The sequence below is a fragment of the Rhizobium sp. CB3171 genome, assembly GCF_029714265.1.
GTDB lineage: Bacteria > Pseudomonadota > Alphaproteobacteria > Rhizobiales > Rhizobiaceae > Rhizobium.
Genome location: NZ_CP121652.1, coordinates 1,193,620 through 1,250,389, shown reverse-complemented (window position 1 = coordinate 1,250,389; position 56,770 = coordinate 1,193,620). Strand labels below are relative to the sequence as shown.

The 56,770-nt window shown below is 58.9% G+C and carries 54 protein-coding genes and 6 tRNA genes (2 of these 60 running past the window's edge); 29 read left to right on the top strand and 31 right to left on the bottom strand.

Annotated elements, in window-relative coordinates; all coding sequences use genetic code 11:
- From QA648_RS06230 to QA648_RS06215, 4 genes are all read right to left on the bottom strand, one after another.
- Positions 1-534: the 5' portion of a 5-bromo-4-chloroindolyl phosphate hydrolysis family protein gene (locus QA648_RS06230; RefSeq protein ID WP_104822976.1), read on the bottom strand. It extends 84 nt beyond the left edge of the window; only the first 534 of its 618 coding nucleotides appear in the window; it begins with the start codon at positions 532-534; the stop codon falls past the left edge of the window.
- Between the two features lie 7 nt (positions 535-541).
- Positions 542-2,122 (bottom strand): substrate-binding domain-containing protein, encoded by a 1,581-nt coding sequence (locus QA648_RS06225; protein ID WP_283050262.1) that lies wholly within the window; start codon positions 2,120-2,122, stop codon positions 542-544.
- Complete coding sequence (locus QA648_RS06220; protein ID WP_283050261.1) at positions 2,119-3,198, bottom strand: toxic anion resistance protein; 1,080 nt, start codon at positions 3,196-3,198, stop codon at positions 2,119-2,121. The genes QA648_RS06225 and QA648_RS06220 overlap by 4 nt, the downstream gene beginning before the upstream one ends.
- A gap of 220 nt (positions 3,199-3,418) precedes the next feature.
- The gene (locus QA648_RS06215; protein WP_283050259.1) at positions 3,419-4,243 is read right to left on the bottom strand and encodes a cell envelope integrity EipB family protein; all 825 of its coding nucleotides are present in this window, start codon (positions 4,241-4,243) and stop codon (positions 3,419-3,421) included.
- Between the two features lie 197 nt (positions 4,244-4,440).
- Between QA648_RS06215 and QA648_RS06210 the strand changes: the two genes are divergently transcribed.
- Genes QA648_RS06210 through QA648_RS06195 form a run of 4 tightly spaced genes read left to right on the top strand, consistent with a single transcriptional unit; the run spans position 4,441 to position 7,309 of the window.
- A complete protein-coding gene (locus QA648_RS06210; protein ID WP_104822973.1) occupies positions 4,441-4,908 on the top strand; it encodes a RidA family protein in 468 nt (155 codons plus the stop codon).
- The gene (locus QA648_RS06205) at positions 4,908-5,639 is read left to right on the top strand and encodes a glycerophosphodiester phosphodiesterase (protein WP_283050257.1); all 732 of its coding nucleotides are present in this window, start codon (positions 4,908-4,910) and stop codon (positions 5,637-5,639) included. The genes QA648_RS06210 and QA648_RS06205 overlap by 1 nt, the downstream gene beginning before the upstream one ends.
- Positions 5,640-5,651: 12 nt before the next feature.
- Positions 5,652-6,839 carry a GNAT family N-acetyltransferase gene (locus tag QA648_RS06200; protein WP_283050255.1) on the top strand — a complete coding sequence of 396 codons (1,188 nt, stop codon included), beginning with the start codon at positions 5,652-5,654 and terminating at the stop codon, positions 6,837-6,839.
- A gap of 41 nt (positions 6,840-6,880) precedes the next feature.
- Entirely contained in the window at positions 6,881-7,309 is a 429-nt protein-coding gene (locus QA648_RS06195; RefSeq protein WP_283050253.1) for an HIT family protein, read from the top strand.
- Between the two features lie 114 nt (positions 7,310-7,423).
- Here the strand turns inward: QA648_RS06195 and clpA are convergent, their stop codons facing one another.
- The 5 genes from clpA to cysE form a co-directional block, all read right to left on the bottom strand.
- The gene (clpA, locus tag QA648_RS06190) at positions 7,424-9,952 is read right to left on the bottom strand and encodes an ATP-dependent Clp protease ATP-binding subunit ClpA (protein WP_104822969.1); all 2,529 of its coding nucleotides are present in this window, start codon (positions 9,950-9,952) and stop codon (positions 7,424-7,426) included.
- Positions 9,953-9,962: 10 nt separating this feature from the next.
- Positions 9,963-10,316, bottom strand: a complete 354-nt coding sequence (gene clpS, locus QA648_RS06185) for an ATP-dependent Clp protease adapter ClpS (RefSeq protein ID WP_028755011.1) — start codon at positions 10,314-10,316, stop codon at positions 9,963-9,965.
- A 289-nt stretch (positions 10,317-10,605) separates the two neighbouring features.
- Positions 10,606-10,974, bottom strand: a complete 369-nt coding sequence (locus QA648_RS06180) for a phasin family protein (RefSeq protein ID WP_104822968.1) — start codon at positions 10,972-10,974, stop codon at positions 10,606-10,608.
- A gap of 414 nt (positions 10,975-11,388) precedes the next feature.
- Positions 11,389-11,592 (bottom strand): DUF3126 family protein, encoded by a 204-nt coding sequence (locus QA648_RS06175; protein ID WP_104822967.1) that lies wholly within the window; start codon positions 11,590-11,592, stop codon positions 11,389-11,391.
- A 128-nt stretch (positions 11,593-11,720) separates the two neighbouring features.
- Positions 11,721-12,578 carry a serine O-acetyltransferase gene (cysE, locus tag QA648_RS06170; protein ID WP_104822966.1) on the bottom strand — a complete coding sequence of 286 codons (858 nt, stop codon included), beginning with the start codon at positions 12,576-12,578 and terminating at the stop codon, positions 11,721-11,723.
- Between the two features lie 76 nt (positions 12,579-12,654).
- Between cysE and QA648_RS06165 the strand changes: the two genes are divergently transcribed.
- The gene (locus QA648_RS06165) at positions 12,655-13,455 is read left to right on the top strand and encodes an enoyl-CoA hydratase-related protein (RefSeq protein WP_104825084.1); all 801 of its coding nucleotides are present in this window, start codon (positions 12,655-12,657) and stop codon (positions 13,453-13,455) included.
- 9 nt (positions 13,456-13,464) lie between these two features.
- On the opposite strand, the gene QA648_RS06160 is transcribed toward QA648_RS06165, so the two are convergent.
- A complete protein-coding gene (locus QA648_RS06160) occupies positions 13,465-14,247 on the bottom strand; it encodes an alpha/beta hydrolase (RefSeq protein ID WP_283050249.1) in 783 nt (260 codons plus the stop codon).
- 199 nt (positions 14,248-14,446) lie between these two features.
- On the opposite strand from QA648_RS06160, the gene QA648_RS06155 reads away from it, so the two are divergent.
- A complete protein-coding gene (locus QA648_RS06155; RefSeq protein WP_283050247.1) occupies positions 14,447-14,692 on the top strand; it encodes a zinc-finger domain-containing protein in 246 nt (81 codons plus the stop codon).
- Between the two features lie 29 nt (positions 14,693-14,721).
- Positions 14,722-15,885: an FAD-dependent monooxygenase gene (locus QA648_RS06150; RefSeq protein ID WP_283050245.1), complete on the top strand. Its 1,164-nt coding sequence runs from the start codon at positions 14,722-14,724 to the stop codon at positions 15,883-15,885.
- Here QA648_RS06150 and QA648_RS06145 read toward each other — a convergent pair whose 3' ends face one another.
- The gene (locus tag QA648_RS06145) at positions 15,886-17,076 is read right to left on the bottom strand and encodes a cystathionine beta-lyase (RefSeq protein ID WP_104822963.1); all 1,191 of its coding nucleotides are present in this window, start codon (positions 17,074-17,076) and stop codon (positions 15,886-15,888) included.
- Between the two features lie 370 nt (positions 17,077-17,446).
- Between QA648_RS06145 and QA648_RS06140 the strand changes: the two genes are divergently transcribed.
- From QA648_RS06140 to QA648_RS06110, 7 genes are all read left to right on the top strand, one after another.
- Positions 17,447-18,472: an amino acid ABC transporter substrate-binding protein gene (locus tag QA648_RS06140; protein ID WP_104822962.1), complete on the top strand. Its 1,026-nt coding sequence runs from the start codon at positions 17,447-17,449 to the stop codon at positions 18,470-18,472.
- Between the two features lie 93 nt (positions 18,473-18,565).
- Positions 18,566-19,756, top strand: a complete 1,191-nt coding sequence (locus QA648_RS06135; protein WP_104822961.1) for an amino acid ABC transporter permease — start codon at positions 18,566-18,568, stop codon at positions 19,754-19,756.
- A 1-nt stretch (position 19,757) separates the two neighbouring features.
- Positions 19,758-20,912 (top strand): amino acid ABC transporter permease, encoded by a 1,155-nt coding sequence (locus QA648_RS06130; RefSeq protein ID WP_104822960.1) that lies wholly within the window; start codon positions 19,758-19,760, stop codon positions 20,910-20,912.
- A 17-nt stretch (positions 20,913-20,929) separates the two neighbouring features.
- A complete protein-coding gene (locus tag QA648_RS06125; RefSeq protein WP_104822959.1) occupies positions 20,930-21,703 on the top strand; it encodes an amino acid ABC transporter ATP-binding protein in 774 nt (257 codons plus the stop codon).
- A gap of 151 nt (positions 21,704-21,854) precedes the next feature.
- On the top strand, positions 21,855-22,094 hold the full coding sequence (locus QA648_RS06120; RefSeq protein ID WP_104822958.1) for a hypothetical protein: 240 nt from the start codon (positions 21,855-21,857) through the stop codon (positions 22,092-22,094).
- A 154-nt stretch (positions 22,095-22,248) separates the two neighbouring features.
- The gene (locus QA648_RS06115; protein WP_199773544.1) at positions 22,249-22,413 is read left to right on the top strand and encodes a hypothetical protein; all 165 of its coding nucleotides are present in this window, start codon (positions 22,249-22,251) and stop codon (positions 22,411-22,413) included.
- Positions 22,414-22,590: 177 nt separating this feature from the next.
- Positions 22,591-24,348, top strand: coding sequence for an adenylate/guanylate cyclase domain-containing protein (locus QA648_RS06110; RefSeq protein ID WP_104822957.1), 1,758 nt, complete (start codon positions 22,591-22,593; stop codon positions 24,346-24,348).
- An 84-nt stretch (positions 24,349-24,432) separates the two neighbouring features.
- Here QA648_RS06110 and QA648_RS06105 read toward each other — a convergent pair.
- The 6 genes from QA648_RS06105 to QA648_RS06080 form a co-directional block, all read right to left on the bottom strand.
- Positions 24,433-24,509 (bottom strand) — tRNA-Arg (locus QA648_RS06105).
- Between the two features lie 94 nt (positions 24,510-24,603).
- Entirely contained in the window at positions 24,604-24,909 is a 306-nt protein-coding gene (locus QA648_RS06100) for an ETC complex I subunit (RefSeq protein WP_283050236.1), read from the bottom strand.
- Between the two features lie 256 nt (positions 24,910-25,165).
- Positions 25,166-26,104 (bottom strand): hypothetical protein, encoded by a 939-nt coding sequence (locus tag QA648_RS06095; RefSeq protein WP_283050234.1) that lies wholly within the window; start codon positions 26,102-26,104, stop codon positions 25,166-25,168.
- 562 nt (positions 26,105-26,666) lie between these two features.
- A tRNA-Pro gene (locus tag QA648_RS06090) sits at positions 26,667-26,743 on the bottom strand.
- A gap of 129 nt (positions 26,744-26,872) precedes the next feature.
- A complete protein-coding gene (locus QA648_RS06085; RefSeq protein ID WP_283050231.1) occupies positions 26,873-27,385 on the bottom strand; it encodes a DUF192 domain-containing protein in 513 nt (170 codons plus the stop codon).
- Between the two features lies 1 nt (position 27,386).
- Positions 27,387-27,965, bottom strand: coding sequence for a cold-shock protein (locus tag QA648_RS06080; protein ID WP_028753855.1), 579 nt, complete (start codon positions 27,963-27,965; stop codon positions 27,387-27,389).
- Positions 27,966-28,161: 196 nt separating this feature from the next.
- On the opposite strand from QA648_RS06080, the gene QA648_RS06075 reads away from it, so the two are divergent.
- The 5 genes from QA648_RS06075 to QA648_RS06055 all read left to right on the top strand — a co-directional run bounded on the left by QA648_RS06075 (position 28,162) and on the right by QA648_RS06055 (position 30,196).
- Complete coding sequence (locus QA648_RS06075; protein ID WP_104822952.1) at positions 28,162-28,602, top strand: VOC family protein; 441 nt, start codon at positions 28,162-28,164, stop codon at positions 28,600-28,602.
- A gap of 266 nt (positions 28,603-28,868) precedes the next feature.
- On the top strand, positions 28,869-29,612 hold the full coding sequence (locus QA648_RS06070; protein ID WP_283050228.1) for a hypothetical protein: 744 nt from the start codon (positions 28,869-28,871) through the stop codon (positions 29,610-29,612).
- Positions 29,613-29,769: 157 nt separating this feature from the next.
- A tRNA-Glu gene (locus QA648_RS06065) sits at positions 29,770-29,844 on the top strand.
- A gap of 83 nt (positions 29,845-29,927) precedes the next feature.
- Positions 29,928-30,002: transfer RNA gene (locus QA648_RS06060), tRNA-Glu, on the top strand.
- A 119-nt stretch (positions 30,003-30,121) separates the two neighbouring features.
- Positions 30,122-30,196, top strand: a tRNA-Glu gene (locus tag QA648_RS06055).
- 61 nt (positions 30,197-30,257) lie between these two features.
- On the opposite strand, the gene recJ is transcribed toward QA648_RS06055, so the two are convergent.
- From recJ to QA648_RS06035, 4 genes are all read right to left on the bottom strand, one after another.
- Positions 30,258-32,063, bottom strand: coding sequence for a single-stranded-DNA-specific exonuclease RecJ (recJ, locus tag QA648_RS06050; RefSeq protein WP_283050226.1), 1,806 nt, complete (start codon positions 32,061-32,063; stop codon positions 30,258-30,260).
- A gap of 58 nt (positions 32,064-32,121) precedes the next feature.
- Complete coding sequence (locus QA648_RS06045) at positions 32,122-33,441, bottom strand: homoserine dehydrogenase (RefSeq protein ID WP_283050224.1); 1,320 nt, start codon at positions 33,439-33,441, stop codon at positions 32,122-32,124.
- Positions 33,442-33,501: 60 nt separating this feature from the next.
- Positions 33,502-34,722 (bottom strand): LL-diaminopimelate aminotransferase, encoded by a 1,221-nt coding sequence (locus QA648_RS06040; RefSeq protein WP_028753861.1) that lies wholly within the window; start codon positions 34,720-34,722, stop codon positions 33,502-33,504.
- Positions 34,723-34,945: 223 nt separating this feature from the next.
- Positions 34,946-35,395, bottom strand: a complete 450-nt coding sequence (locus QA648_RS06035; RefSeq protein ID WP_245463954.1) for a hypothetical protein — start codon at positions 35,393-35,395, stop codon at positions 34,946-34,948.
- 171 nt (positions 35,396-35,566) lie between these two features.
- Between QA648_RS06035 and phaC the strand changes: the two genes are divergently transcribed.
- The 6 genes from phaC to sthA all read left to right on the top strand — a co-directional run bounded on the left by phaC (position 35,567) and on the right by sthA (position 42,230).
- Entirely contained in the window at positions 35,567-37,408 is a 1,842-nt protein-coding gene (gene phaC / locus QA648_RS06030; protein ID WP_283050219.1) for a class I poly(R)-hydroxyalkanoic acid synthase, read from the top strand.
- 13 nt (positions 37,409-37,421) lie between these two features.
- Positions 37,422-38,171: a DNA/RNA nuclease SfsA gene (sfsA, locus tag QA648_RS06025; protein ID WP_283050218.1), complete on the top strand. Its 750-nt coding sequence runs from the start codon at positions 37,422-37,424 to the stop codon at positions 38,169-38,171.
- A gap of 2 nt (positions 38,172-38,173) precedes the next feature.
- Entirely contained in the window at positions 38,174-39,010 is an 837-nt protein-coding gene (map, locus tag QA648_RS06020) for a type I methionyl aminopeptidase (RefSeq protein WP_104822945.1), read from the top strand.
- A gap of 3 nt (positions 39,011-39,013) precedes the next feature.
- Entirely contained in the window at positions 39,014-39,865 is an 852-nt protein-coding gene (gene radC, locus QA648_RS06015) for a DNA repair protein RadC (RefSeq protein WP_283050216.1), read from the top strand.
- Positions 39,866-40,125: 260 nt separating this feature from the next.
- Positions 40,126-40,722 (top strand): dual specificity protein phosphatase family protein, encoded by a 597-nt coding sequence (locus tag QA648_RS06010; RefSeq protein ID WP_283050215.1) that lies wholly within the window; start codon positions 40,126-40,128, stop codon positions 40,720-40,722.
- A gap of 104 nt (positions 40,723-40,826) precedes the next feature.
- Positions 40,827-42,230, top strand: coding sequence for a Si-specific NAD(P)(+) transhydrogenase (gene sthA / locus QA648_RS06005; protein ID WP_104822942.1), 1,404 nt, complete (start codon positions 40,827-40,829; stop codon positions 42,228-42,230).
- 350 nt (positions 42,231-42,580) lie between these two features.
- Here the strand turns inward: sthA and tig are convergent, their stop codons facing one another.
- From tig to QA648_RS05985, 4 genes are all read right to left on the bottom strand, one after another.
- The gene (tig, locus tag QA648_RS06000; RefSeq protein ID WP_283050213.1) at positions 42,581-44,080 is read right to left on the bottom strand and encodes a trigger factor; all 1,500 of its coding nucleotides are present in this window, start codon (positions 44,078-44,080) and stop codon (positions 42,581-42,583) included.
- Positions 44,081-44,354: 274 nt separating this feature from the next.
- Positions 44,355-44,439, bottom strand: a tRNA-Leu gene (locus QA648_RS05995).
- A gap of 144 nt (positions 44,440-44,583) precedes the next feature.
- On the bottom strand, positions 44,584-45,201 hold the full coding sequence (locus tag QA648_RS05990; protein WP_283050211.1) for a GDYXXLXY domain-containing protein: 618 nt from the start codon (positions 45,199-45,201) through the stop codon (positions 44,584-44,586).
- Positions 45,198-46,352: a DUF2157 domain-containing protein gene (locus QA648_RS05985; RefSeq protein ID WP_283050209.1), complete on the bottom strand. Its 1,155-nt coding sequence runs from the start codon at positions 46,350-46,352 to the stop codon at positions 45,198-45,200. Before QA648_RS05985 ends, QA648_RS05990 begins: the two co-directional genes overlap by 4 nt.
- Positions 46,353-47,259: 907 nt before the next feature.
- Here QA648_RS05985 and QA648_RS05980 point away from each other — a divergent pair.
- The 3 genes from QA648_RS05980 to trmFO all read left to right on the top strand — a co-directional run bounded on the left by QA648_RS05980 (position 47,260) and on the right by trmFO (position 49,416).
- Positions 47,260-47,406 (top strand): DUF1127 domain-containing protein, encoded by a 147-nt coding sequence (locus tag QA648_RS05980; RefSeq protein ID WP_007690983.1) that lies wholly within the window; start codon positions 47,260-47,262, stop codon positions 47,404-47,406.
- A gap of 316 nt (positions 47,407-47,722) precedes the next feature.
- On the top strand, positions 47,723-47,866 hold the full coding sequence (locus QA648_RS05975) for a DUF1127 domain-containing protein (RefSeq protein ID WP_065091553.1): 144 nt from the start codon (positions 47,723-47,725) through the stop codon (positions 47,864-47,866).
- Positions 47,867-47,979: 113 nt separating this feature from the next.
- Positions 47,980-49,416 carry a methylenetetrahydrofolate--tRNA-(uracil(54)-C(5))-methyltransferase (FADH(2)-oxidizing) TrmFO gene (gene trmFO / locus QA648_RS05970; RefSeq protein WP_283050201.1) on the top strand — a complete coding sequence of 479 codons (1,437 nt, stop codon included), beginning with the start codon at positions 47,980-47,982 and terminating at the stop codon, positions 49,414-49,416.
- 6 nt (positions 49,417-49,422) lie between these two features.
- Here trmFO and QA648_RS05965 read toward each other — a convergent pair whose 3' ends face one another.
- The 5 genes from QA648_RS05965 to yajC all read right to left on the bottom strand — a co-directional run bounded on the left by QA648_RS05965 (position 49,423) and on the right by yajC (position 54,280).
- Positions 49,423-49,884, bottom strand: a complete 462-nt coding sequence (locus tag QA648_RS05965; RefSeq protein WP_283050199.1) for a hypothetical protein — start codon at positions 49,882-49,884, stop codon at positions 49,423-49,425.
- A gap of 75 nt (positions 49,885-49,959) precedes the next feature.
- A complete protein-coding gene (locus QA648_RS05960; protein WP_283050197.1) occupies positions 49,960-50,820 on the bottom strand; it encodes a phytoene/squalene synthase family protein in 861 nt (286 codons plus the stop codon).
- A gap of 17 nt (positions 50,821-50,837) precedes the next feature.
- Positions 50,838-51,224: an Mth938-like domain-containing protein gene (locus QA648_RS05955; RefSeq protein WP_104822937.1), complete on the bottom strand. Its 387-nt coding sequence runs from the start codon at positions 51,222-51,224 to the stop codon at positions 50,838-50,840.
- Between the two features lie 4 nt (positions 51,225-51,228).
- Positions 51,229-53,766, bottom strand: a complete 2,538-nt coding sequence (gene secDF, locus QA648_RS05950) for a protein translocase subunit SecDF (RefSeq protein ID WP_283050195.1) — start codon at positions 53,764-53,766, stop codon at positions 51,229-51,231.
- Positions 53,767-53,932: 166 nt separating this feature from the next.
- A complete protein-coding gene (gene yajC / locus QA648_RS05945; RefSeq protein WP_104822935.1) occupies positions 53,933-54,280 on the bottom strand; it encodes a preprotein translocase subunit YajC in 348 nt (115 codons plus the stop codon).
- 206 nt (positions 54,281-54,486) lie between these two features.
- On the opposite strand from yajC, the gene QA648_RS05940 reads away from it, so the two are divergent.
- Positions 54,487-55,359 carry an ATP-binding protein gene (locus QA648_RS05940; RefSeq protein WP_104822934.1) on the top strand — a complete coding sequence of 291 codons (873 nt, stop codon included), beginning with the start codon at positions 54,487-54,489 and terminating at the stop codon, positions 55,357-55,359.
- Positions 55,360-55,524: 165 nt separating this feature from the next.
- On the opposite strand, the gene QA648_RS05935 is transcribed toward QA648_RS05940, so the two are convergent.
- Positions 55,525-56,770: the 3' portion of a peptidoglycan DD-metalloendopeptidase family protein gene (locus QA648_RS05935; RefSeq protein ID WP_283050193.1), read on the bottom strand. 530 nt of this gene lie beyond the right edge of the window; only the last 1,246 of its 1,776 coding nucleotides appear in the window; the start codon falls outside the window, past its right edge — the gene reads right to left on this strand; its stop codon occupies positions 55,525-55,527.

Genomic DNA, 56,770 nt, shown 5'->3' with positions numbered 1-56,770 from the left:
ATCCGAATAATGCACGAAGGCGTCCTCAAGCTTGGTGAGCACCAGCTCCACATCCTGCAATCGCTTCTGGTCGGGCACGCGTTTGGCCTCGAGAGTGGCAAAACCCTCGGCAACTTCAGCCGCGCGTGGCAGGTAGTAGCTGAGGAACCGCCGCACGGTGCCGGCGCTTTCCGGGCTCGCCTCCACCTTGGCGAAGACGTCGGCGGCGATTTCGGCCAGATGCCGTACGCGCTTTGCCGTCACCTTGTTGGTAATGTGGTCCGCCGAGGCTTCCAGCCTTTGCGCCGCCGGTGCAGCCGCATTCAAGAGATCACGCGCGAAATCGAGACGTCCCCTACCGATGGCTTTGGCATCCAGACCTTCGAAAAGCCGGCGCGGCGACAGGGTGAAGACAAGACCTGCAAAGACGAGCAGACCGATGACGGCCGCGATCCACAACGGCATCTTCGCAAAGAAGCTCAAGACGGGAACGACGATCGCAGCGGCAAGCCCCGCCACGATCCAATTCCAGTCATTGCCGAACCAGTTACGCATTGCTGTCCTAGTTGTAACCACGCACAGCGCGGAACGCGCTGACGAGATCGCCGCGGCCATCGAATACACGCCCCGATGTCGCCTTGGTCAAGGCATCAAGCTGCGACTTGTCGGCGTCGCCAAAGGTGATGCCGAAGACCGGCACATGCGGATTGGTTGCCGTCCACTCGCTCAGAAAATCGCGGCTTGCATCCTCGGACTTTCCATCGGTCATGATGACGATCGCCGGCAGATAGGACGACAGGTTTGGGGTATCCTTCATGCGATCAAGCGCTCGGCTTGCGCAGGCGTACATATCGGTACCGCCATCGGCATGCTGCAGCGACACCTTCTCGACAAGGCTCTTCTGTTGCGCCGGGTCGCCCGTCGCCAAAAGGGTCGTCCGCACGCGGCTGTCGAAAGGAATGACCATGATGCGATCCGCCGGCGTCCATTGCGCCAGCACCTTGCCAGTTTCATTTGGATTGAACAGAAACTGCATGGCCGCCTGCAATTGCTGTTCGCCCTTGCCTCCCATCGAGCCGGAGAAGTCGAGACAAAGAGCTGTTAGCGAAGGCTTACGCAAAGCGCCCTGATAGAGATCGAGCGCCTGGCGAATCACAGCCGGCTCCGGCATGCGGATCGCCGTTACCAACCGGGTCGGATCGAAATTCCAATTCGGGTCCGCTTTGGCCGCGACGTCTCCCAATGGGATGCGGCGGCCGGTATCGGCGATGCGCTTCTGCACAGGCGCGGAACGCAGATAGGCAACGAGTTCGTTGAAGAAGGTCTCGACCTCAGGACCGCGTCCATGATCGATAAAGCCGATCGGTGAATCCGCAATCGCCACACCGTCGGCCGGATAGATCGCATAGAGCGGCTCCTTGCCCATGCCGACAAGCTTGTCGTTGGTCTCCTTCAGCACCGCTTCGTAATTCCACATGGCATCGTAGAGCACGCCCTTGCCAGCGGAGTCCGTGTAGAGGTCCGCGAGCCAGCCGGAGGACCCGGACGAGCGTTCGACCCCAGCAAGCAACGCCCTGACGGTGCCTTGGAGGTCGGGCTTGTCGAGATCGCCCGGCTCGATGACGGGTTTATTGCCAAGCGCGCTGGAGAGCATAGCCAAATAGGCGCTCGCGCCTGAATTGGACTGGGTTGCCGAGGTCATGAGAAACTTCAGCGAGCCGCTGTTCACTGCCGCCAATATGTCCCTCATCAAAACCGGCTTGCCGATCCAGCCGAGCGCCTGTGCCTTGGATTTGCGCACGCCGAGGATGACCGGTGTCTGCGCAACCGAGGTCAGTGACTTCACGCGGCGTTTGGTGTCGAACATGTCAACCCAGACGCTCGATGCCGGCCAGACCGCGTCCTGCTCGACACCCTCATTGCTTTGCAGCGCAAGGCCGATATCCAGCGTGCCTTCGTAGGTGAAGCTGCAGGTCGCGCTCTTCTGCTTGCAGAATTCTTCGACGATCGGCTGGATGACGGTGTTTTCCGAGCCGGAGACGATCGAGAACTTCGGTCCCGCGCCGGAATTGCAGCCCGTCAGGGCAAGAGCAGCCGTCAGCGCCAAGCAGGTGAGGAATATGCGGATCATCATGCGGATCATCGCGCCTCGATCATCGCCTTCTTGAGATCGATGGTCATTTTCTCCATCTGCTGCTCAGCCTGAGCGCGCTTCCTGCGGCCCTCCTCCTGCACCTTCAGGACACCGTTGATCGTATCGATCAGGTCACGGTTGGCGGCAGCGAGCGTATCGATATCGACGATACCGCGCTGCGACTGCTGTTCGATGGCAATCGCCTGGTCCTTCATCATCTCGGACGCCTGTCGGATCATGTCGTTGGTGGCGTCGGTCACGGTCTTCTGCAGCTCAAGCGCTGATTTCTGCCTCGACAGCCCGAGCAGGATCACCATCTTCTGCTTCCAGGCCGGCACCGTCAGCGCCGACGTCGCCTGCAGGTTCTCGATCAGCGTCTCGTCACCGGCCTGCACGATGCGGATTTGCGGCAATTGCTGAATGCCGAGCTGGCGCGCCTGCTGCAGGTAGAACACCCGCTTCTCCAACCGATCGAGGGCCTGCAAGCTGTCCTGATAGGTCTGAGCCTCCAGCATACCGCCGCCGGGATTGGCAGCCGTGGCCTCGGCGGCACTTTTCAACTTCGGCAGTTCGACACTGCGAAAGCGCTCTGCGAAGGTCTTGCCGGCCTCCACATAGACGTCGAGTTGCAGGATGGACTGCTTCGTCTCCTCGTGAAGATCGTCGAGAAGTGCGATGTCGCGGCGCAGCGTATCCTTATGCCGGTCGAGCTCGAGGCCAATGCGGTCGATCTGGCCGGCCACATCCTCGAACTCCTCCTTGAAGCGCTCCAGGCGGGCCTTGAACGACGAGAATATTTTGGAAAGAAAGCCCTCATCCTTCAGCGATGCCGGGTCGAGCTTCTTCGACTTGATGATGATATCGGTCAGCAACTTGCCGACTTCGCCGAGATCCCGATTGCGGACCTCGCGGAGAATCCGGTCGGAATAGTCGGAGACGGACTGCTGGGCGCGGTCGCCGTAAACGGAAATGCCGGCGCGGTCGGTCAGATCGATGGTGTCGCCGATGCGGGCGATTTCCGCCGGATCAGCGGCAACGACCGGCAAAGTGGTGCTTGCGGTCGGGGCGAGATCAGTATTGGCCATAGCTCGTGCTTTCTCGTCTATCAACACGGACCTGGACTGCGGAACATCTGCCGATCATTCTTCAATAACCGGCGCGGCCCGCATGGCCCGCTACAATTTCAGATCGGCACTGCGGAACTGAGACTCACTCACGGGCGTGCCGAATGCTTCCCAGAATAGTGAAGCTTCGGACACAGTTTTATGACGAAGATTTTGCGTTGTGGCTGGGCCCTCCCAAAGCCTATTGGCAGGCCTTGGTGTCGAGTACTTCAAGCTTGGAGAGCTTGCCGGTCAGAACGAAATCACCATAGTCCATGGTGAGGTCGCGGGTGATGCCGTTTTCGTAGAGCTTGAACGACATACGGTAGACCGGGATGGCGTCACCCTTGGACTTGTCGTTGAAATAGGCGACGGTCACCGGCCAGAACGGTGTCTTGGCGAAGATGCCGGCCTTTTCGGCATCGGGGTCATCGGTTGCGGGCGTCGACTGCTTACCGACGACGGTTGTTGCGATCAACGACTTATCCCCATCATCGGAGCCGTCGAAAACCTCGGCCTCGAAGAAATTCCTGCCCAGCTTGGCATTATGGATGATGTCGAGCATATGCTCTGTCGGAAAGCGGCTCTGGATGAGTTCGATCTGCTTCGCTTTTGGCTGGGTCAGATCGACCTTAATGCCCTTCTGATCGTCGGCCGCCGCGCCGCGCACGTCCTTGTCGAGTTGATCGTCCGTATAGGATTTGGTCTCGAAGCGGAAAGTGCGCTTGACGAGATCCTCGAATGTGGTCGTCTGCTGGTCGCTGACGCGCGTTGAATCACCCGTGTCGATCTGTGTGACGAAACGGAAATTGGTAGTGAAACCGGTGCAATCGGAGCCGTCGAACTCATAGACCATACGGCCGAACATGCCGGCGATGCCCGATCGGTCTGATGCGTCCTTCAGTTCGAGATCGTAGACGGCGCGATGCGCGATCAACCCAGTCGGACCCGCCGCGGCGGCGGACACGCCCAGAGACGCGACGCCTAAACTCGAAACGATAACGGCGGCAAGACTCGAGCGGAACATTCATTATCTCCTATTGGACTCGCACGCGATGCTATAAGAACGCTTCGGCTAGAGTGAGGCGGCCCGTCATCAATTCGTCATCTCGCTCTGCCTTTTGATTTGGCGTTATCTCGTCCAAGATCGCCTCGCGCCCGGCAAAGGGAATCTAAGCTTGATGCCGGATTTTTGAAGATTTTACAACAAAACGGGAGATGAAAATGTCCGACGCTATCGAGAGCCGTCTGAAGGAGCTTGGCATCGTCCTGCCTCAGGCCGCTGCGCCGGCCGCAAACTATGTACCCTATGTCATCAGCGGCAATCTTCTTTATTTGTCCGGGCAGTTGCCGATGGAAAACGGCAAGCTCGGCGTCACCGGCCTTCTAGGCAAGGATGTCGACGTTGCCGGCGGCCAACGCGCCGCCGAGCTTTGCGCCATCAATATCCTCGCTCAGGCGAAGGCGGCCTTGGATGGCGATCTCGGCCGCATCAAGCGCATCATCAAGCTGAACGGTTTCGTCGCTTCAGTACCCGAATTCGTCGAACAACATCTTGTGATCAACGGCGCATCCAATCTTCTGGCAAATGTACTTGGCGACGCTGGCAAGCATGCGCGCGCCGCGGTCGGCATGGCGGCGCTGCCGCTGAACGCCGCCGTCGAGATCGATGCCATCATGGAAATTGCATAATGAGCAAGATTGCCTGGCTTACCGAACGTCCTGTCGCCCATCGCGGCTATCACGACATGAACAAGCAGGTTTGGGAAAACACGCTGTCGGCCTTTGGCCGGGCAATCGAGGCGGGTTTTTCCATTGAATGCGATCTGCACTATGCAGCCGACGGCGTTCCGGTCGTCTTTCATGACGACGACCTCCAGCGCGTCTGCAATCTCCCCGGCCAACTTCGTGACCGTACCTCTGCCGAACTCGGCCTGCTTTCGGTCGGCGGCACCAACGACAAGATCCCGACGCTGAAACAGCTCCTCAGGCTCTGCGACGGCAAGGTGCCTTTGGTGCTGGAGCTCAAGGGCCGCGAAGGCGACGATGAGGGCTTTGCGGAATCCGTGCTGGAGGTGCTGGAAGGCTACAAGGGTCATGTCGCGCTGATGAGCTTCGACCATTGGCTGCTCAAGGATCTGAAGGCGCTTAACGCGCCCTACCCTGTCGGCCTAACGGCGGATGGAAACGAGCCCGAGACATTTTTTAAGCATGACGAAGCCATGCAGCTTGGGCTAGACTTCATCTCGTATTTCTATGACCACCTGCCGAACCCCTTCATCACGGCGCAGCGCCAGCGCGGCATCCCGGTCATCACCTGGACCGTGCGCGACGAAGCGGCCCGTAAACACACATTCGCCAACGCAGACCAAATGACCTTCGAAGGGTTCGACCCAAGGGAGAGCCCTGCCCTTTCTTCGTAACAGACGAATTTGATGACAGACGAATTATCCATTCGAGTCGAGCGTTCCTTCAAAGACATTGCTCCGGAGGGCTGGTCCAAGTTCGCCGGGGCATCGAGAGCGGGTACGGTGCTGCCGTATAATCCGTTTGTCTCGCATGCTTTTCTGTCCTCACTGGAGGAGTCAGGCTCCGCCACCGACAAAACCGGATGGCTCGGCAATCACCTGCTGCTCGAAACCGATAGCGGCGAGTTGATCGGCGCCGTGCCCGGCTATCTCAAAAATCATAGCCAAGGCGAGTATGTCTTCGATCACGGCTGGGCCGACGCCTTCGAACGCGCGGGCGGCCGTTATTATCCGAAGCTGCAGTGCTCCATTCCCTTCACGCCGGCGACCGGTCCGCGCCTGCTTGTGGCCGAAGGCCAGGATCGCGATGTGATTCAGCCGGCGCTGGCCGAAAGCCTGAAGGAGGTGACCCGGCAGCTCGGCGTCTCCTCAGCCCACATTACCTTCCTGCCGGAAGAAGAGATTTCCGTCTTCGAAGGCGATGGCTATCTGCATCGTACCGACCAGCAGTTCCACTTCATCAACGATGGTTATGCCAATCATGATGCCTTCCTGGAAACGCTGGCGTCGCGCAAGCGCAAGGCGCTGAAAAAGGAGCGTCGCACCGCTCTCGAGGGCGGCATCAGCATCGACTGGCTGACCGGCAGCGATCTCACCGAGGGGATCTGGGACCAGTTCTTCACCTTCTATATGGACACCGGCAGCCGCAAATGGGGCCGGCCCTATCTTACCCGCAAGTTCTACTCGCTGATCGGCGAGCGGATGGCCGGCGATATCCTGCTGGTGATGGCCAAACGCGAGGGCCGCTATATCGCCGGGGCGATCAATTTCATCGGCGGCGAAACGCTCTATGGGCGGCATTGGGGCTGCATCGAAGATCATCCCTTCCTGCACTTTGAAGTCTGCTATCATCAGGCCATCGATTTCGCACTGTCAAAGGGGCTGAAGCGCGTCGAAGCCGGCGCGCAGGGCGAACACAAGCTCGCCCGCGGCTATCTGCCGGTCATCACGCATTCGGCGCATTATATCGGCCATCAAGGCTTGCGCCGCGCCGTTGCCGACTATCTCAAACACGAGCGCGAGCAAGTGGAGGAGATGAGTGAAATTCTGGCCGAGCACAGCCCCTTTCGCAAAGGCGAGCGGCAAGATATCTAGCTGCTCTGGACAATTGTAATCGAAAGACGAGGAGACCCTGGATGACCAGCCCCGCCTATGACGCCAACAATATTTTCGCGAAGATCCTGAAAGACGAGATCCCGTCCTATCGTGTCTACGAAGATGAACACACGGTCGCCTTCATGGATGTCATGCCACAGGCGCCCGGCCATACGCTGGTGCTGCCGAAGTCCCCTTCGCGCAATCTTCTCGACGCCGATCCGAGCACCCTGCCTCATCTGATAACCACGGTCCAGAAAGTCGCCGTCGCGATTCAGGAGGCTTTCGATGCGGATGGCGTCTACATCGCCCAGTTCAACGAGCCGGCCGCCGGTCAAACGGTGTTCCACCTGCATTTCCACATCATCCCGCGCCATGAGGGTATCGCCCTGAAGCCGCATTCCGGCAAGATGGAAGATGGTGCGGTTCTAGCGGAGAATGCCAAGAAGATCATCGAACTCCTGCGCTGATCGAAAGCGCCGATCTTCTTAAGTCTTTTTATGAGATATAGTTTATAAACATATGAAAATGGCTGCATTGTCGCCAATGCAGCCATTCTATTTTTTCAGTCAATTAATCGCCGGTTACTTGCGCGGCACCTTCGGCACCGTGCTGCCCTTGCGCAACGACTTGTTATCCGACTCGCCATCGCTGGCAGAGGACGGCGTCTTCGGCGAGCGGCGAGCGTCGGAAGCGCTGCCAGCCTTGCCGACGCGGCTTCTGGTCTTGACGGTGTCTCCGTCATCCTCTTCCACATCGACCACGGAGTCGACCACTTCGGCTTCCGGCTTCGGCCGGATCGGCGCGGTATCTGCGATGGAGTCGAGCAGGATGCCGGTCGTACCGTCTTCCTTCTTACCGACGGTGACCTTGACGACGCCGCCCTTCTTCAGCTTGCCGAAGAGGATTTCGTTCGCCAGCGGCTTCTTGATGTGTTCCTGGATGACGCGTGCCAGCGGGCGGGCACCCATCTTGTCGTCGTAACCCTTCTCGGACAGCCAGGCGATCGCGTCCTCGTGCAGATCGAAGGTAACGTTCCGTTCGGAAAGCTGAGCCTCGAGCTGCATGATGAACTTCTGCACGACCTTGTGGATGACCGTGGTCGGCAGCGCTGCAAACGGAATGGTCGCATCCAGACGGTTGCGGAATTCCGGGGTGAAGAGCCGGTTGAGAGCCTCTTCATCCTCGCCCGTACGCTTGGACGAACCGAAACCGATGGCGGACTTGGCCATTTCCGATGCGCCCGCATTGGTCGTCATGATCAGGATGACGTTGCGGAAGTCGATCTTCTTGCCGTTATGGTCGGTCAGCGCGCCATGGTCCATGACCTGCAGCAGGATATTGAAAATATCCGGATGCGCCTTCTCGATTTCATCGAGCAGGACGACACTGTGCGGATGCTGGTCGACGCCGTCGGTCAGCAAGCCACCCTGATCGAAGCCGACATAGCCGGGAGGTGCGCCGAGCAGACGGGAAACCGTGTGACGCTCCATATATTCCGACATGTCGAAGCGCAGCAGCTCGACGCCGAGCGAGGAAGCAAGCTGCTTGGCGACTTCCGTCTTGCCCACACCAGTCGGGCCGGAGAAGACGTAGCAGCCGATCGGCTTGTTCGGTTCGCGCAAGCCGGCACGGGCGAGCTTGATCGAGGTCGAAAGCGCTTCGATTGCAGTATCCTGACCGTAGACGACCGAACGCAGTTCCTGCTCGAGGTTGGCGAGAACCATCTCGTCATCCTTTGAAACCGTCTTCGGCGGAATGCGGGCCATGGTCGCGATCGTCGCTTCGATCTCCTTTTCGGTGATCAGCTTGCGGCGCTTCGACGGCGGCAGCAGCATTTGCGCAGCACCTGTTTCGTCGATCACGTCGATCGCCTTGTCCGGCAGCTTGCGGTCGGAGATATAGCGAGCCGACAGCTCGACCGCCGTCTTGATGGCGTCGTTCGAGTAGCGAAGGTGATGATACTCTTCGAAATAGGGCTTCAGGCCCTTCATGATTTCGATAGCATCCTCAATGGTCGGCTCGTTGACGTCGATCTTCTGGAAGCGGCGGACGAGTGCCCGGTCCTTTTCGAAGAACTGACGGTATTCCTTATAGGTGGTCGAACCGATGCAGCGGATCGCACCGGAAGACAGGGCCGGCTTCAGCAGGTTCGATGCATCCATAGCGCCGCCGGAGGTAGCACCGGCGCCGATGACGGTATGGATCTCATCGATGAACAGCACGGCGCCCGGATATTCTTCCAGCTCCTTGACCACCTGCTTCAGGCGCTCTTCGAAGTCACCGCGATAGCGGGTACCGGCAAGCAACGTGCCCATGTCGAGCGAGAAGATGGTCGCGTCGGCCAAAGCTTCCGGCACCTTGCCCTCGACGATGCGCTTGGCAAGACCTTCTGCGATCGCGGTCTTGCCGACGCCGGGGTCGCCGACGTAGAGCGGGTTGTTCTTCGAACGGCGGCACAGCACCTGGATGGTGCGGCTAACCTCGGAGTTGCGGCCGATCAGCGGGTCGATCTTGCCGCTTTTCGCCTTCTCGTTGAGATTGACGCAATAAGCCTTCAGAGCATCCTGCTGCTTCTTGTTGTTACCTTCCTCCTGCTCGCCGCGGGAGGTCGGCTTGCTTTCGGATTCGGTATCCTCGGCGCCGCGCGGTGTCCGGGTCTGGGAGGAACCCGGCCGCTTGCCGATGCCGTGGGAGATGTAGTTGACCGCATCGTAGCGGGTCATTTCCTGCTCCTGCAGGAAGAAGGCCGCATGGCTTTCCCGTTCCGCAAAGATCGCGACGAGAACGTTGGCACCCGTTACTTCCTCGCGGCCCGAGGATTGAACATGGATGACGGCGCGCTGGATGACGCGCTGGAAACCGGACGTCGGCTTCGAATCCTCGTCATAACCGGTGATCAAATTTGAAAGTTCATTATCGACGTATTCAGTCAGCGTCTTACGGAGCGCGTCGAGATCAACATTGCACGCGCCCATGACAGCCGCGGCATCGGCGTCGTCCACCAAAGCCAAAAGCAGATGTTCCAGCGTGGCATATTCGTGATGCCGCTCGTTCGCGTAGGTCAGTGCCTGATGCAGCGCCTTCTCAAGACTAGGCGAAAATGTTGGCACGTTCAGATCCTCACTTCTTTTCCATAACACATTGCAGCGGATGCTGGTGCTGCCGGGCAAAATCCATCACCTGGCTCACCTTCGTTTCAGCTACTTCATATGTATATATCCCGCATTCGCCGACGCCGTGATTGTGGACATGAAGCATGATGCGGGTGGCACTCTCTCGATCCTTTTGGAAGAAACGCTCCAGGATATGGATCACAAATTCCATGGGCGTGTAGTCGTCGTTCAGAAGCAGCACGCGGTACAGGTTGGGTTTCTTGGTTTTGGGCTTGGTGCGCGTGATCACCGAGGTCCCGCGATTTCCGTTGTCCCCGTTCCTTTCGCTGTCGTTTTGCATCCGGATCGGCTCAGCGATCATTTCATTCATTCCTCAAATCATCCGGCAGAAGCTATCGCATTCCGACTTGGCAAACTGGATTGGGTAACTGACTCTGTCGGGCCGGATATCCGAACCCCTAACTTAGTTCATATTGGTGCGATTTTAAGCCCCCTACCGGACACTGCAATCAGAATTCGTTGCCAAAGTGGGTCATGATCAAAAAAGTCGCGGCGACGATCGGGCCAAGATCGGAAATCGGCAACGCAAAAGACCGGCCGCGGGTTGCGCAGCCGGTCTTTCGTAAATTCACTGTGCTTAAGCGAGGTGCTTATGCAGCAGGTGCAACCGAAGCGGGGGTTTTGCCGGCAGCCTTGGTGGCGGCGGCAACCGGAGCTTCGTACGGCTTGTACACGGTCTTGGCGAGATCGGCGTACATTTCGCCCAGCTTGGTCGCTTCGGCAACGAAGTTTTCATAGGAAGACTTTACGAAGCCGGTCTGGAGTTCGAAAGCAGCCTCGAAGCTCTTGACGCCGGCCAGCGTTTCGAAATGCGCAACGCCGTCCTGGAAGGACTTCTTGGAGTATTCGGCGGCTTCAGCAGCAATCGCCTGGAAACCCTTGGTGACATCGGAATAGCTCTTCAGCGCCGTGTCCATGGCTTCCTTGCCCTTCTTGTTCGCTTCATCGAAATTGAACATACTTCTCCGTCCCTTTGTTGGTTTGGCCGACGGCCGGGTTACGGGAAAAAATCTAAATGCGACGCACAAATAGTCAAGTAGTCTTGTGCGGCGCAATATCGACTCAAGATTGCATTTCCAATGACAAAGCAATGACCGTAGGAGCGCGTGGAAGGCATCCTTCTGTTTTTGCTAATATATATCAAACGAGCTACAACTTAAGGCTTAGGCAGAAATATTCGATTTCGATGAAAAAAAGAATTTCGGCAGGCAATCGACTAAATTCGATCGCAAATGAGTAGCGTTTAGCCTACTGCAGGGTGATTTTTCAAAAAAAGAACCGCATTTCAGTGAAATGCGGTTCTCTGATACCAGCTTTGTTGGAAACCGCGGGATCGACCAGAGGTCGAGCGCGCCAAACGGCCACGCTGTCGATTAGAGATCGACGTCCAGGATGGCCATGGAAAAATTGTAGGAACGGTCGCCGTCTTCGTCGTCGATGTAGACAACGCCCAAGAACTCTTCGCCAAGATAGACTTCTGCGGAATCGTTCTTGCGCGGGCGGGCTTTGACCACCATCTGCGGATTGAACGTGCGTTTGAAGTAGGTGTCGAGCTTCTTGATTTCGTCAGGCTTCACAATTCATCTCCGTGAGGATTCTCAGCTTGGCCGCTTCTTGCATAGGAAAAGCGGCGGTGTAAAGACCGGAAGCGCGCCTTCAGCCTTTGCCGGCAGCGCAAAACCCTGACATTCAGGTGGGATTTCCGTTAGATTCCGGCACCCATGATTTGGTCGACCTGCTCGGCTAGGAGTTGATCCATGGAGCGGGATGGCTCCGAACAGCCGGCTTCACCGACCACCTTGGCCGGCACGCCGGCCACCGTCGTCTTCGGCGGCACTTCCTTCAGCACCACCGAGCCGGCAGCGATGCGTGAGCAATGGCCGATCTGGATATTGCCGAGGATCTTGGCGCCGGCGCCGATCAGCACGCCATGAGCGATCTTCGGATGACGGTCGCTGCCTTCCTTGCCGGTGCCACCGAGAGTGACGCCGTGCAGGATCGAGACGTTATCGCCGATAACGGCCGTTTCGCCGACCACCAGGCCGGTCGCATGATCAAGGAAGATGCCCTTGCCGATGCGCGCAGCCGGGTTGATATCGGTCTGGAAAACGCTGGAGGAGCGGCTCTGCAGATAGAGCGCAAAATCCCGGCGACCGCGATTGAGCAGCCAATGGGCCAGACGATGCGTCTGCAGGGCGTGGAAGCCCTTGAAATAGAGGACCGGCTCCATGAAGCGCAGGCAAGCCGGATCGCGGTCGTAGACGGCCTGAATATCGACGCGCAGGATCGAGCCCCATTCCGGCCAATCGGCCAGCATTTCCTCAAAGGTCTGGCGCAGCAGGATGCCCTGCATGTCCGGATGGTCGAGACGTTCGCAGATGCGATAGATGACGCATTCTTCAAGCGACCGGTGATTGATGATCGTGGAATAGAGGAAGGCGGCCAGAAGCGGATCCCGCTCGGCGGCCGCGCGTGCTTCCTCGCGCACGCTGCCCCAGATGGGATCGACGACCTTTACCGGCCCCACGCCTTCAACCTGGCGAATGTCCGTTGCTGCGACCATTGACGGTCTCCTGATTTCCTGTCGGTGAAACATTATATAGAGTAAAACTCCGGCAACATAAATGGGTTCGGCGCGCATGAGTTTTGAGCATGATTTTGCTGGCGGTTTCCTGCGCGCTACGTGCAGCGACGCCATTGGCACTCTCACCATCGATAATCCCGACCGCAAGAACGCCCTCACTGCGGCGATGTGGCGCGCCATACCCCAGGCCATTCGCCTTTTGACCGACAAGGCACATGCGCATGTGATCGTCATCCGCGGCGCGGCGCAGGATTTTTCGACCGGCGCCGATATCAGCGAATTCGACAGCCTGCGCAAGGATGCCGAAACTGCTGTCGCCTACGAGGCGCTGAACAGCGCCGCCTTCACCGCGATCCGCCATTGCCGAGTACCGACGATCGCGGCGATCCGCGGCATCTGTTACGGCGGCGGCTTTGGCATTGCCGCCGCCTGCGATCTGCGTGTCGCCGAGGAAGGCGCGCGTTTCTCGGTGCCAGCCGTGCGCCTCGGCATCGCCTACCCTGCGGACGCGGTGCAAGACATCGTCAACGCGCTCGGACCGCAGATGGCCAAGGTCACGCTTTTCACCGGCGCACCGATGTCGGCCGGCAAGATGGTCGCGGCCGGCTTTCTGTTGGAAGAGATCGCAGTCGACGCATTCGACGGCGAAGTTTCGGCTCTCGCCCGCGCGATTGCCGCCAATGCGCCGATCGCACTGCATGCCTCGAAGCTCGCGGTTCGTGCCGTGCTCGAACAGGATAGCGACCTGCTGCGCGAGGCGGAGGTGATCGGTGCCGAGACCTTCGACAGCGCCGACTATGCCGAGGGCCGCGCAGCCTTTGCCGCGCGGCGAAAACCGCATTTCACCGGGAAGTGACTTAATCCATCAATTCGCCAGGCGTTGGTAGAATTCCAGGACAGCCTGTTTGAATACCTTGTCGCCGACGGCGAGCATGTGGTCCCGGTTCGGGATATCCAGCGCCTCGGCATGCGGCATCAGCGCCGCGAGTTCCTGCGGCGAACCGGCAATGTCATCCTTGGTGCCGACGCCGATCAGGGTCGGCGCCTTAATCTTTGCCGCATCTTCCTTGGCGACCAGATCACGCGAACCTCTGATGCAGGCGGCGAGCGCCTCACGATCGCTCTTGTTCTGATCGGCGAAGGCGCGGAACATACGGCCGCGCAGATGCGTGACATCGTCAACCGATGGCGCCAATAGCGCATCGGCGATCGGATCCCAATCACCGACACCATCGATCATGCCTATGCCCAACCCGCCGAATACGAGCGAGCGGACACGATCGGGATGGGCGATCGCCAGAAAAGCCGAGATGCGCGCACCCATGGAATATCCCATGATATGGGCCGCCGGAATGCCGAGATGATCGAGCAGCGCAACCGCGTCTTCCGCCATGACCCAAGGACGATAGGCCTCGGCATCATAGGCTTTGTCGCTCAAGCCGTGGCCCCTGTTGTCGATGGCGATGACGCGGTAACCAGCCTCGCCCAGCGACTTCAGCCAGCCCGGATTGACCCAATTGGCAATCGCGGTCGAGGCAAAACCGTGAATCAACAGAACCGGCGCGCCGTTCGGATCGCCTTCGTCGAAATAGGCCAGCTTGAGCCCGTCATGAGTGAAATAGGAAAAGGCAGGACTATTCAAATTCATGGCAAGATCTTCGTGAACATCGTCTCTTTGCTGCGGACCTTATTTTATCGACAATATCAGGTGAACCCCGCGCTTGCGAAAATCTGTGCGCCGAGCCGGACTTTCGCACTACACAATCGGCGAGAAGGATTATAAAGAGGGGCAATCAAGTCTGGCGCAACATTCATGCCATCTAGGCAAGACGCATTCGGAGATCATCATGGCCGGCCACAACATTCCCCATTTCCAGAACGACGGCGGACACCGCGTTATCGAGATCGGCGTGAAGGAATTCATGTGCACCGGCGCCTCGGTCCCCTACGACCATCCGCATATCTTCATCGACATGGGCGATGAAAGCGAGAAGGTCTGCTCCTACTGCTCGACGCTCTATCGCTACAATCCGTCGCTGAAAGCGGACGAAACCAATCCGGCCGGCTGCGTCTTCCACTTCAGGGCCGCTTGATATCCCGAGAGCGGATCGGACATAGCTGAATGCCGATCAAGACCGCCGCGATCATCGGTGCCGGAATAGCCGGCCTTACCGCGGCGCTGGCGCTGGCGAGACACGGCATTCGCGCCGCAATTTTCGAACAGGCCGAAGCGCTGACCGAGGTCGGCGCAGGCCTGCAAATTTCTCCCAATGCATCCCGCATCCTCGACACGCTCGGCGTGTTCGATGCTCTCCAGCCTATCTGGCTGGAGCCGGCGGAAGTGCGGCTGGTCTCCGGCTCATCCTTGCGGTTGATCGCATCCGTACCCTGCGGCACCTTCGCCAGGAAACGCTGGGGCTCTCCCTATGGCGCCGTTCACCGCGCCACGCTGCAAAAGGCGCTTCTCGACGCGGTGACAGCCAATCCGCTTTGCACATTGCATCTCGGCCGCCCCATCGATGCAACGGACAGACAAGCGGTGGACGCCGCCACCGGTGGGGATGCGGATCTGATCGTCGGCGCCGATGGCGTCTGGTCGAAGGTGCGCGCATTGGTGCCCGATGGCCCCTCGCCGCATTTCTCCGGTAATATCGCCTGGCGTTTCATCATCCCCGAGGCATCCGCCCCAAGCGTACTCGACAGATCGAGCGTGACGGCGTTTCTCGGTCCTTCGGCACATCTCGTCTGCTATCCGATCAAGGAACATGCCGCCTTCAATATCGTGGCGAACATCTCCGGAAGCACTTCGAGCCATGATTGGAGCGCCGCCGGCACCAAGGCGCAACGCGAGCATCTTCTGCAGCGCTTCTCAGGCTGGAACGATGCCATCACGGCAATGCTCGAACGCCAGGAGCAAGCCACCTTCTGGCCGCTCTACGAAGCGAGCGTCGGTCGCTGGCACAATGGCAAGGATGTCATATTAATCGGCGATGCAGCGCATGCGATGATGCCCTTTGCAGCGCAAGGTGCAGCCATGGCAATCGAGGATGCCTTCGAACTGGCCGGCATGGTGGCCTCACGCCCCCTCGCCGAAGCGCTCGACCTCTTCGAAAAGCACCGTATGCCGCGCATTGCGCGCCTGCGCCAGCGCGCCGCCTTCAATCAATTCGCCTATCATGCTCGCGGACCGGTGCGACTGGCCCGTGATTTTGTTCTCTCCATGCGTCCGCCGCAAAGTCTCGCGGCGGACCTGGATTGGATCTACGGCTATCGCGCTATCGGCTGATCAGGCCTCTTTCGCTGCAGCGAGACCCTTTTCGATATCGGCCTTGATATCGGCGACGTCCTCAAGACCGATCTGCAGTCGCAGGACCGGCCCTTCCGGCGGCGCCTTGCTGATGCGCCGGTCGTTGAGATTGACGTGCAGTGCGAGGCTCTCGAAGCCGCCCCAGGAATAACCCAGACCGAAAATCCGCAGCGCGTCGAGGAAGGCGTGCGCCTTGGCCCTGAATTTCTCCGGACGGTCGACGGCCAACACAAAGGAGAAGATGCCGCTCGATCCCTTGAAGTCGCGCTTCCAAAGTTCATGACTTGGGAAGCTTGGCAATGCCGGATGCAGCACGCGCGCGATGTCCTCGCGGCTCTCGAGCCACTGCGCTATGGCGAGCGCGCTTTCCTGATGCCGTTCCAAGCGCACGCCCATGGTGCGCAGGCCCCGCAGCACTTGATAGGCATCGTCCGGCGCGCCGCAGATGCCGAGCTGGATATTGGCTTCCCTCAACTGGTCCCAATGGGCCGCATTGGCGGATACCGTTCCCAGCAGAATATCGGAGTGCCCAGCCGGATATTTCGTTGCCGCATGAATGGAGATATCGACCCCATGATCCAGCGGCTTGAAATAAAGGGGCGTTGCCCAGGTATTGTCCATGGTGACGACGCAGCCATGGCGATGAGCGACGGCCGAGATCGCGGGAATATCCTGCATTTCAAAGGTATTGGAGCCCGGCGCTTCGGTGTGCACCAGCCTGGTGTTCGGCTTGATCAGTTGCTCGATGCCGGCGCCGACCAACGGGTCGTAATATTGGACCTCGACGCCGAGACGCTTCAGCATGGTATCGCAGAAGATACGCGTCGGCCCATAAACCGAATCGACGATCAGGGCGTGGTCGCCTGCGGAGAGAAAGCCAAGGAAAGGCACGGTGATCGCCGCAAGCCCGGACGGCACCAGGATCGTTCCCGCCGATCCCTCCAGCGCATCGATAGCGTCGCAAAGCGCATCGGTCGTCGGCGTGCCGCGCGTGCCATAGGTATATTTCTGGTCGCGCGTCTCCATGGTTCGCGCATTCGGAAACAGTACCGTCGAGGCATGCACGACCGGCGGATTGACGAAACCATGGAAATCGGAGGGCGAATTGCCGATGTGGGACAAACGCGTGTTGATGCCGGCGTTTTGCAGCAATGTGTCTTTGTCTTTCATGTCTGGGTATGCCTTTGGCGCTGTGGGGACTTCGATTAGTGGCTGCCAAGCCCGGCGGGGTCAACCCCGAGCGATCCAGCGAATCCTAATATTAGGTATTAGCTAAAATACCGGAATGGCGGAATAAATACGTCATTTCCGCGCAGTTTTTTGGCAAAATGCTGCCCAAATAGAAGCCAACCGCTCGCTTTCGAGCCGAAACAGATGAAAACTCCGAATTATTTCTCAATAATTTAGGCGGCGTCTTGACCGGAAATGCATTTGCGACTGTGATAGCAGCACTCGCACCGGGAGAGTGAGGAACACGGTTCTCCGAGAGCCTGCTTCGGGAGCGATACGCTTTAACTATAATAGACAAAGGTTGGGAAAGATGAAAAAGATTGCTCTGTCCGTATTCCTCGGAGCGGCAGCCTTGGCATACACCGCTTCTGGCGCGTCGGCTTCGACGCTCAGCGATGTGAAGGCCAAGGGCTTTGTTCAATGCGGCGTAAATAGCGCCCTTCTTGGCTTCTCGCAGCCCGATGCCTCCGGCAACTATGCCGGTTTCGACGTCGATCTTTGCAAGGCCGTCGCTGCGGCTGTCTTTGGCGACGTAACCAAGGTAAAATACACCCCTCTTAGCGCGAAAGACCGCTTCACCGCACTGCAGTCCGGTGAAATCGACCTGCTTTCTCGCAACACGACCTGGACGATCAACCGCGATACCGCGCTCGGCCTCAACTTCCGTCCGGTTACCTACTATGACGGCCAGGGCTTCATGGTTCGCAAGGAACTTAACGTTAAGTCGGCTCTGGAACTCTCCGGCGCGGCCGTTTGCGTTCAGTCCGGTACGACGACCGAGCTCAACCTCGCCGACTACTTCAAGACCAACAATCTTCAGTACAATCCGGTGGTCTTCGACAAGCTCGAAGAAGTCAACGCGGCTTACGACTCCGGCCGTTGCGACGTTTACACCACCGACCAGTCCGGCCTCTATGCCCTGCGCCTGACCCTGAAGAACCCTGACGACAACGTCGTTCTGCCGGAAATCATTTCCAAGGAGCCGCTTGGACCGGCCGTTCGCCAGGGCGACGACCAGTGGTTCGATATCGTAAGCTGGACCGCTTATGCTCTGATCAATGCCGAGGAATTCGGCATTACGCAGAAGAACGTCGACGAGATGAAGAGCTCGGCCAATCCGGACATCAAGCGCTTCCTCGGCGTCGAGCAGGGCTCGACCATCGGCACCGACCTCGGCCTGACCAACGACTGGGCCTACAACGTCATCAAGGGCGTCGGCAACTATGGCGAAGTCTTCGACCGCAACATCGGCGCCGGCAGCCCGCTGAAGATTCAGCGTGGCCTGAACGCCCTCTGGAACAAAGGTGGCATTCAGTACGCACCGCCGATTCGCTGAACCGTGATCGTATGACATTGGGAAAGGCGGCTCGCCGCCTTTCCTCCCTTAAGAAAACAAGCCCGAAACGGGCATAGAGGGGAAAAAGTCTGCATGGCAATTACAATAAATTCGCCCGAAGGCGAACGCTCGTCCGGATCAGCGATCAATAATCCCAAAGTCCGAGGCCTGGTTTACCAGGTTCTTACCGTCATAATTCTGTTGGCACTCGTCGGGTTCATCATTCACAACACCGTCGAAAATCTGCGTGCGTCGAACCAGCCTTTTGGATTTGCTTTTCTCGGCGGACGCGCCGGTTTCAATCTCGGCCAAGCGCTGATTCCATTTTCGAGCGATTCCACCAACATCCAAGCGCTCATCGTCGGCCTGCTCAATACCGTTCTCATCGCAGTATCAGGTATCATTGCGGCGACAATCATCGGCTTCATCGTCGGCATCGGCCGGCTTTCGCACAACTGGCTGATCGCGAAGCTTTGCCAGGCCTATGTCGAGCTGTTCCGCAATATCCCGCCGCTGCTCGTCATCTTCTTCTGGTATAGCGGCGTTCTGGTGCTGCTGCCACAGGCGCGCGAGGCTGTGCATCTACCGTTCTCGAGCTATCTCAGCAATCGCGGCCTTGCCTTTCCGAGCCCGATTTTCGCTAGCGGCATGTGGGCTGTCGGCATCGCGATTGTGGTCGCCATCGTGGCCATATTCTTCATGGCCCGCTGGGCGCACAAGCGCCAGGCGGCGACTGGTCAACAGTTTCACACCATCTGGGTGTCTGTGGCCATATTCATCGCCTTGCCGCTCCTGACCTTCTTCGCAGCCGGCATGCCGCTGTCCTTTGACTATCCGGTCGCTGGCAAGTTCAATCTGACCGGCGGCTCTGTCATTGGGCCGGAATTCATCTCGCTGTTCCTCGCGCTTTCCTTCTACACCGCCTCCTACATCGCCGAAATCGTTCGCGGCGGCATTCGCGCCGTGGCCAAGGGGCAATCGGAAGCGGCCGGCGCGCTAGGGCTTCGCGCCCCAGCCATCACCCGGCTCATCGTCATTCCCCAGGCAATGCGCATCATCATTCCGCCGTTGACGAGCCAGTATCTCAACCTGACGAAGAACTCCTCGCTCGCGATTGCGATCGGCTATGCCGATCTGGTCGCCGTCGGTGGCGTCATTCTCAACCAGTCCGGCCGCGCGATCGAAGTCTTTGTGATCTGGATGGTCATCTACCTTGCGCTGAGCATAGCGACCTCCCTGTTCATGAATTGGTTCAACGCCAAGATGGCTTTGGTGGAGAGATAAGATGTCCAACGGAAGCCAAAGCTTTGTAAGCAAAACAATCCTTCCGCAACTGCCGGCTCCATCGAGCGAAAAAGGCGTCGTACACTGGCTCAGAAAAAATCTGCTGGCGACGCCGAAAGACGTGGTTCTGACCATCCTTGCGATAGCCTTCCTCGCTTGGGCCGTTCCGCATATTGTCAACTGGCTGTTCATCCAAGCCGCCTGGAGCGGTGCCGATCGCACCTTCTGTGCGACCACCGTGCAAGGCGGAACACAACCGGATGGCTGGAGCGGCGCTTGCTGGGCGTTCGTCCGGGCGAAGTTCACCATCTTCATGGTCGGTCTTTACCCGCCGGAAGAACGTTGGCGGCCGGCTCTCGTTGCGATTATCACCATCATCCTGTTTGTGCCGATGCTGATACCGTCGGTGCCGAGAAAAGGATTGAATGCCATCCTGGCATTCATCGTGCTGCCGATCGTCGCATTTTTCCTGCTTTACGGTGGCTTTGGTCTGGAGGTCGTGGAAACGCAGAAATGGGGCGGCCTCATGGTGACGCTGGTCCTTTCCTTTGTTGCGATCGTAGTCTCCTTTCCGCTCGGCATTATGCTTGCACTCGGACGGCGTTCGAAGATGCCCGTCATCCGAATGCTGTCAGTGCTCTACATCGAAATCATCCGTGGCATTCCGCTGATCACGGTATTGTTCATGGCCAGCGTCATGCTGCCGCTCTTCCTTCCGCAGGGCTGGACGGTGGACAAATTGCTGCGCGCCGTGGTCGGTGTCTCGATGTTTACCTCGGCCTACATCGCCGAAGTTATCCGCGGCGGTCTTCAGGCTGTGCCGAAGGGCCAATTCGAAGGTGCCGATTCGCTTGGTCTCGGCTACTGGCAGAAGATGCGCTTGATTGTTCTGCCGCAGGCGATCAAGCTGGTGATACCCGGGATCGTCAACACCTACATCGGCATGTTCAAGGACACGTCGCTGGTGTCGATCATCAGCATGTTCGATCTGCTCGGTATCGTTCGTCAGAACTTTTCCGACCCGAACTGGGCAAGCGCCGTGACGCCGATTACGGGACTGGTGTTTGCCGGTTTCATATTTTGGCTGTTCTGCTTCAGCATGTCGCGCTATTCAGGCTTCATGGAACGCCATCTCGATACTGGCCACAAACGATAAAAACCGAGGGAAAAAATATGGCTGACGCCCAACCAAAAAAACTGACCATTTCCGACACGGAAGTCGCGGTTGAAATGATCAACATGAACAAGTGGTACGGCGATTTCCACGTACTGCGCGACATCAACCTGAAGGTCATGCGCGGCGAGCGCATCGTTATTGCCGGGCCTTCCGGCTCGGGCAAGTCGACGATGATCCGCTGCATCAACCGCCTTGAGGAGCATCAGAAGGGCCAGATCATCGTCGATGGCGTGGAACTCACCAACGATCTGAAGAAGATCGACGAAGTGCGCCGCGAAGTCGGCATGGTGTTCCAGCACTTCAACCTCTTTCCGCATCTAACGATCCTGGAAAACTGCACGCTGGCGCCGATCTGGGTGCGCAAGATGCCGAAGAAGCAGGCGGAAGAAATCGCCATGCACTTCCTCACCCGCGTCAAGATTCCGGAACAGGCAAAGAAATATCCTGGCCAGCTTTCCGGCGGTCAGCAGCAGCGTGTGGCGATCGCCCGTTCGCTCTGCATGAACCCGAAGATCATGCTGTTTGACGAGCCGACCTCGGCGCTCGACCCGGAAATGATCAAGGAAGTGCTGGATACCATGGTGGGTCTGGCCGAAGAAGGCATGACCATGCTCTGTGTCACCCACGAAATGGGCTTCGCCCGTCAGGTTGCGAACCGCGTGATCTTCATGGACCAGGGCCAGATCGTCGAACAGAACTCACCGAAGGAATTCTTCGAAAACCCGCAGCACGAACGTACCAAGCTGTTCCTGAGCCAGATCCTGCACTAAGCGGACCATGCGATGATCAAAAACCCGTCGGCTGTGACGCAGCCGGCGGGTTTTTCAATATGTAGGTCGGAATTGCGACGGCGGTTACGATTAACCATATTGACACTCCACGCAAACCAGAACATTGTGTGAACAAATCAGGGCGAGCACAATGGCATCCGGCGAAAAGTTTATTATCCTTCCCTATAAGAAGAACCGCGGAAATCTGGTGCCGGGAGAAATGCGGCAGGCGTCAAGCGCCGCCAGTGCCGAAAAGATCGCCCTTTCCATGGCCGCGCGTTTCGTCGGCGTTGCCGCCTATGCGGTCATGGTCGACGAAGAGACCGGCGACATGACGTCCCCTCGCCTCCTGGCACGGCACGGCGAGATCGCCGACCTGAACGCCGCCTGACCGAATCATCGTCCCGAAGGCGTCCTGTCTCAAGCGCGCTTAACGCAAAGGTCGGCGACCTGAATATAGCCGTAGCGCCCCACTATAAACCCGATATACTGCCGCCGGCTGCGTGGGGATGCAGTTTGTAGTCATTGGGGGGACGAGACGGGACGTGAAGAAAAGCGACAGGATAATCGCTGCGCTGGCGTTTCTCGGCGCGGCAATCATCGTCGTAAGAGTGATCGGTGCAGTGGCCGGTTATGACCTCATCGACATGGCAGTGAATGCAACCAGACCGGCGGATGCTGGCGGTTGGCCAATGGAGACGCGTTTCTAATCACGACCTGGCAGACCACTGTTAATCTTTATCTACCGTGTGCCTTACAGAACAGATTGTTACTCGTCTTAGCTCGCCGCCCGACATATTTTAGCATTCACTCCAATAGCAACCCTGTCGTTTGATTACGGATTGGCGCATATTGGTCATGAAAGTGATCTGTCGCGGGGGCGTACTGTGGATAGAAAGCTTGCAGCCATCCTTTCGGCTGACGTTGTCGGCTTCAGCCGTATGATGGCGTTTGACGAAGAGGGGACGATACGGGCGCTGGACAAGTGTCGCGAAAAGATCGACAGCCTTGTGAAAGAACACGGCGGCCGCATTTTCGGCTTGGCCGGTGACGGTATCATGGCCGAGTTTCCAAGTGCCGTTCAGGCGGTTCGCTGTTCGGTGGAAATTCAACGCAACCTCGCAGATCGAACTAACGATGTTGTAGATGACCGCCCGCTGGAATTCCGTATTGGCATCAATCTCGGCGATGTCGTGGTAGCGGGAGACGATCTGCTGGGTGACGGCGTCAATGTGGCTGCGCGATTGCAAGGGATCGCAGTCGCGTCAGGGATATACATTTCCGGATCAGTCCGAGAGCATATTGACGGCAAGGTGCCGTTTAGGCTGACTAGCCTCGGCAAGTATGCTTTGAAGAACCTTCCCAAGGCCATTCCCGTTTTTCAGGTGAATTGGGATACGGCGGGGTTGGCAAGGAGTGGCATTCCGTCTCGGTCGTCGGTCGCCAAAGATATCTCTGGGCCACCGATTATCGCCGTGCTCCCGTTCGACAATCTGAGTGCAGACGACCGATGGGAACGGCTTGCCGCCGGAATATCCGCTGACATCATTGCCGACCTCGCGCGATATCCCGACCTTGCGGTGATTTCCCGTCAAACCATGGCTTTGTACAAAGGGGGACAGAACGACTTCCGATCAATCAGGTGCGACCTGAAAGCTGACTACGTTCTTGAGGGAAACCTGCAAGCAGCCGGACAGCACGTCCGGATTTCAGTACAGCTTGTCGATGCCTGCAGTGGAGCTAGCCTCTGGACGGCTCGATACGATCAATCGGCCGATGACCTGTTTACGATGCAGGACATGGTCACCGAGAACGTGGTCAACGTTCTTGGTACCTGTTGCGGTAAACTTCTGGGATTTCGACGGGATGTTGTCCGGCGTAAGAAACCAGCCAGCCTGCAAGCATATGATTGCTACCTCCTCGGCCACGAACAACACGACCTGTTCACGCGCGCGTCTAACGCTGAAGCAATCCGTTTTCTGTCCCGCGCAGTCGAACTCGATCCAACACTCGCAAGAGCCTGGACCATCTTGGGGCTCGCATATTCCTCAGGGGTCTATAACGGTTTTGCTAGAGATAATTCAGCCTGGATACAACGCTTTGAAAGCTGCATCGAACAAGCCTTGGCGCTCGATCCGGATGACACCGCGGCTCGGCTTTGCCGCGCCAGCTTCCGAGCTTTGCAAGGGAACTTCGAAGCCGCGTTGGACGAGCATAGCCTCGTCTTACAGGCATACCCAAATGATGCCGACACCCTTGCGCTGCTGGCCGGAAACTTGGCCCTAGTGGCCGGTAGCCCGGAGCAGGCCTGCGAACTCTCGCGGAGAGCCATCCGCTTGAATCCCCACATTCCCTGGTATTACGGTATGCTCGGCCGCTGCTGCTTTATTGCCGGATTCTACAGGGAGAGTGTGGCGGCACTCCATCACGCTCCACCACAAGCGCCTGCCACACTCCTGTTTTTGTCTATGGCCTTCGCGATGTTGGAGCAGAAATCTGAATCGGCAAGGTTTTCCGCCTGTCTGCATGACAGCGCTCCCGGCTTTTCTGCCGAGATATTCATAGAGGGATATCCGGTCACCAATCCTCCGGCGCTTGCAGCAATCAGAAATGGTGCATTTCGCGCGGGATTAGCCATTCAGTAGCCGTGCCATATCGTCGCACACAGCGTCGTAAAATAGGTTGAAACCCACCAAAAATCACATAACGCATTGTTTAATAAAGGTTTTTGGCGACCCCTGCAGGATTCGAACCTGCGACCACCTGCTTAGAAGGCAGGTGCTCTATCCAGCTGAGCTAAGGGGCCTGAAAGCCAAGCCGCCGCGAACTGCCCGCGGCTGGCAACACATGCCTGAAACTTCCGTCAAACTCAATAGGTAGCGAATTCGACGTGTGCCGGATCAATGTGTCCAGGGCTGGATGCGGTTGAAACGGAAGTTATCGGTATAGGAAACCACCTGGCGGTTAGCGTCCTTGGGAGCGAGAACGCGGTATTCGATGCCATTACGCTGGGCATAGGCCTCGGCCTGTTCCTGCGTCTCGAACGTCAGCTTGAGCTGCTGGCGCGTATCGGCCGACGATGTGTAGCCCATGATCGGATCGATCTTGCGCGGGATTTCCTGGTCGAATTCCAGAACCCACAGATGGGTCTTGGCCTTGCCGGATTGCATGGCGGTTTTTGCGGGACGGTAAATCTTGGCAGGCATCGCTGCAGCGCCTCCGGATAAGCGGGACAGTCCCGCCTTTGCTTCTCTCGTCTTCGCCCGGCCCCATGAAGGCTGAGCATTGTGGGATTTGCTTAGCCGCGAATCCCTTTGTTTTCAAGCAAAAAGGCGGGCTGCCCAAGCTTCACTTAGGCGACACCGTCGCGTTCGACTTGTGACCGCGGACAATCCTGCTTGGAAGCGGAGATGGATCGGCATGCTGATATCAGCATGCCGATCCCAGTCTCTACAGATCTGATCAAACCGCGTGTCTCAGCGGAGATTCACGCGTCTGCTGTGTAGCGATTACGGAAGCCGAAGCGCCGGACATGTTCTCGAAGCAGAGATCAAAACCATACATGTATTCGATCTCGACCCCAGGCCACCAGATTCCACCGCCGTCAAAGGTGCTTATGATTAGAGTTCCCCCATTATCGAGATTGCACGTCAAGACGGGTTCGTCCCCCGGGGTCAGTTGCCAAGTTCCCGACTGAGACATGTTATTGCCGTCAAGTGGATACCCGGTCATCTTTATCGTGACCGAGCAAGTTACTGGCGTTAACGAGATCTGGATGTAAATGTCCCCCGTTCCAGACCCGATAACGGGGGCTTCCCACTGAAAGCCGCCCGAGAATGTCAAGGTATCGCTGCTTAGCGAAACTGTTGGGATCGATCCATTGTCACCTTCGTTGTTGAGACTGTGCCAGGCAACGTCCCTCCAGTCGAACCGGCCGGTAGCGCCGTTCGCTAACGTCGGCACCATCGGCGGCATGTAGACTTGGGTGTTTGACGTCCAGATCACGCCCTTGGACGTGTCATAGTAAACGAGGTTAGCGTCGGCCTGCACCGCAAGGTACGCTGGTGAGGAGCTCTGCGTGTTTGGACTCCACATCACTTGGCGCGGATTAACGGATTCGTTGTAGATCACGAGATTGCCGTCGGTCTGAATAGCGAAGACAAATGGGATGTCATCGTCTGTATTCGACGACCATATCGCGTAGCCCTGGAAAGTTGAATTTGGCTTCGGCGGCGCGCCATCGACCTGGTAAAGCACCAGATTGCCGTCGGTCTGCATTATCAACACGTACAGATTATTTGGGCTTATCGCCCATTGGTTCAATTGCATGGTGGTGCCGGCAGGTATCTCACCATTGGGAGCCGCGATCTGACCCGCGACTGGAACAGTCACTGCGTTCATCGAAATATCCTCCTTTAGATGCGCGAGTGAGGAATGCACCAACGCGTTCAATTTTGGCCGCACTCACGCGCCATCCCTGGCGACTGAGCGCTTCCTTCTCTCTCCTGATTGAATGGTTGGAATCATCATCTCGACCGAGGCCGAGCATTCAAAAACACGCCTGATAAGCACTATTCATTAGCAATGCGAATACAACATAATACTAATTAGCTATTTGACAACCCAGAGTTTTTAATTTTCTCGGTTGGCATCATATCTTCTGCGAAGATAACTCATTCGAGCACGCTATGTGGAAAGCTGTTATCATTTGGCATTTACCTACAAGAAATGCAGGAAAATGATTTTCAAGGATTCGCGTCAGCGCTCATTAAGAAGGGACGCAAATCTGGACGGCGCGCCGATGCACACGGGTCGACATACAAAGAATGTCGTGTAGAAAGTGCGCATTTCGTCCTTGTACTCTCATCCGCAACAGGCATGAGATCTTGCATCACAACGGAATCGAATTCGAACCGCTGCGGCTCGCCAAACAAAGAGGCACAGGTATTTCACAGGGAAAACATGGTCGGAGTGGAGAGATTCGAACTCCCGACCCTCTGGTCCCAAACCAGATGCGCTACCAGACTGCGCTACACTCCGTACCCTCACGCATAATCTCTTTGAGGAGACCGCGTCGTCCCGCTTTGCAGAACGAGTGCGGAGATACACGGTTCATCCTCGTGCTGCAACAGCTAAAATGGCGTTGAAGCTCCGATCCCCCGGGAAAATCTACTTGCCGAGTTTTGCGGAAATCGTAGCGCTCGTCACCTTGTCGCCGACGGCAAGGCCGAGTTTTCTTGCGATGCCGCCGTTCAGCTCGATGACGTAAAGCACTGACCCGCCGGAGCTGATGATCGTTTCAGAATAGGGTACGGCGTTTTCCTGAATGTGCGTGACGACGCCGCTCCTGTCCAGGAAAAGCATATCGAGCGGTAGCACGGTATTCTTCATCCACATCATGACCGGGCGCGGCGCACCGAAATCGAAAAGCATGCCGTGATCGTCCGGTATGCTCTTGCGATACATCAGGCCGAACTCGAGCTGCGGCTCGGTCAATGCCAATTCCACGGTGAACTTGTGCGTTACGCCCTTGGTCGTTTTGATCGATAGCGGCTCCGAATCGAACGCCATCGATTTTTCGCTGGCCGCTTGCGCGGCAAAGGCGGGAGCGGATGCCCCGACAAGAAAAAGCGCCACGATGGCGCTCTTCAAAACAGCAGAAAACATAACTCTGGTGGTCATATCAATGCGGCCGCGTCACCGGGCTTGGCGCATCCGGATGGATCTCTGCCGCCATCAGGCCCTTCTCACCCGGCCCGAAACGGACAAGGACTACCTGTCCCGGCCGCAACTCCGCCAGACCGAAACGACGCAGCGTTTCCATGTGCACGAAGATGTCCTCTGTGCCCTCACCGCGCGTCAGGAAACCAAAGCCCTTGGTGCGGTTGAACCACTTGACCAAGGCGCGCTCGAGGCCGCTTGTCGCAGTGACCTGGACATGGGTGCGCACCGGCGGCATCTGCGACGGGTGCACGGCGGTCGACTGGTCCATCGAGAGGATTTTGAAAGCCTGATAGCCACGTTCACGGCGCTGAATCAGCGCGACGATGCGCGTGCCCTCGAGAATGGTCTGATAACCGTCGCGGCGCAGGCATGTCACATGCAACAAAACGTCCTGCATGCCGTTATCCGGAACGATGAAGCCAAAACCCTTGGCGACATCGAACCATTTGACGACGCCGGAGATTTCGATGAGCTCGACGGCTTCGCCCGACATCTCTCCGAAGTCGACGATACCCTTCGATGAAATTCTGTCACCCATCTTAGCCAACCCTCGATTACGCGTCACACTGTTACAGTTAACTGATTCCTTGAAATCAAGATTAACATCTTGGTAACGGAAAAGCGCAAGTCCTAGTTTTCGTTTATTCCCATCCGTAGATTAGCGCGCCGAGTCTTGCCTGAAGCTGGTGTCTCGTTTCAGATCGTCTCAGCACAAACATTAGAGAGGAAACAGAATGCGTTATCTTCACACCATGGTCCGCGTTACCGATCTCGACGCCTCACTGCACTTTTATAGCACTCTCTTCGGCCTCACCGAAACCCGTCGCTACGAAAACGAGAAAGGCCGTTTCACTCTCGTTTTCCTTGCTGCCAGCGAGGACGTAGACGCATCCCGAAGCAGCGGCGCGCCCAGTCTGGAACTCACCTACAACTGGGACCCTGAAGAGTATACCGGAGGACGGAACTTCGGTCACCTCGCCTATGAGGTCGATGACATCTACGCAATCTGCCAGAAACTTATGGACAATGGCATTACTATCAACCGGCCGCCCCGCGATGGTCACATGGCTTTCGTGCGGTCTCCGGACGGCATTTCCATCGAGATCCTGCAGAAGGGTGCCGACCTTGCTTCGGCCGAGCCCTGGGCTTCGATGCCCAATACCGGCGCCTGGTGAGGCGCTAGCTTTCGCGAGGCTTACGGCGCGCGCGGAGCCACCGGTTTCGCGCTTGCCGGCCGTACCCGCTCTCCGGCATGCTTGGACGACTCGAAGCATCATGCATCGGATTTCGCGCGGTCATCGTTCCCAGTAGGAAGCCGCTCGACATCATCGTCCCTCGCAAGAGGCCGTTCCGGTGCCAACTTTTAAGCGGGGAACGTCCTTTGTGCGATCGGCAGATTCTATCCGGCAATAAAAAGCTCGCAAGCACTATTGCCATCGCCATGTCATTTTTGATGCTCGCCGGCTGCGCGACGACAGGCAGCAAGCCGAAACAGGCAGCCGAGGTCGAGCCGAAGCCCAGTGCTGCCGAAGAGCTCGCCGACGCTCTCAACACCAAAGCCGACGCGAAACGGCAAAAGGGCGACGCCTATCGCGATCCGCTGGTACATAGCGTTCACGGCACGCATCCGCAGATGGTGGCTGAAGTCACGGGCAATCAATCCTTCTTCCCGCCGGCACCCGCCGGGGCAGCGCCTGTGGCGACAGACGCGCCGGCCGGCATGGCCGGCCTGGTGACACAGCCGACGGCAGTCAACGCCAATAGAAGCAGCATCTATTCGACGCCCGCGCCGATTGCCGTCAATCCGGATGGAACGCTGGCCACCCAGCCGGGTGGCGGACAGCCGCAGGGACCTAGTCCGATCATGCGCAGCGTCTACAGCATGCCGCCCAGTGCGACGCAGAATGTCACGCCACAACAGGGCAATGGCGGCATGCCCGTCGACCAGACATCCGAGGCGGTCATCCCTCCGCCCGTCATCCGCAACGCCGCCAACGCGTCGGGAAGCCCGATGAAGCCGACAGCGGACGCCACGCCCTCGAAAATTTTGCCCGCCCGCGGCTCCAGCGCCCGCAGAATCGACAGCAAGGAAGCACTGATGCTGGCGCATATCGTTGCGTCGAAGGGCCAGGGACAGGATGGCAAACCGCTGATAACCCAGCCACAGAGCGGATCGGGGCTCTAAACCGGTCCCATCTGCAAACTCCCGCAACATGCTGTTAAGGCGAGCTTATTCAAGCTTTGATGCGCCGTTACGCTTCTGTCATTTTTTCCAAGAAAAAGCGAAATAGACGCTTGCGGGAATGAAATCACCCCGCTATAAGCGCGCCACACAACAGCACGCGCCCTTCGTCTATCGGTTAGGACGACAGATTTTCATTCTGTAAAGAGGGGTTCGACTCCCCTAGGGCGTGCCACTGTTCTTCCTCTCCTACAACAATGAGCTACCTTCCGCTTGCGGCGGCTTTGCGCTATTCCTATATGATCGCAAGCGCAGCCTGCGCCCTTCGTCTATCGGTTAGGACGACAGATTCTCATTCTGTAAAGAGGGGTTCGACTCCCCTAGGGCGTACCAATCGGACCCATGCGGAACTTTTCCACAAGTACCTCGAAAAATTCGCCCTTACCCGTAGATTTTTCTCGATTTTCCGCTTGCGGGAACAAAAGGTGCTGACTATAAGGGCGCCACAGCACGCGCCCTTCGTCTATCGGTTAGGACGACAGATTTTCATTCTGTAAAGAGGGGTTCGACTCCCCTAGGGCGTGCCACTGTCTCCCTTCCCTAAAGCTCTGATTCTTCATCATTAACGCGACAGTTTCCGTGCGCAGCTCATGGCGCCTTGGCGGCATCCATGACACGCAACTGGACACGCCTTGCGCCCTGCCAATGGTCGGCGCCGAGGGTGCCGGCGATGTGGATCTGGGATCCGCGGGAGGAGAGCAGCAGCTCGCCAAGGGGCGTTTCAACGGCGCGGAAGGCGATGCCGTCGAGGCGGCCACCGTCCTGGGCCTCCAGGGTGATCTTGATATGGGATTGGCCGACCAGGCGCGAATCGCGCAGGCGGTGGCTCGGAAGGGCGAAGATCGGCTGCGGATGGCCGGAACCGTAGGGGCCGGCAGTTTCAAGCTGGTCGACCAGCTCCACCGTCGCGCCGCCAGCACCGAGAGCACCGTCTATCTTCAGCGTTTCGTTGGCGACGAGGCCGGCGACTTGTCTCTCCGCCTTCTCCGTGAAGAAGGCGCGGAGTTTACCGAGATTGGCGCGTTCGACCGTCAGACCCGCCGCCATGGCATGACCGCCGCCCTTGGCGAGCAGGCCGGCATCGACGGCAGCGCGCACCATGCGCCCCATGTCGAAACCGTTGATCGAGCGACCGGAGCCAGTGCCTCGCCCCATCGAATCAAAGGCAATGGCAAAGGCGGGGCGGCGGAACTTATCCTTCAGCCGGGAGGCAATCAGGCCCACGATGCCGGGATGCCAGCTTTCCCGTGCCGTGACGATAACGGAGGCTCCGTCGCCGTTGCCGTATTCGGCCAGCGCTTCAGCTTCAGCCTCCTGCAACATGGCGGCTTCCATCGCCTGGCGTTCGCGATTGAGCTCGTCCAGCCTCTCCGCGATCGTCTCGGCCTCGGAGGCAACGTCGAGCGTCAGCAGCCGGGCGCCAAGCGCGGCATCACCGATACGCCCGCCGGCGTTGATGCGCGGGCCGATCATGAAACCAAAGTGATACGGGCTCACAGGGCCGCCGAGCCCAGCTTTTCGAAATAGGGCGGCCAGGCCGGGATTGCCCTGATGGCGCGCGGCGATCAGGCCCTTGACGACGTAAGCACGATTCAGCCCTTTCAGCGGCACGACATCGCAGACAGTTGCCAGCGCGACGATATCGAGCCAGGCAAGCAGGTCGATGGAGCGCACACGGGCATCGCCAGCCTCGCGCAACTGCCGCAGGGCCGCGACCAGAACCATAAAGACAACGCCGGCAGCACAGAGATGTCCCTGCCCCGATAGATCGTCCTCTCGATTCGGATTGACCAGCGCATGGCAAGGCGGCAGCTCATGCGCAACCTGGTGATGATCGATGACGACGACGTCGATATTGCGGGCCTTCGCCGCTTCCAGCGATTCGTAGCTGGTGGAACCGCAATCGACGGTAACGATCAGCGTTGCGCCATTATCGATGAGCTGGTTGATGGCAGTGGGATTCGGGCCGTAGCCTTCGAAGATGCGGTCTGGGATATAGATGCTGGCCGGCACGCCGAAATGGGCGAGAAAGCGGTAGAGCAGCGCCGAGGATGCCGCGCCGTCGACGTCGTAGTCACCAAAGATCGCAACCGTCTCGCCCGCCTTGACGGCGCGCAGGAGACGTTGTGCTGCCTTCTCGCAGTCGGTCAGCAGATGGGGGTCTGGCATCAGGCTGCGGATCGTGGGGTCGAGGAAGGCCATGGCCTCTTCGAGGTCGACGCCGCGGCCGGCGAGAACGCGGGCAATCAGATCCGGCAGCCCGTGCGTTTGCGCGATGGCCAGCGCCCGATTCTGGCCGGCCTGGTCGAGCCGGGAAATCCAGCGATTGCCGGAGACGGAGCGTTCGACGCCCAGAAATGCCCGCTGCACAGGATCTGCCGGCTGTTCCACCATCTCTCCCAGAATTGGAAGACCCGTTCCGATTTACCGGAGCGGGCCTTAGTCGTCGGAATTATTCCTTCGGCCGCTCGATGCGGATGACCTGCGGCTCGCCGACAAGATAGCCCTCGGTCCTGATCGCGGCGACAGCCTTGCGCACCGAATCCTCCGTCGTCGCATGGGTGACGAGGATGATCGTCTGATGATGGGCCGGCGCCAGATGCTGCGTCGCGCGCTGCACGATCGATTCCAGCGAAATGTGGTTTTCCGCCATGCGGGTCGCGACGCTGGCGAAAACGCCGGTGCGGTCGAGAACGGTCAGGCGGATGAAATAGCCGCCTTCGTGGCTCTGCATCTGCGCCTTGCGATAGGGTTCCAGCGCCTTGGCAGGGTGACCGAGCACCGGCACGCGCTGCGCACCCGGCTGGCTCTTGGCAATGTCGGCGATATCACCGAGTACGGAGGAAGCCGTCGCGTTGCCGCCGGCGCCGGGGCCGACCATCAGCAGTTCGCCGAGAATGTCCGATTCGATCGCGACGGCATTGGTGACGCCATCGACCTGGGCGATGACCGATTCGAGCGGCACCATGGTCGGGTGAACGCGCTGTTCGATGCCGGTCTCGGTGCGCTGGGCGACGCCGAGCAGCTTGATGCGGTAGCCGAGGTCGGCCGCGGCGCGGATGTCCTCGATGGAGATATTGGTGATCCCCTCGAGATAGATATCATCGGCCGCGATGCGGTTGCCGAAGGCAAGCGTCGTCAGGATGGCGAGCTTGTGTGCCGTGTCGTTGCCCTCGATGTCGAAGGCCGGATCAGCTTCGGCATAGCCGAGACGCTGGGCTTCCTTCAGGCAATCGGTAAAGGACAGGCCCTCCTTCTCCATCCGGGTCAGGATGTAGTTGCAGGTGCCGTTCATGATGCCGTAGACGCGCGAGATCGTGTTGCCGGTCAGGGATTCACGCAATGCCTTGATGACGGGAATGCCACCGGCGACGGCCGCTTCGAAGTTGAGCAGTGCGCCTTTCTCCTCGGCAATCTCGGCAAGTTCGACGCCGTGATAGGCGAGCAGCGCCTTATTGGCGGTGACGACATGCAGACCACGGGCAAGAGCCGCACGCACGGCGGCGTTGGCCGCGCCTTCGGCACCGCCGATCAGCTCGACGAAGACGTCGATGTCGGCCTTCTGCGCCAGGTCGACCGGGCCGCCGAACCATTCGATGCCGGTGAGGTCGATGCCGCGATCCTTGGTGCGATCGCGGGCGGTTACGGCGACGATCTTGACGGGGCGGCCGCAGGTAACGGCAAGCTCGTTGGCGCGGCTCTGTATGATGCGGACGAGCGAGGCACCAACGGTGCCCAAGCCCGCAATGCCGATTTTGAGGGCATCTGCCATGAACAATTCCTGATCAATGTCTTGGGACACGGCAGCCGCGGGAACGGCTGCCGTGAGAAATTAAGAGCGGTGAGCGTTCAGTGAAATCACGTTATGCATGGTCTCATCCGCTGTGGAGAGGAAGCGCTTCAGATTGCGCGCTGCCTGGCGGATGCGATGCTCGTTCTCGACCAGCGCGATGCGGACGTAGTCGTCGCCCTGCTCGCCGAAGCCGATGCCGGGCGCCACCGCGATGTCGGCCTTCTCGACGAGAAGCTTCGAGAACTCCAGCGAACCGAGATGACGGAATTTTTCCGGGATTTTCGCCCAGGCAAACATCGTCGCTGCCGGCGGCGGCACGTCGAAGCCGGCCTTGCCGAAGCTGTCGACCAGCACGTCACGGCGGCGCTTGTAGATGTTGCGAACTTCCGCAATATCGGAGCCGTCACCGTTCAGCGCATGCGTTGCCGCCACCTGGATCGGCGTGAAGGCACCGTAGTCGAGGTAGGACTTCACGCGTGTCAGCGCCGCGATCAGGCGCTCGTTGCCGACTGCAAAGCCCATGCGCCAGCCAGGCATGGAGAAGGTCTTCGACATCGAGGTGAACTCGACGGTGACATCCATCGCGCCCGGAACTTCCAGAACGGACGGCGGCGGATCGTCGTTGAAATAGATTTCCGAATAGGCCAGGTCCGAGAGCACGATGATGTCGTGCTTCTTGGCGAAAGCGATGACTTCTTTGTAGAAATCCAGCGTCGCGACATAGGCCGTCGGGTTCGACGGATAGTTGAGGATCAAGGCCAGCGGCTTCGGGATAGAGTGGCGCACGGCCCGTTCCAGCGGCGGGAAGAAGCTGTCGTCCGGCTCGACCTGCATCGAGCGGATGACGCCGCCTGCCATCAGGAAGCCGAAGGCATGGATCGGATAGGTCGGGTTCGGGCAAAGGATTACATCACCCGGCGCCGTAATCGCCTGCGCCATGTTGGCGAAGCCTTCCTTGGAGCCGAGGGTGGCGACCACCTGCGTATCCGGATTGAGCTTGACGCCGAAGCGACGGGCATAATAGGCAGCCTGCGCACGGCGCAGTCCCGGAATGCCCTTGGACGAGGAATAGCGATGCGTGCGCGGGTCCTGGACCACTTCGCACAGCTTATCGACGATGGCCTTGGGGGTCGGAAGGTCCGGATTGCCCATGCCGAGGTCGATGATGTCGGCCCCGCCCGCTCGCGCGCTGGCCTTCAAACGGTTGACCTGTTCGAAGACGTAGGGCGGCAAGCGCCGGACTTTATGAAACTCTTCCATTTCTTTCCCCATGGGACAGCGGCCCTCACAACCGCAATGAAGTTCGTCAATCTCCCGGTGAGCCGCGATACGAACTCCGGAATCGCGGCGCCGCAACTATACTGACGCGAAGGATACGGTGAATCTTTGGCGGTTATAGACGCAATGCACTATCAACCCAGGAAGAAACATCGAAATTCAGCCTAGCTGAACGCTTTGCGTCCAAATCGCCTGAAACGCAAGGCTAATTCTGCGTCGGCGCGGGCGTCTGGCTGGGCTCGGCGCTCTGCTGCTGGATTTGCGACAGCGTATCCTGGCCGTGTTCGGCCGCGAGCTTGCGCATCTCGGCGACACGTTTCTGATATTCCGCTTCCGAAATCGTGCCGGCCTTGCGCTGCGCACCGAGCGCCGTCAATTGCTTGCCGATATCGGCCGCCTGCTGGTCGTTGATCTGCACATTCGCCGCCGTCGGAGGAGCGTTGAAGGAGGGGTAACCGTCCTTGTAGTGCTGCTGCGTGTTGCCTTCATCGACCGGCTTGCCTTCAGCGGACTTGACGACCACAGCTTGCGGCGCCTGCTTGCTCTTGGCAAAGGCTGCCTTTTCCGCAGGCGTCGAGCAGCCGGCAAGCGCCAGCGCGAGACAGGCGCACAAAGCACCGCAGAGTACGGAATACCGGTTGAGTCTTGCCACCATGCCGCCGCCCATATTGTCCGTCCTGCTCTATTGCCTTGCCGTGGGTTGCGACTGTTAAATTTGTCGCAGCAGCAAAGCAAGAGCAGGGTTGCGTTTCATTCGACTTGTATTCCTTTTCCCGCAAGATGTACAAATGGAAAACAAAGAGAGCTGCCGCCGGGAGGATGATGCGTGACCGACAGCAAGCGGGACCATAGTGAAGGCAACGGCGCCTTTGCCGGCTTCGACCCTAAGTCAGTCGAGCCTTACATCGTTAGGGATCCCGAGGCGATGGCCGTCAACTTTGCCCGCGCGTTGGAAAATCTCGGCAAGGCCGCTTCCGCATGGCTTGCGCCGCGCGAGCGCGGCGAGAAGGTCGACACCGTCGCCGATCCGATGACCGATATCGTCAAGACGCTTTCCAAGGTCAGCGAATACTGGCTTTCCGATCCGCGCCGGACATTGGAGGCACAGACCTATCTGCTATCCGGCTATTTCGGCCTATGGACGAAAACCATGCAGCGCCTCAGCGGTGATTCGGCACCCGAGCCTGAACCGGTCAAAGACAGGCGCTTCGCCGACGAGGATTGGCAGAAAAATCCCTTCTTCGATTTCCTGCGTCAAACCTATCTGTTGACCGCCGGTTGGGCGGACAAGATGGTCACCGACGCCGAAGGGCTGGACGAACACACACGCCACAAGGCCTCCTTCTACACCAAGCAGATCACCGCGGCGCTATCGCCGGCCAATTTCGTCGCCACCAATCCGCAGCTTTATCGCGAGACTGTCGCTTCCAACGCTGAAAACCTCGTGCGCGGCATGAAAATGTTTGCCGAGGATATCAGCGCCGGTCGCGGCGAATTGCGGTTGCGCCAGACCGACATGACGAAATTCGCTGTTGGAAGAGACATGGCATTGACGCCCGGCAAGGTGATCGCGCAGAGCGATGTCTGCCAGGTCATTCAATATGAAGCGGCAACGGATAAAGTGTTGAAGCGGCCGCTGCTGATCTGCCCGCCCTGGATCAATAAATTCTACATTCTCGATCTCAACCCTCAGAAATCCTTCATCAAATGGTGCGTCGAACAGGGGCACACCGTCTTCGTCATCTCCTGGGTGAACCCGGATAAGCGCCACGCGGCGAAGGACTGGACGTCCTATGCGCGCGAAGGCATCGATTTCGCGCTCGATAAGATTGAGAAGGCAACCGGCGAGAAAGAGGTCAATGCCGTCGGTTATTGCGTCGGCGGTACGCTGCTGGCGGCAACGCTTGCTTTGCATGCCAAGGAAAAGAACAAACGCATCCGCACCGTCACCTTCCTGACCACGCAGGTCGATTTCACCTTTGCCGGCGATCTCAAGGTTTTCGTCGATGAAGAGCAGATCTCGGCGCTGGAAGAGCAGATGAAGGCGGTCGGCTATCTCGAGGGCTCGAAAATGGCGACAGCCTTCAACATGCTGCGCGCCTCGGAGCTGATCTGGCCCTACTTCGTCAACAGCTATCTGAAGGGCCAGGAACCCCTACCCTTCGATCTTCTGTTCTGGAACGCCGATTCCACGCGAATGGCGGCCGCCAACCATTCATTTTATCTGCGCAATTGCTATCTCGACAATGCTTTGAGCCAGGGCAAGATGGTGCTCGACGGCAAAAAGCTGTCGCTGAAGGACGTCAAGATACCCGTCTATAATCTGGCAACACGCGAGGATCACATCGCACCGGCCAAATCCGTCTTCATTGGCAGCCAGTTCTTCGGCGGGCCGGTGGAATTCGTGGTGACTGGCTCCGGTCATATCGCCGGTGTCGTCAACCCGCCGGACAAGCATAAATACCAGTTCTGGACGGGCGGCGCGGTCAAGGGTGATTATGATCAATGGCTCGGCGAAGCCAGGGAGACGCCAGGCTCCTGGTGGCCGCATTGGCTTGAATGGATCAAAGGCAACGACAGCCGCATGGTTCCCGCCCGCAAGCCAGGTGGCGCGGCGCTGAACGCCATTGAGGAAGCACCCGGCAGCTTCGTCATGGAACGCGCCTAAGCGGCGACCATTCATGCTGTTCGACCCGCCCCTCGTCCCCGCACGGCTGATCGCCCGCTATAAACGCTTCCTTTTCGATGCCGAACTGGAGAGCGGCGAGATCATCACCGGCTCCTGCCCAAACACCGGCTCGATGCAGGGCCTGACAACACCCGGTTCGCGCATCTGGCTTTCAGAACACGACAGTCCGAAGCGTAAATATCGGCACGTTTTCGAATTGATCGAAGCAGATGGCACCACGGTCGGCGTCAACACGGCCATGCCGAACCGGTTGGCGGCGGAGGCAATCGCGCTCAGGCAGATTTCCGATCTCGGCGACTACACGACCGTTCGGCGTGAGCAAAATTACGGCCGCAATTCCCGCATCGACCTGCTCTTGACCGATCCCTTGAGGACAACCACCTATGTCGAAGTCAAGAATGTGCATTTCATGCGCCAGCCGGGCCTTGCCGAATTTCCCGATACGGTGACAGCCCGCGGCGCCAAGCATCTCGAAGAACTCGGCGATATGGCGCAAGCGGGATACCGCGCCGTCATGCTATTCGTGATCCAGCGGCACGACTGCCGGCGTTTTCGTGTTTGTGGCGATCTCGATACCGTCTACACCGCGGCGTTTGAGCGAGCTTTGAAGCGCGGCGTCGAAGTCTATGCTGTCAAATGCAAGGTCTCGCCGACGGAAATAACGCCTGCAGGGTTGATCCCGATAGACGAACCCGGCATAGCTGCATTAAATACCAGTATAAAGATTTCTGCTGAAGGCTGATCATGGTGAATTACATCGAAGCGGCAACGGCGCCGTCGAAAAACACAGGCGCCATCCGCCTCTACGGCCCCGACGCTTTCGCAGGAATGCGCAAGGCATGCCAGTTGACCGCTCGTTGCCTCGACGAACTGGCCGCCATCGTCGGGCCTGGCGTACCGACTGATGTCATCGATCGCTTCGTCTTCGAATTCGGTATGGATCATGGCGCTTACCCGGCGACATTGAACTATCGCGGTTATATGAAATCCTCCTGCACGTCGATCAATCACGTCGTCTGCCACGGCATTCCCAACGACAAGCCGCTGCGCGACGGCGATATCGTCAATATCGACGTGACCTATGTGCTCGACGGCTGGCACGGCGATTCCAGCCGCATGTATCCCGTCGGCGAGATCAAGCGCTCGGCGGAGCGGCTGCTGGAAGTGACTTACGAATCGCTAATGCGCGGCATCGCCGCCGTGCGTCCCGGTGCTCGCACCGGCGCCATCGGCGAGGCGATCCAGGCCTATGCCGAAGCAGAGCGCTGCTCCGTCGTGCGCGATTTCTGCGGCCACGGCGTCGGCAGCCTCTTCCATGATTCCCCGAACATCCTGCATTACGGCCGCGCCAGCGAGGGCCCGGAACTGCGTGAAGGCATGATCTTCACCATCGAGCCGATGATCAATCTCGGACGACCGCATGTGAAAGTGCTTGGCGACGGCTGGACGGCGGTCACGCGCGACCGCTCCCTGTCGGCGCAGTATGAACACACCGTCGGTGTCACTGCCACCGGCTGCGAGATCTTCACCCTGTCGCCCGGCGGCCTCGACCGTCCCGGCCTGCCACCGCTGCAGGGGTAATGCATGGCGAAGCGCCCCGCTTCTTCCTCCGGACATGGCGACATGCCCATCGATAGCGGCGGCGCGACGGATAGCCTTGAAGAAGCTCCGCTTTTCGACGAGCGGCTGTTTTTCGCCCATCAATCCACCATAACCGCGCTGCGCGACAAACCGGCGAAGCCGCCGAGCGTGCCGGCCAATGCCGAGGCTCACTATCACGGTCACCGGGAACGCCTGCGCAATCGCTATCGCGATGGGGGCGATGCGGCGCTTGCCGATTACGAAATCCTCGAACTCCTGCTGTTTCGGCTGATTCCGCGCCGCGACACCAAGCCGATCGCCAAGGCGCTGCTTGCTCGCTTCGGCACGCTCGGCGGCGTCTTCGGCGCGCCGGCCAATCTGCTGCAGGAAATCAGCGGCGTCGGCGAAGCCGTGGCTCTCGATCTGAAGCTGGTGGCAAGCGTGGCGCAGCGCATGCTGAAAAGCGAGCTGACGGGCAAGCCGGTGCTCTCCTCCTGGAAGGCTCTGATCGACTATTGCCACACCGCAATGGCGCATGAGACGCGCGAACAGTTTCGAATCCTGTTTCTCGACAAGCGCAATGCCCTGATCGCGGATGAGGTGCAGGGTTTGGGAACGATCGACCATACGCCGGTCTATCCGCGCGAGGTGGTCAGACGTGCGCTCGAACTCTCGGCCACCGCCGTGATTCTCGTCCATAACCATCCTTCAGGCGACCCTACACCCTCGCGCGCCGATATCGACATGACGAAGACGATCATCGACACGGCCGGCCCTTTGGGTATCACCGTTCACGATCATATTATCATCGGCAAGAACGGCCATGTCAGCTTCAGGGCGTTGCGGCTGATCTGAATCGATACCTCTGGATAGATTGCAACATCAGAATACCCGCATAATAATTTGTTTTTATTATACTTTACGACATAAGCAAGACCGTTGAATTCTGATCTATCGATAGTTTCCTGCCTCAGCATCTCCCCTTGCGCTTTTCAGGTATTTGTCAGGATGTTCTGACACAAGGATAACGCCTCCAGATCGGTGCGTTTGCACACGGAAGCGATTGTTTTGTTTGCGCCTTATCCGCTCGAGCTGCGGCGTACCCCGGAGACTACATGCCGAAGACGTCATTGCTGCTTTCTGGTCGTCTGCGCCGCATCGGCCGTGGTGTCCTTCTTGCATTTTCTCCTTTTGCGCTGATTGCCGGCGGCTTCTACGCCCATATGCTGTGGACGACGAATTTCCATCCCGTCATCGCGGGCGAGGTCTACCGCTCTTCCCAGCCATCGCCGGCGACGATCGCGGAACTGCAGAAGCAATATGGTATCAAGACCATCATCAACCTGCGCGGCGACAATAGCGGCCGCACCTGGTACGACAACGAAGTCGCCCAGGCGAAGGAACTCAATATCAATCATATTGATTTTCGCATGTCCTCCGGCCACGAGCTGACCCAGGAGCAGGCAGCGCGGCTTGTGGAGATCATGCGCGATGCGCCGAAGCCGTTGTTGATCCATTGCCAGGCCGGCGCAGATCGCACGGGGCTTGCCTCGGCCCTCTATCTCGCTGCTATCGCCAAAGCCGGCGAGGCGGCCGCGGAAAACCAGATGTCGATCATCTACGGACATCTGCCGCTTTCCTTCACCCATGCCTATGCCATGGACCGGACTTTCGAAAAGCTGGAGCCTTGGCTCGGCCTTTCCAGCTCCTGATCATTTCCTGTTAGATAATCTGTAACATTGAGCCGCTACCGGTTGACGGACAGTATGTTGCGTTGCGACATTGATTCCATAAATCCAATCACCCGAGGCTTCCGATGGACCAATTCGATCTCATAGTCGTGGGCAGCGGCCCCGCAGGCCGCAGAGGCGCCATTCAGGCCGCCAAGCTCGGCAAGAGGGTGCTGGTGATCGAACAGGGCAAGCGTGTCGGCGGTGTCTCCGTCCATACTGGCACCATTCCGTCGAAGACGCTGCGCGAGACCGCGCTCAATCTCTCCGGCTGGCGCGAACGCGGCTTCTACGGCCGCGCCTATCGTGTGAAGCAGGAAATCAGCGCCGCGGATTTGCGTCGCCGCCTGTTGATCACTCTCGACCATGAAGTCGAAGTTCTGGAGCATCAATTCGCTCGCAACCGGGTACAGCATATACGCGGCAAGGCGAGCTTCGTCGATCCGCAGACCATGCAGGTGGTCAAGGACGACGGCGAAGTCGTCCATGTCACGGGCGCCAGCATTCTGCTCGCGGTCGGCACCAAGCCTTTCCGTCCGGACTATATGCCCTTCGATGGCAAGACCGTTCTCGACAGCGACGAATTGCTGGAGATCGAGGATTTGCCGCGTTCGATGGTCGTCATCGGCGCCGGCGTCATCGGTATCGAATATGCGACGATCTTTAGCGCGCTCGACACGCAGGTGACGCTGATCGATCCGAAATCGACGATGCTCGACTTCATCGACAAGGAAATCGTCGAGGATTTCATCTATCAGCTACGCGACCGCAACATGAAGCTGCTGCTGGGGCAAAAGGCCGAAAAGGTCACCCGCCAGGACGGCAAGGTGGAACTGTTGCTGGACAATGGTCGCCGCATCATCACCGACATGGTGCTGTTTGCAGCCGGCCGCATGGGTGCTACCGATACGCTCAATCTGGCTGCTGCCGGTCTCGAAGCGGACAATCGCGGGCGTCTCAGCGTCAATCCCGAAACCTTTGCCACCAACGTCCCGCATATCTTTGCGGCTGGCGACGTCGTCGGCTTTCCGAGCCTTGCTTCAACCTCGATGGAACAAGGCCGCATCGCCGCCCGCGTCGCCGTCGGTGCCATCGCCAAGGAGCCACCGAAATACTTCCCCTACGGCATCTATGCCGTGCCGGAAATCTCCACCTGCGGTCTTTCCGAAGAAGAGGTCAAGGAACGCCACATTCCCTACGAGTGCGGCATCGCCCGTTTCCGCGAGACGTCGCGCGGCCATATCATGGGCCTCGACACCGGCCTCCTGAAGATGATCTTCTCGCTGAAGACCCGCCGCCTTCTCGGCGTCCACATCGTCGGCGAAGGCGCGACCGAACTCGTCCATATCGGCCAGGCGGTATTGAACCTCAAAGGCACGGTGGAATATTTCGTCGAAAACACCTTCAACTACCCGACACTCGCCGAAGCCTACAAAATCGCCGGCCTGGATGCGTGGAACCGCATGGGCGATATCAAGTCGGAGCTTTGAGTAGAGGCTGTGCAAGCGCGACGGATCGAGAGGGAGTCCCTCTCCCCGCCTGCGAGGAGAGGGTTAGGGTGAGGGGCTTTCCGCGGGGACCGTCAATTGCGTGGCCCGAAATCTGAGATAACCCAACGTGCCCGTGTTCTGCGCCAATCGGACAATGACGCTGAAGCGTCTGACCTGCGCTTCGCGCCTGCTCCCAAATCCTAGATTTCAGTCTTCGCGGATAGTTTGTTGCCCCGCACCCCAGCCCCTCTCCCGTTTTGACGGGGAGAGGGAGTTTTTCCCTGATCTGCACAACAAAAAAGCCCCGCCGCGAACGGCAGGGCTGTGATCAGTTCCGGAGCAAATCCGAATTATTCGGCGCTGTCTTCAGCAGCCTTCTTCTTCGGAGCGGCCTTCTTCTTCGGAGCGGCGGCAACTTCTTCACCTTCGGCAGCGGCTTCGGTTGCTTCAGCCTTGGCAGCAGCCTTCTTCTTCGGAGCAGCCTTCTTGGCGGCCGGCTTGTCTTCCGTTTCAGCTTCGTCGTCAGCCAGCAGCGCTTCCTTGGAAACGGTCTTGTCGGTGACGTCGACTTCGGTCAGCAGGTGGTCGATGACCTTTTCTTCGAAGATCGGGGCACGCAGGTTGGCGGAAGCGCCGGGCGTGTTGCGGAAGAAGTTCAGGATTTCCTTTTCCTGGCCCGGGAACTGCTGGAGCTGCGCATAGAGCGCGCGCTGCATTTCGTCTTCGCTCACTTCGACGCCGGCCTTTTCGCCGATTTCGGAGAGAACGAGGCCAAGGCGGACACGGCGCTCGGCAAGCTTGCGATATTCTTCGCGTGCCTTTTCTTCGGTCGTGTCTTCGTCTTCGAAGGTCTTGCCCGATTCATCGAGATCGGTCTGGATCTGACGCCAGATGCTGGCGAATTCTGCTTCAACCAGCTTCTGAGGGGTGTCGAACTGGTACATCTCGTCGAGCTGGTCGAGGAGCTGACGCTTGACCTTCTGGCGGGTGACGGAGCCGTACTGGCTTTCGATCTGGCCGCGGACGATTTCCTTCAGGCGGTCGGCGGATTCGATGCCGAGCTTGGAGGCGAGTTCGTCGTTGATTTCGATATCGCCGGGAGCTGCGACTTCCTTCACCTTGATGTCGAAGGTGGCTTCCTTGCCGGCAAGGTTCTTGGCCGGGTAGTCGGCCGGGAACGTCACGGTAATGGTCTTTTCATCGTCCGCCTTGACGCCGACGAGCTGCTCTTCGAAGCCCGGGATGAAGCGGTTGGAGCCGAGGACGAGCTGAGCGTCTTCGTCCTTGCCGCCGTCGAAGGCTTCGCCGTCAACCTTGCCGAGGTAGTCGATGGTGACGCGGTCGCCGTTGGCCGCCTTGCCCTTCTTCGACTCGTAGCTGCGGGCGCTTTCAGCGATCTTCAGGATCTGCTCGGTAACTTCGTCCTCGCCGATTTCGGCGACTTCGCGGGTAACTTTGATGCCCTTGACCGACTTCAGCTCGATTGCCGGGATGACTTCATAAGAGAGCGTGAATTCGAAATCGGCCTGAGCGGCGAGGATCTTTTCAGCCTCGTCCTTGTCCTCGGTCATGGCAATTTCCGGCTGGGTTGCCGACTTTTCGCCGCGCTCGGTCAGGATTGCCGGGGGCTGATCACGAACGATCTCGTTGACGAGGTCGGCCATGATCGACTTGCCATAGACCTTCTTCAGATGCGCAACCGGCACCTTGCCCGGACGGAAACCGTTGATACGGACCTTGTCCTTGACCTCGGCCAGGCGCTCGTTCATGCGAACTTCCATGTCCTTGGCCGGGATGACCACCTTGATTTCGCGCTTCAGCCCTTCAGCGAGCGTTTCGATAACCTGCATTGTCCTACCTTCATTCATGGCGGCCGTGCCCAGACAGCCGTTCGTTTCGATGAGCACGACGCCGGAAAATCCCGAGCGTGGCTTGGATGCAATTCCTCATCATTTTGCTAGAGCGCCGCGCGTTCGAACGAATGCGCAAAGGTCGCTCTTCCTCTCGGAATCTAGGGCATCTTGTCCACTTTCCACTAGAAAGCGGGATGCTCTAGGCAAAATGGCGCGTCCACCGCGGGTCAGGAGACAGACCGTTAAGCCTCTCCCGTCCACAAGGCAGCCTTGGTGCGGGTAGAGAGACTTGAACTCCCACGCCTTGCGGCACCAGAACCTAAATCTGGCGTGTCTACCAATTTCACCATACCCGCGTTCCCAAAACCGCACGGCAATGCCTGCCCATGGGGCCTTCCGGAGCGCGGCGTCTCTATATCACCCGTTTTCAACCACGCAAAGGAAAAATGACGGTTCTACGACCGTCCATGAACCTTGTTTGGTTTTAGACGGAAACGCTGTCAGTAAAGGGGCTCTTCGTAGACGGGTTTGCCATCGAGAAGCAGGCTTCTGATATGCGCCGCGCCATCGGACGAAACGCGGGCGGCAATCGCGACGCGGTCGTGATTGCGCGCATCCTCGATGGTGCGACCGTCGCCTTCAGGCACATAATAGCGTTCGATACCGTAGGTGACCCAGATCGTCGCGTGCGACGGCGCACTATCGCTGTAAGCAAAATAGTCGAAAGGCAGGCTTTTGAGAACGACCGTGTCCGGTTTCGGCTCCAGTGCCCCGAAGGACGATTCGACGATGCCCCAATAGCCATCATCCTGCTTCTTAAGGCGGACGGACAAAATCTGGTTTTTCCGATTTTCCGTCGGAATCCCGCCGATCACGGTCGATACCGGCACCCGTGAAATATCGTAGTTCAGCGTCACATAGTCGCCGCGCAGCAAATCGCGCGGATCGATCGGGGCGGTTTTCAACAGAACCTCGACGCCGCTGCGCAGGCCCCAAGCCCGTTCGCCAACCATATAGCCGAGGATGGCTGTCTGAAGTACTGCGACAATGATAGCGGCAATCCACATGCGGCGGCTGACATTGCGTACAACGGTGCCTGGCTCGGCTGTCATCGTCATGCCCGCGCCCCCTGCCTGTCACTCTCAGCGGCGTCATGATGGGAAAATCGCCGCTCCAACCGGATGACCAGCCAGGCGGCGATCGCGACCAATACACCGCAGATCAGGAAGAATCCCGATGTGCCGATGATCGAACCGACCGTCTCGCCGGCGAGATAGAGGATTTCACCGGCAAAGACGACATAAGCGAGATAGCGCACAGCACCGTTATCGCGGCCGCTCAGAATGATGGCAACGATCGCACTTGCGAGCGTCGCGAAGGCGATCACGATGAGAGGCAGCTTGTTTGCAACCCATATATTATTCTCAAAAACCCCGTCGCTGATCTCTCCATGAATTGCGAAGAGACCGATGGCAGCAACGAGGAAGCTGTAGAAAGCCGGCGCTGCCCCGGCAGTTTGCGCGATCCGTGTCAAAGGCGAGATCGGAAGGCTGACGGCCAGGAAGGCAATCATGCCGGCGGTAGCAAGCAGGATAGCCGCATGCAGGCTCTCATACTGTGCGAAAATCCAAGTCAGCCAGCCGACAAGCATCAGATAGGCAAGATGCCGGGATCTTGGCGCATCGACGTATCGGACAAGGGCGATCAGCACGGCCGCCATAGCCGGCGGCGCCCAGGGCATGATGCCGTACCATGCGTCATAGTGCTCCCAAAGATAGAAGCCGCAAAAGCCCCAAGCGAGGAAGCCGGCAAGTGCCACCTGCCCGCTCGAGCGAAACAATACGGCAGCGACGGCGGCAACCGCGAACCAGACGATCATCATCGTCAGCTCGTCGCCGGATAGATTATACATCTGGCCGACAAGCGACATGGCGCCGCCGAAACTCATCGTACCGAGAATCAGCACCGCCGAGCCGAGAACCGGGTGGCCGCGGACGAATGAATAGGCGCCGCCAAGATAAAAGGCCCAGATCAGCGCTATAAGTCCAAAGAGCCTGACGATCCTTGGAATCGCCTCCCAATTCGAGGCGACGAACAACAGGATCGCGGCGCCAACCAACAGCGCCGCCATGACGGCGAGCACGCGGCCAAGGCTGAAGCTTGCCGGGCGGCTGTCATATTCATTGAGAATCGCTGCCGCTGCCGGCCCATCGACCAACCCCTTATTCACCCAGACCTTAAGATCACGCTCCAGCCTAGCCCGGTACATCGCGCGCCCCTGACAGCGATTCCAACATCCCTGAGTGTCTTATCACAAAATGGGTGCGATCGAGGTCGCTCTTTCGCGTTTCAAAACAGGCCGAGCTTCGCGCAAGGTCGCACCACGTTAATCCAGAGTTAAGGCTTACTTCGTACAATGGTCGTTTGCGGTATTGACGCATCTCAACGTATGCACATGAAGCATACCTCCTATGAAATTATTGCGCTGCACAAAAATCAAAAGTCATACTATTTTATGAGCATCGAAGGACGGCGTGGCGCGCCGCTTCGGCGAAAGCCGGAAAGAGCCTGAGGATGAATTCCTCATATAGAATTCGGAGCCGCACACTCCTCCTCCCAGTGCGCTCCGATGGATTGACGACACTCCTCCTCCCAGTCGTCAATCACCACAAATGACGCCCACCGCATCCTCCTCCCGCGGTGGGCGTTATTTTTTATCTCCCATTAAATCGGTTATTGCCCTACGAATCGGCGGAGATCGTTTGCGCGCCCCTTTTAGGCGGCTCAAGGATTTGGAAGAGCGCAAAGCATGCGGCAACGGGAATTTTCTCGTGCGCTCAATCTCTAGCGATCTACAATCCGTTACGGGCTCGCAGGATGATATGGATCCGACCGCGGATGGATAGCTTCCGGTCAATTGCTCATGTTTCGAGCTAAAGTTCGCGAATTCAACCAATTGCATGCCAAATGGCTGCTTTCGCGCAACTCCGTTATGCACAAAAAGCGGTCACCGCGTTAACCAAACATCCCCATTGGATTGCATCTTGCGCATAGGTGGCATGTAGCAATCGCTCTTTTTGATTTTCGCAGTGCAGCATATATTCGCATTCATCAGATCGAGGACGGAACCAATCGCGGAACCGACGAGATCTCCAAATCCTCGAAAGGGATATAAAATGAACCTGACCCGCTCTTTCAACAACTGGCGCAAGTACCGTCAGACCGTTACCGAACTCGGCCGCATGAGCACTCGCGAACTGCACGACCTCGGTATCGACCGTTCGGACATCCATCGCGTAGCTCGCGAAGCCACTGGCCGCTAACTAGCGGATTGGCTTCGCTAAATAGCGACAGCCTTCACAACGCCCGTTGCGGACAACCGCGGCGGGCGTTCTTTTTTGCGCGTCATTCGTGCACGCCGTTTGCCCTCGCAAGCAATCACTGCCACGTTTCAAGTCATACGCTCTAACATGTCATATAAAATTTGGGCAGTGATGGCTTTTTGGGCGTCATATTGCACAAATGCATAGCAGACGCTTTTTATTTGCACTGCAAAATATTCGTCCTCGCCCCTATATGAGTATCAAGCGCTGAGGCGGCAATCGTGCCGCTCGCAACTAGATGACTGAGGACAAGAAAATGAACCCGCTTCGTATTGCCAAGAACTGGATTAGCTATCGCCGCACCCTGAACGAGCTCGGCAACCTCTCCAGCCAGACCCTGTCGGATATCGGCGTTAGCCGCTACGAAATCCGCAACATCGCTTCCCGCTCTTTCCGTTAATCGCAACGGACTGAGTGGACTGCTTCAAAACGGCGCTCTTCGGCGCCGTTTTTGATTCCGGCTTACGCGTAAAGCAATTGGATCGCCGGCCTGCCCGTGGTAATGACGCGCGCATGACAAATACCAACTCCGTTTCTCCCATCCATGTCATCGGCGGCGGCCTTGCCGGCTCCGAAGCCGCTTGGCAGATCGCCAGCGCCGGCGTGCCCGTCATCCTGCATGAAATGCGTGGCGTACGCGGAACCGAGGCGCACAAGACCGACGGTCTGGCCGAACTCGTCTGCTCCAACTCCTTCCGCTCCGACGATGCGACCAGCAATGCGGTCGGTGTCATCCACGCGGAAATGCGCCTGGCCGGCTCGCTGATCATGGCTTGCGCCGATAAGCACCAGGTTCCCGCCGGCGGCGCGCTGGCGGTAGATCGCGATGGATTTTCGGAGGCGGTAACGCAGGCGATCGAAAACCACCCTCTGATCACAGTCGTTCGCGAGGAAGTCCAGGGCCTGCCCCCGAAGGAGTGGGGTCGGGCGATCATCGCCACCGGGCCTCTGACCGCGCCGGGGCTTGCCAGTGCCATCCAGGCAGAGACGGGCGCGGACGCACTTGCCTTTTTCGACGCCATCGCGCCGATCGTCTACCGCGACAGCATCAACATGGACATTTGCTGGCACCAATCCCGCTACGACAAGGTGGGACCGGGCGGCACGGGCAAGGACTACATCAACTGCCCGATGGACGAAGCCCAATATAACGCCTTCGTCGACGCGCTGATCGCCGGCGACGCCGTTGGTTTCAAGGAATGGGAAGGCACGCCCTATTTCGACGGCTGCCTGCCGATCGAGGTGATGGCCGAGCGCGGGCGCGAGACGCTACGCCACGGGCCGATGAAACCAATGGGCCTGACCAATGCCCATAACCCCGGCGTCAAGGCCTATGCGGTCGTACAGCTACGCCAGGACAATGCGCTCGGCACGCTCTACAACATGGTCGGCTTTCAGACGAAACTGAAATATGGCGCGCAGGCCGAGATTTTCCGGCTGATCCCAGGCCTGGAGAATGCCGAATTCGCACGGCTCGGCGGCCTGCATCGCAACACCTATATCAATTCGCCGACGCTGCTCGACCGCTCGCTCTCGCTGAAATCGCGGCCGGGCCTGCGTTTTGCCGGCCAGATCACCGGTTGTGAAGGTTATGTCGAAAGCGCCAGCATCGGTCTGCTGGCCGGTCGCTTCGCGGCAGCCGAGCACAGGGGCGAGTCGCCGTCCCTGCCGCCGGATACGACGGCGCTGGGCTCGCTGCTCAACCACATTACCGGCGGCCATATCGTTTCCGATGAAGAGCCGGGCAAACGCTCCTTCCAGCCGATGAATATCAATTTCGGGCTGTTTCCGGAATTGGAACCGGGTTCGATCGTCAAGCCGGAAGGCGTCAAGCGCTTCCGTGGCAAGGACAAGACGATCATGAAACGGCAACTGATCGCCAAGCGGGCACTGGCCGATTGCGCTGCGTGGCTGGGGGTTCAGGCGCCCGCGATCATCAAAAGTGCCTGAGCCTCTCTAGGCCTCTGCCGCCGGCTTGGTAGCCGAGGACTTGGAATCATCGCTCGCAACATAGTTGCCGAGCAGCCAGAGCGAGACCTCAGCCGCCTCCGCGGGCGTCGCGAATTCGAATGTGCCGTTATGGTGCGGAGCATCCAGGAAATCGATGGTCAAGCCACGACCGCTTCCCGAATCCTTGGCACGCGCCCTGCCCGGCTCGATCAGATGAACGGCAAAGTGATTGCGCAGGCTCCGCATGAAGCCGGCCTTGTCATCATGCAGGCGCACGAAAACCGCTTGGCCGTTGGCCGTGGTCTGCAATTGCCGGATGGCCTCCGTCGGAAAAGCGCGGCCGAACTCCAGAATGGCAAGACCGGTATCGTGCAGACCATCTTCCTTGTTTTGCGACGCCATGCGCGTTGCGAAGAAGGCAAAGAAAACGACGATCGCAAAGAGTATGCACCAGACGATGATGCCCATAGCGGCTCTCCTGGGATGCGGGCAAATATTCGGCAATCTCTATAAGCTCTGAGACTTGCGCGAACGTGGTCAGTTTCAGATTTTCCTGGTCACCGAGGCCAGAGCCATGCGCATCTGCCGGCGCCATTGCGGCTGCAGGAACGATCGATCGAACAGGTCGGCGCCCAGCGCCTGCGCGCGTTTCAGCACCGGCTCTGCCAAAACCACCGGCAGGAAAGCCGGAAATACCGCCGGCGAAATATTGCCGGCAGCTCTCGCCTTCGCCAGATGCTCGCGGCCGAGGCCGGCGAAAGCTTCGATGGCGGCAGAAATGCGTGCCTTGTCCTCGCCAGCGAGAAAAGCATCTCGATCGAGACCGGTTGCCGTCAAGATTTCCAGCGGTAGATAGAGCTGTCCGCGATGGCGGTGCAGCGGCATCAGCAACAGCAGCCCGGCAATCGCCTGTGCCACGCCGGCATGGCCGGCAGCGTCGGCCGAGCGGCGGGCATCCTCCGGCGACAGCACGAGGCTCGCAAGCTGGATCAGCGCCGACGCCGTCTCGCCGGCATAGCCTTCCAGCGTGCCGCGCGTTTCCATCGGATCATCGTAGAGATCGAAGATGCGCGCATCGATCATATCGATCAGCGTTTGACGCGGCAGGCGATGCAGCTCGCTCGCGGCGAGCAGCTCGGCAGCCACGGGATTGGCCGCGCTCGACCCATGCGCCTGTCCCTCGAGCAGATCGCGCCAATATTGCATGCGCACTTCGCCCGGCAATGGCTCGTGGACCAAATCGCGGATGCGCGCCAGCTCCGCATTGAAGGCGTAGAGTGCGGCGAGAGCGCCGCGCTTATCCTCCGGCGCCAGAAGACAGGCAAGATAGCGGTCGCGATCGGTGTCGCGAAGCGTCGCCAGGCAAAGATCCTGGTTGCTACGGGGCGCAGCTAATGTCGTCATGCCCTGCCAGATCCTCGTCAAACGGCGATCAGCGCCGCGGCAACGGCGCGCGACTCGGCCAGCATGATGTTGAATGTGCGCACCGCCGCTCCCGTATTCATCGAATCGGAAGAAATCTGCCTGGCGCGGAAAGCCGCCCTCAGCTCCGATGGCAAAGGCCGCAGTTCCAGGCCGGTGCCGACCAACAACACCTCGATCTCGGCAGCCTCATCGAGCACTTTCTGGAAATGCGCCGGCGTCAACGCATCCTCCAGCGTCATGTCCCAGCCGTAAATGCCGGAGGGCAGGCAGAGCAGCGAGCCGCGATGCGACATGTCGGCAAATCGAAAACCGCCATTGCCATAAGCGTCGATCGGTGCGCGACCGGGAAAATGCGCGTTCCGTATTTCTATGCCTTTTGCCACTCTGTCACACCGCTGGTTTGCCTGATTGAACGTCGCCGCCTGCCTGTCCCTTGTTTTCGCCGCCAGCCTGGAATCTATCCGGGCGTAGCTTGAAGACGATCAGGACCGGGGCCGCAATATAGATCGAAGAGAAAGTGCCGACCGCGACGCCGAAGAGCAAGACGAAGGTGAAGGAGCGGATCACCTCGCCGCCGAATATACAGAGCGCGAGCAGCGCCAGCAAAGTCGTCGCCGAGGTCAGAACCGTGCGCGACAGCGTCTGATTAATGGAGGCATCAATCAGAATCGGCAACGGCATCTGCGAATAGCGTCTGAGATTCTCGCGCATCCGGTCATAGACGACGACGGTATCGTTCAGCGAATAGCCGACGATGGTCAAAAGTGCCGCAATGCCCGTCATGTTGAATTCCATGCCGGTCAGCACGAAGAGGCCCAGCGTCAGGATGACGTCATGCAGCGTGGCGACAATCGCGCCAACGGCAAACTGCCACTCGAAACGAAGCCAGATATAGATGAGGATCGCAGCCAGCGCCGCGAGAACCGCAAGCGACGCCGTCGCGCTGATTTCGCCGGAAACGGCAGGGCCGACGACCTCGACACGGGAGAAGTCGTATTCCCTGCCTAGTTCGTCGCGCACGAGGGTCACGGCGGATTGTTCGGCGTTCTCGCCACCCTGCTGCGCATGCACTCGGATCACCGCACTTAGCCGATCGTCGAGCCGCTCGACCTGTACATCGCCCGGAACGACGTCCTGCAGACGCGATTGAATATTGGCCGGATCGACAACGCCCTGCTTGGCGCGAACTTCGATGATCGACCCGCCGGTAAAATCGATACCGAGATGCATGCCGATCGTTGCGAAGGCAAGCAGGGTTGCGACCGAAAGCGCCGCCGACACCGTAAACGAATAGCGGCGGATACCCATGAAGCGAATATTGGCGCCGTCGAAGATGCCGCTTCGCACACCCGCCAGCAGCACGCGCGGCTTGCGATGCGAAATCCAGGCGTCGACGAGCGAACGCGTCACGAAGCAAGCGGTAAAGAAGGTGGTGAAAACGCCCGCTATCAATGTCGCGGCAAAGCCGCGCACCGCGCCGCTGCTGACGTAAAAGAGGATGGCCGCGACGATGAGCAGCGTGAGGTTGGCATCGGCTACGGTGGCAGCGGCTCGGTTGAAGCCGTGGCGCAACGCGTCGACGAGAAGATGGGTCTTCTTTTCTTCTTCCCGGACGCGCTCGTAGATCAACACATTGGCATCGAGCGCGATACCGATGATGAGAACGATGGCGGCAATCCCGGGTAGGGTCAGCGTGATGCCGAACAGCCCCATGATTGCCAGAACCATGATGATGTTGATGACAAGCGCAATCGTCGCCGCGACACCGAGCAGTCCGTAGAAGCCGATCATCAGCGCGGCAACGAAAATGGCGGCGACAATGCAGGCGGTTATGCCCGAGCGCATGGTTTCATTGCCCAAGCCGGGCTTGATGGTCCGCTCTTCGACCGTCGTCAGCGTTGCGGGCAACGGCCCGGACTTCAGCATGACGGCGAGATCCTGCGCGCCCTGCGCCGTGAAATCACCGGGTATATCGATATCGCCGGTGGTGATTGCGGTCTTCAAGGCGGCCGCCGAGATGACCTGGTCGTCAAGCACGACCACGACATTCTTGCCGAGATTGGCAGCCGTCGTCTGTGCAAAACGGGTGGTCGCTTCGGCCGTCAGTTTGACGGAAATATTGCCGTTATTGTTCTGGGTGTTGGACACCGCCACAGCATCGGCAAAGTCGATGTTGGAGAGGAGAGGCTGCTTCTGGACGAGATAGCCAACTGGAGGGTCATCTTCGGAAAACAGCACTTCCGAACCGGCGGGCGGGCGGCCATTGATGGCATCCTGCACCGGCATGGATTGATCGATCAGACGGAAGCTGAGCTGGGCTGGCTGGTTCAGGAGGTTCTTCAGGCGCTGCGGATCGGCAAGGCCCGGCACCTGAATGACGACACGATCCGCGCCTTGCCGGCGGATCAGTGGCTCACCGACGTCCAACTGAGCGATACGATTGCGGATGACTTTCAGCGAGCGCGTCATCGATGCAGAGACACGCTCATCGATGCCGGCATCGGTAATATCGACGGTCAGGGCACCATTGTCGCCCTGCGACAAGACCGCTCCCGTCTTGCCGCTGGTGATCGGCTTCAAGGCAGTTACAGCAGCCTGCACCTGCGCGGGATCGTTGATGCGGAGCTGGATCTTCTGGCCAGTGCCGGTAAGACCGGAATAGCTGATATTGACCGTGCGCAGCCTGGCGCTGATATCGCCAACAACAGTCTCCAGCCGATCCCGGACGACATCGCCACGCTCGATTTTGAGCATGATATGTGAACCGCCCTCAAGATCGAGCCCGAGTCCGACTTTGCTTCGCGCAAACCAGGCCGGAAAAGAGGAGAGCTGCTGATCGCTGAGCAGATTGGGCACGGCAAGGAGAACGCTCAAGAGAACGGCGAACCAGATCAGGACGGTCTTCCACCAGGAGACGTGCAGCATCGCTCTCTCGAGTTTTGGCTTCTCACTGCGCCCCCACACTCACCGGGACACGCAAAGGCGCAGTAACACTTTGAATTTGCGCACAGTTCTCTTCGAAAGTCGAATCCGATTTTCGAAACTGCACGCTGGCGTGGCAAGCTGCTCGGCCCCACCTGCCCGTCAAACCTTACGCAGCGTCAGCCTTGACCGGCTCGCCCTTGACGCGGACTTCCGTGATGGCGCTGCGCACAACGCGGATGCGGACGCCTTCGGCGATTTCGACTTCCAGTTCCTTGTCGTCGACGACCTTGGTGACCTTGCCGACGATGCCGCTCGTGACGATCTGGTCGCCGCGGCGGATATTCTTCAGGACTTCCTCACGCTTCTTCGCCTGTGCGCGTTGCGGGCGGATAAGAAGGAAATACCAAACCACCATCAGCGGCACAAACAGGATGATCATTTCAAAGCCGGAACCGCCAAAGGCGCTTGCGGCTGAATCTGTCGCGCTCTGCGCATATGCGTTGGTGATAAACATCGAGAACTCCCTTGAACTCCTTGCGGGAACGGGCCCCGCGTCAGGTGGCCGGAATATAGTTGTGATCATCGCGAATGCAACAAAAACAGCCGCGGACCGTACTGTTTTCCAGGCCTCTTAGCCTTTCGGGCCCGAAAGGAGCATGGTACCCGCCAAGACAGGGAGCATTTTACTCCTTTCCCGACTAACGTTCTGGAGGAAAAACGGTGACCGAAGATCAAAACACGCTGATCCTTGCGGAAGTCCGCCGCCTCGCCGACGCGCTTGAACGCCTCGCCGGCCCGGCACCGGCCGTCAACGATTGGGACGCTGCCGATTGCTTCGTCTGGGCCCCTACCCGGCTCTATCTGCAGCCCGTTGCCCGGCCGAACCGCGTGGCGCTGACCCTCATCCGGGGCGTCGACCATGTGCGCGACATTTTACACGAAAATACGCTGCGCTTCACCGAAGGCTTCGCCGCCAACAATGTCTTGCTCTGGGGTGCGCGCGGCATGGGCAAGTCGTCGCTCGTCAAGGCCGTGCATGAGGATGTGCGCCGCGCCACCGGCGTCTCGCTGAAGCTGGTCGAAGTGCATCGAGAGGATATTTCCTCCTTGCCGGTACTGCTCGATATCCTGAAAGCCACGCCGCATCGGGTCATCGTCTTCTGCGACGACCTTTCCTTCGATCACGACGACACCGCCTACAAATCGCTGAAGGCGGCGCTGGACGGCGGTGTCGAAGGCCGGCCGGACAATGTGCTGTTCTACGCCACATCGAACCGCCGCCACCTGCTGCCGCGGCATATGATGGAAAACGAGCAATCGACGGCCATCAACCCTTCGGAAGCGGTGGAGGAAAAGGTATCGCTCTCCGACCGTTTCGGTCTCTGGCTCGGCTTCCACAAGTGCAGTCAGGAAGATTATCTGCAGATGATCGACGGCTATGCCGATTATTTCAAACTCACGCTCGATCGTGCCCAGATGCATCACGAGGCGCTGGAATGGGCAACGACACGCGGCGCCCGCTCCGGACGAGTGGCATGGCAATATATCCAGGATCTTGCCGGTCGGCAGCGGATCGTGCTGGAGCGGGATTGACCATCGCCTTCCAAATCATGTCGCGCAGCGGCCGTGCGACAACGACATGCGCAAAATTAAGAACCTAAAGCGCAAAGAGCGGATCCCAGAGATCGCGATGCGCTTTAGAACGACAAAAAGCCCGGTGGTAGCCGGGCTTTTTGCAGACTCCTTGAGACGCACTACCTATTCAAGGAACGTCATTGGGTTGACCGGGGCCGAATTCTTGCGGACTTCGAAGTGAAGCTGCGGCTGCTTGACGTCACCGCTCATGCCGGACGTGGCGAGCGTCTGGCCGCGCTGAACCTTCTGGCCACGGGCGACGCTAAGTGCATCGGCATGGCCGTAGACCGTGACCGTGCCGTCGTCGTGACGGACGAGAACGGTGTTTCCGAGTTCCTTCAGGCCATTGCCGGCATAGATGACGACGCCGTTTTCAGCGGCCTTGATCGGGGTGCCTTCCGGAACCGAGATGTCGATACCGTCGTTGCGGCTGCCGTTGACGTTCGAGCCATAGCCGGCAATGACCGCGCCGCGGACCGGCCAGCGATATTTGCCGATCCCTGTCGCTTCCGGTGCGTCAGCCTGCACGTCGGCCTTGGCGGCGGCATCGCCGACGGACTGGCTCGGCGCCGCGGCCGCGACAGCCTGGGGCTTGGCCGTATCGGCGGCCGGCGCTGCGGCGACGGCCTTAGGCGCTGCCTTTGCTGCCGGCTCTGCGGCGGCAGTCTTAGTCGCGGCGGCTTTCGCAGCCGGTTTTACGGTCGGCTCAGCAGCCGCCTGCTTCGGCTCCATGGCCGGCACTGCAACAGACTTCACTGCGGACTTTTGCGGCTCGATCGAGGCGGTTTTTACCGGATCGGGCTTCACCGGTTCGGCCTCGGCAACTGCACCATGCGGCAGCTTCAGCGTCTGGCCGATGCGGACGCCGCCGCCCGACTGAATATGGTTTGCCTGCTTGAGCGCATCGACGCTGACGCCGGCGTTTTTCGCGATCCTGGCAAGCGAGTCACCCGGCTTGACGACATAGGTGCCATCGCCCTTCGGCTGCGGACCCTTGCCGTTGCCGGCAGCGAGCTTGCTGGGATCGGCGAGGCCGGCCTGCGACTTGCCACGCATCTGACCGTTGGATGGCAGCACGACAGCGTCCTGCTCCGGAGCCTTGACCGGCGCCGGCATCTTGCCGCCCTTGGAAAGGTCGGTCGCTTCCGAGGCCACTTTGGCCGGGCTCGGAGCGCCGGCGCCGTTCATGGTCGGGATGATGATTTGCTGGCCCGGCTGAGCACTGGCGCTGTTCTTCAGGCCATTGGCACGCAGGATTTCTTTTTCCGGAACGCCGTAGCGACGCGACAGCAGGCTTATGTTCTCGCCGGGACGCAGCGTGACGCTTGGCGCGTTGACTGCCGTCCAGCCGGAAGAAGGCGCTGCAGCC

What these genes read in the sequence shown, in the direction of transcription:
- sthA (WP_104822942.1), top strand. Translation starts at nt 40,827, where the DNA reads ATGGACCAATTCGATCTCATAGTCGTGGGCAGCGGCCCCGCAGGCCGC.
- QA648_RS06125 (WP_104822959.1), top strand. Translation starts at nt 20,930, where the DNA reads ATGGCTGACGCCCAACCAAAAAAACTGACCATTTCCGACACGGAAGTC.
- QA648_RS05975 (WP_065091553.1), top strand. Translation starts at nt 47,723, where the DNA reads ATGAACCCGCTTCGTATTGCCAAGAACTGGATTAGCTATCGCCGCACC.
- QA648_RS06165 (WP_104825084.1), top strand. Translation starts at nt 12,655, where the DNA reads ATGAGTTTTGAGCATGATTTTGCTGGCGGTTTCCTGCGCGCTACGTGC.
- QA648_RS06080 (WP_028753855.1), bottom strand. Translation starts at nt 27,965, where the DNA reads ATGGGTGACAGAATTTCATCGAAGGGTATCGTCGACTTCGGAGAGATG.
- QA648_RS05990 (WP_283050211.1), bottom strand. Translation starts at nt 45,201, where the DNA reads ATGACGATGACAGCCGAGCCAGGCACCGTTGTACGCAATGTCAGCCGC.
- secDF (WP_283050195.1), bottom strand. Translation starts at nt 53,766, where the DNA reads ATGCTGCACGTCTCCTGGTGGAAGACCGTCCTGATCTGGTTCGCCGTT.
- cysE (WP_104822966.1), bottom strand. Translation starts at nt 12,578, where the DNA reads ATGGTCGCAGCAACGGACATTCGCCAGGTTGAAGGCGTGGGGCCGGTA.
- QA648_RS05985 (WP_283050209.1), bottom strand. Translation starts at nt 46,352, where the DNA reads ATGTACCGGGCTAGGCTGGAGCGTGATCTTAAGGTCTGGGTGAATAAG.
- QA648_RS05965 (WP_283050199.1), bottom strand. Translation starts at nt 49,884, where the DNA reads ATGGGCATCATCGTCTGGTGCATACTCTTTGCGATCGTCGTTTTCTTT.
- yajC (WP_104822935.1), bottom strand. Translation starts at nt 54,280, where the DNA reads ATGTTTATCACCAACGCATATGCGCAGAGCGCGACAGATTCAGCCGCA.
- QA648_RS06210 (WP_104822973.1), top strand. Translation starts at nt 4,441, where the DNA reads ATGTCCGACGCTATCGAGAGCCGTCTGAAGGAGCTTGGCATCGTCCTG.
- QA648_RS06205 (WP_283050257.1), top strand. Translation starts at nt 4,908, where the DNA reads ATGAGCAAGATTGCCTGGCTTACCGAACGTCCTGTCGCCCATCGCGGC.
- radC (WP_283050216.1), top strand. Translation starts at nt 39,014, where the DNA reads ATGGCGAAGCGCCCCGCTTCTTCCTCCGGACATGGCGACATGCCCATC.
- QA648_RS05960 (WP_283050197.1), bottom strand. Translation starts at nt 50,820, where the DNA reads ATGACGACATTAGCTGCGCCCCGTAGCAACCAGGATCTTTGCCTGGCG.
- QA648_RS06120 (WP_104822958.1), top strand. Translation starts at nt 21,855, where the DNA reads ATGGCATCCGGCGAAAAGTTTATTATCCTTCCCTATAAGAAGAACCGC.
- QA648_RS06135 (WP_104822961.1), top strand. Translation starts at nt 18,566, where the DNA reads ATGGCAATTACAATAAATTCGCCCGAAGGCGAACGCTCGTCCGGATCA.
- QA648_RS06195 (WP_283050253.1), top strand. Translation starts at nt 6,881, where the DNA reads ATGACCAGCCCCGCCTATGACGCCAACAATATTTTCGCGAAGATCCTG.
- QA648_RS06140 (WP_104822962.1), top strand. Translation starts at nt 17,447, where the DNA reads ATGAAAAAGATTGCTCTGTCCGTATTCCTCGGAGCGGCAGCCTTGGCA.
- QA648_RS06070 (WP_283050228.1), top strand. Translation starts at nt 28,869, where the DNA reads ATGTCATTTTTGATGCTCGCCGGCTGCGCGACGACAGGCAGCAAGCCG.
- recJ (WP_283050226.1), bottom strand. Translation starts at nt 32,063, where the DNA reads ATGGTGGAACAGCCGGCAGATCCTGTGCAGCGGGCATTTCTGGGCGTC.
- QA648_RS06130 (WP_104822960.1), top strand. Translation starts at nt 19,758, where the DNA reads ATGTCCAACGGAAGCCAAAGCTTTGTAAGCAAAACAATCCTTCCGCAA.
- QA648_RS06150 (WP_283050245.1), top strand. Translation starts at nt 14,722, where the DNA reads ATGCCGATCAAGACCGCCGCGATCATCGGTGCCGGAATAGCCGGCCTT.
- QA648_RS06075 (WP_104822952.1), top strand. Translation starts at nt 28,162, where the DNA reads ATGCGTTATCTTCACACCATGGTCCGCGTTACCGATCTCGACGCCTCA.
- QA648_RS06010 (WP_283050215.1), top strand. Translation starts at nt 40,126, where the DNA reads ATGCCGAAGACGTCATTGCTGCTTTCTGGTCGTCTGCGCCGCATCGGC.
- QA648_RS06180 (WP_104822968.1), bottom strand. Translation starts at nt 10,974, where the DNA reads ATGTTCAATTTCGATGAAGCGAACAAGAAGGGCAAGGAAGCCATGGAC.
- trmFO (WP_283050201.1), top strand. Translation starts at nt 47,980, where the DNA reads ATGACAAATACCAACTCCGTTTCTCCCATCCATGTCATCGGCGGCGGC.
- map (WP_104822945.1), top strand. Translation starts at nt 38,174, where the DNA reads ATGGTGAATTACATCGAAGCGGCAACGGCGCCGTCGAAAAACACAGGC.
- QA648_RS06085 (WP_283050231.1), bottom strand. Translation starts at nt 27,385, where the DNA reads ATGACCACCAGAGTTATGTTTTCTGCTGTTTTGAAGAGCGCCATCGTG.
- tig (WP_283050213.1), bottom strand. Translation starts at nt 44,080, where the DNA reads ATGCAGGTTATCGAAACGCTCGCTGAAGGGCTGAAGCGCGAAATCAAG.
- QA648_RS06225 (WP_283050262.1), bottom strand. Translation starts at nt 2,122, where the DNA reads ATGATCCGCATGATGATCCGCATATTCCTCACCTGCTTGGCGCTGACG.
- QA648_RS06160 (WP_283050249.1), bottom strand. Translation starts at nt 14,247, where the DNA reads ATGAATTTGAATAGTCCTGCCTTTTCCTATTTCACTCATGACGGGCTC.
- QA648_RS06040 (WP_028753861.1), bottom strand. Translation starts at nt 34,722, where the DNA reads ATGGAAGAGTTTCATAAAGTCCGGCGCTTGCCGCCCTACGTCTTCGAA.
- QA648_RS06095 (WP_283050234.1), bottom strand. Translation starts at nt 26,104, where the DNA reads ATGAACGCAGTGACTGTTCCAGTCGCGGGTCAGATCGCGGCTCCCAAT.
- QA648_RS05980 (WP_007690983.1), top strand. Translation starts at nt 47,260, where the DNA reads ATGAACCTGACCCGCTCTTTCAACAACTGGCGCAAGTACCGTCAGACC.
- QA648_RS06045 (WP_283050224.1), bottom strand. Translation starts at nt 33,441, where the DNA reads ATGGCAGATGCCCTCAAAATCGGCATTGCGGGCTTGGGCACCGTTGGT.
- QA648_RS06220 (WP_283050261.1), bottom strand. Translation starts at nt 3,198, where the DNA reads ATGGCCAATACTGATCTCGCCCCGACCGCAAGCACCACTTTGCCGGTC.
- QA648_RS06215 (WP_283050259.1), bottom strand. Translation starts at nt 4,243, where the DNA reads ATGTTCCGCTCGAGTCTTGCCGCCGTTATCGTTTCGAGTTTAGGCGTC.
- QA648_RS06035 (WP_245463954.1), bottom strand. Translation starts at nt 35,395, where the DNA reads ATGGTGGCAAGACTCAACCGGTATTCCGTACTCTGCGGTGCTTTGTGC.
- QA648_RS06200 (WP_283050255.1), top strand. Translation starts at nt 5,652, where the DNA reads ATGACAGACGAATTATCCATTCGAGTCGAGCGTTCCTTCAAAGACATT.
- sfsA (WP_283050218.1), top strand. Translation starts at nt 37,422, where the DNA reads ATGCTGTTCGACCCGCCCCTCGTCCCCGCACGGCTGATCGCCCGCTAT.
- QA648_RS06155 (WP_283050247.1), top strand. Translation starts at nt 14,447, where the DNA reads ATGGCCGGCCACAACATTCCCCATTTCCAGAACGACGGCGGACACCGC.
- QA648_RS06100 (WP_283050236.1), bottom strand. Translation starts at nt 24,909, where the DNA reads ATGCCTGCCAAGATTTACCGTCCCGCAAAAACCGCCATGCAATCCGGC.
- QA648_RS06145 (WP_104822963.1), bottom strand. Translation starts at nt 17,076, where the DNA reads ATGAAAGACAAAGACACATTGCTGCAAAACGCCGGCATCAACACGCGT.
- clpS (WP_028755011.1), bottom strand. Translation starts at nt 10,316, where the DNA reads ATGATCGCTGAGCCGATCCGGATGCAAAACGACAGCGAAAGGAACGGG.